Genomic DNA, 57,671 nt, shown 5'->3' with positions numbered 1-57,671 from the left:
TTTTGGTCTGCCAAGTTACTTTCAGGATGAAATGCATCTTTCTGTTCAAACGAGCGGCCTGTTTATGCTGTTTATGTCTGGAATGAGCATCGTTGTGTCACCTCTAACCGGCAAATGGATCGACCGATCTGGTGTCGTCAAGCCGATCTTTGCGGGAGCGCTTTTGATGACGGCTGGAGCCGTGCTCTTAACCATCTTTTTTATCAATGTCGAGACCATTGGGAAAGGCCTCATTCTATCGCTCTTGGGTATAGGCTACGGACTGGGAAATGTCGCGCTTCAGGCAGCGATGCTGAAAACGAGTCCTTCCAACATGGTAGGAACGACTTCAGGCCTGTTTCAAACCTGCCGTTACCTAGGATCGATTTTGTCTTCGGTGATCCTTGGCATTCTTTTTGGTAAAGAAATCACGGCAGCCCATTTTGATATGATGGGAATCATTATGACCATAGCGGGCGGAGCAAGCCTGTTAATGGCTGTGAGATTTGCTGCATTAATGAAAACTGCATCTTGAGAAAGAGACGGGCTCTGAGGTCTGTCTCTTTTTCTTGTTTAAGCTGTTCAAATACAAACGGGAAAATTGTATATCATAGCCAGTGTTATTGTCTGACCTTTCAGTTATATTAAGTGACATCTAATGTCAAAAAAAATAACATGTGACGACATATAGACAATATGGAAAGGGGAGCCGGCTATGAAATTAAAAGAGAGTCAGCAGCAATCCAACAGGCTGAGCAATGAAGATCTGGTGCCTTTGGGACAGGAAAAACGGACGTGGAAAGCAATGAACTTTGCCTCCATTTGGATGGGATGTATACATAATATACCGACATACGCGACGGTGGGAGGATTAATCGCGATCGGCCTTTCGCCTTGGCAGGTGCTGGCGATCATTATTACGGCATCGCTTATCTTATTTGGCGCTCTTGCCTTAAACGGCCATGCGGGGACAAAATACGGGCTGCCGTTTCCCGTGATCATCCGGGCTTCTTATGGGATATACGGCGCAAATATCCCGGCGCTTCTGAGGGCGTTTACAGCGATCATGTGGCTTGGCATCCAGACCTTTGCGGGCAGCACGGCACTGAACATTTTGCTTTTGAATATGTGGCCGGGCTGGGGGGAAATTGGCGGCGAGTGGAACATTCTCGGCATTCACTTGTCCGGTTTGCTTTCCTTTGTATTCTTTTGGGCCATTCATTTACTCGTATTGCATCACGGCATGGAGTCGATTAAACGTTTTGAGGTGTGGGCAGGGCCTTTAGTGTATCTGGTATTTGGCGGCATGGTATGGTGGGCCGTTGATATTGCCGGAGGATTGGGCCCGATATACTCTCAACCAGGAAAGTTTCATACGTTTTCAGAAACATTCTGGCCGTTTGCTGCCGGAGTTACTGGCATCATCGGCATCTGGGCGACATTGATCTTAAATATACCTGATTTTACACGGTTTGCTGAAACACAAAAAGAGCAAATCAAAGGACAATTTTACGGTTTGCCGGGAACATTTGCGCTGTTCGCATTCGCTAGTATTACGGTGACCTCCGGCTCGCAGGTCGCGTTCGGAGAGCCGATTTGGGATGTTGTCGATATTTTGGCGCGGTTTGATAACCCTTATGTCATCGTCTTGTCCGTGATCACGCTCTGCATCGCCACGATCTCTGTAAATGTTGCGGCGAACATCGTATCGCCCGCTTATGATATAGCGAATGCCCTGCCGAAATATATCAATTTCAAACGTGGCAGCTTTATCACAGCGTTGCTCGCTTTATTTACGGTTCCATGGAAGCTGATGGAGAGCGCGACAAGCGTGTATGCGTTTCTTGGCTTAATAGGCGGCATGCTTGGACCGGTGGCAGGCGTGATGATGGCCGACTATTTTATCATTCGCAAACGTGAGCTCTCGGTAGATGACCTGTATTCCGAAACAGGACGGTATGTGTATTGGAAGGGCTACAATTACCGTGCGTTTGCAGCCACAATGTTAGGAGCGCTGATTTCGCTGATTGGCATGTATGTTCCTGTATTGAAGAGCTTATACGATATTTCTTGGTTTGTAGGTGTGCTGATTTCCTTTCTTTTCTACATTGTTCTGATGCGTGTTCACCCGCCTGCATCATTGGCAATTGAAACAGTTGAACATGCGCAGGTCCGCCAGGCTGAATAAGATCTATTTAGACGGTATATTTTCATATTTTTGAAATGGTTTTCCATAAATAGAACATTTATAATGGTTTTAGAAATCTATTCTAAAACGAAATGGGAATCGAAAATGAGAAAATGGTATTTTATTCTTTTGGCGGGTGTTTTAACGTCTGTCATCCTCGCTTTCGTTTATGATAAGACAAAAGCGAATGAGGAAGGATCTGGGGATTATCTGTATGTTTCGCCAAATGGCAGTGATCAAAATGAAGGAACAAAAGAAAAGCCGTTTCGTACATTGGCACACGCATCTGAGAAGGCTGCTGCCGGCACAACGGTCATGATTCGGGAGGGCACGTATCATGAGACCCTTGATGTAAAGCACAGCGGTACGGACGGAAAGCCTGTCACATTCCGAAACTATGAAAATGAAAACGTCGTGATTAGCGGTGAATCCGTTGCGAACGCTGAATATGAAACACCGCTTATTCGTATTCACGATAAACATGACATTGCCATCAGCGGTTTAACAATTCAAGATCTTTCTGTTTCATCTGAGGAAGCAACTGCTATAGGGATTTATGTATCAGGGTCCAGCAGTCATATCGCCATTAAGGATAATCACATCCGGGGGATTAAGACAACAGCGGATGAAGGAAATGCTCACGGAATCGCAGTTTATGGGACTGGCAGCATGAAAGACATCCGAATCGAGGACAATACAGTTGAGAAACTGACGCTTGGAGCGAGTGAAGCAGTTGTGCTGAACGGTAATATCGACGGCTTCACAGTTGCAGGCAATGTGGTCCGCAACAATAATAACATCGGGATTGATCTAATTGGTTATGAGGGAACCGCGGATAAAAACGATTACGTGCGAAACGGAGTCGTAGAAAACAATACAGTTTATCAAAACTCGACTTACGGCAATCCTGCTTATGGAGATGAATACTCAGCGGGCGGGATTTATGTCGATGGAGGACACGATATCGAAATTAAGAACAACACAGTTTACGATAACGATATTGGGATTGAAGCAACGTCTGAACACAAAGGAAAGTATGCAAATGCCATTCAGATCACAGACAACAAAGTGTACAACAATGCGTACACCGGTATTTCAATCGGAGGATATGACAAAAAGCGGGGCGGCACTAGCAATTCTCTGATTGCCCGCAATATTATGTACCGGAATGACACAAAGGGACTGTACGGCGGACAGCTGCTGCTGCAGTACGATACGAAAAACAACACAATTGAAAAGAATATATTGACGGCCGGTGATTCCAGATTATTTATCGGAAACGATTTTACAGAAAATGAAGGAAATACGGTCAATCATAACGTGTACCACAAGGAAGCGGATCAAGACGGCATATGGATGTGGAAAAAGAAAGAATATGATTCATTTTCTTCGTATCGAAAAGCAACAAAAAACGATCAGCAATCCATTTATGCCGACCCGATGTTTCGTGATGAAGCGTCCTATGATTTTTCGTTAGATCCTGATTCACCTGCGCGGCCTGTCATTGAATAATTGCTATAAGCGGCGTTCTCTCGTTCAACCGAGAGGGACGCCGTTTTTTATATGCAAAAAAGACTGCCGGGATTTCCCGGCAGTCTGACAAGTTATTCTGCAATAGACACTTTTCCTTCAGCCTCAGCAGGTTTTTTCTGGCTCCACGTGTAGAGAAGCAGGGCAATTAAAACGAACAGCCCCGCTGTTAAATAAATGGCAGAGAAGCCGGCAGATGCTACAAACAATCCGAATACATAAGATCCTACAGCAATTCCGCTGTCAAAGAAGGTAAAGAACGTTGCCGTTGCAAAACCGGAGCGGTGAGCCGGAGATTTCTGAATCGCCAATGTTTGCATGCAAGGAACGATTGATCCGTAGCCAAGACCGATAACCGCCCCTGAAAGCAGAAGCATTAAGCCGCTATGTGTGAAGGACAGCATGCAGAGTCCAACAGAGAAAATCAGGATTGATGGGTAAATGACAATGCCCGGTCCGACTTTGTCGAACAATTTCCCTGTGAACGGGCGTGCAATCATCATTGTCACCGCAAAGCAAACAAAGAAATATCCGCTGATATCCGAAAGGTCAACTGATTTGGCGAATACAGACAGATATGATGTGACTGTTGAATAACAGAAAGAAATAAACAAACCGACCGTCGCAATTTTAAGTGCGCCCTTTTCAAACATATCCGAGAACGCAAAACGGAATACAGTCGTACCGCTGTCCTTACTTTGCGGCACTTTTATCAAGAACGAAACAAGTAAGCCCGCAACCATAAACAGCGCAAAGGCTGTAAAGAATACAGGAAAGCTTACCACTCTCATCAAATTCAGACCAAGGAAAGGTCCGATCGCCATAGCGAGGTTCATAGACATGGCAAAGTATCCAAGCCCTTCACCGCGCCGTTTGGCTGGAATAATATCAGCGGCAATTGCACCTGTAACAGTCGTTAAAATGCTGAACCAAATCCCTTGGAAGAACCGCAATCCGAGCAGCAGGGAAAAGTTATGAATCGGCATATACAGAAAAGATGATAGGGCGAAGAGCGCCATTGATACAATCGCCATTCTTTTCTTCCCGAAACGCTCAACGATGGCTCCGGAGAAAGGCCGTGTAATGATCGCAGACAGAAGGAACAGGCTGATTAAAAGCCCGCCTTGTGATTCTGTGCCGCCAAGCTCTTGCAGCGTATAGATCGGCAATACAGTTAAAAATGTATAAAAGAACACAAACACAAATAAATTGACAAGCAGGACCATAATAAAATCTTTGGTCCATATCGCATCCGCTTTTTTCAAATGTATGTCACTTCCTTATTTTCATTGTTGTAAAAACATGCGGAATAAATGAGAAAAAGCTTCTTTATCTTCATCCCGGAAATCAGCAAGCAGCTCTTCCTCGAATTTCAGCATTTTCACATTGATTTCTTCGTATTTTTTCTCGGCTTCTTTTGTGAGGACAACAAGTTTTTCCCGTTTGTCTTCACCTTGCCGTCTCTGAACCCAGCCGTTCTCCTCCAGGCGTTTGATCGTCCGAGTCACAGTCGGCGCTTCCACATTTAAATAGGACCAAATCTCTTTTTGAGTCATTGGTCCGATCGTACGCAAACAATATAAAACTGACCATTGAGATGAATAAAGGCCGAATGGCTCTAGCTGTTCATTGGCTTTCTTGGCAATCAGGCGGGCGCTTTGGTTGATTTGATGAATGAGGTGTCTGTTGACGTAGGACATGTCGGTCTCCTTCTAAAAAACTTACCTAAGTAACTAATTGCTTATTTCATTTTACAGGAGCGATCGATAGTTGTAAAGGTGAAAATTTAGTGACGCGAAATAGTTTGCTGAATCTGAAAAAGTTCGTTTCACCCCTTGTCCTTATTGAGTTTTTAGCATATTCCCAAAAGAATGCTAATACACTGTTACAAACCTAACAAAGAGAGTGTTTGAGGTGAGGGATCGTGGGCATATTTCACAAACTTACTTTTAAAACCATACAACGAAGAAGCGGCATAATGAACGACTCTTTACAGAATACGGATCTCATTTCACACTTCTCACATCCATTTTAGGGAGGTCGAGTGGTGTGCACGATTACATCAAAGAGCGAACAATCAAGATAGGGAAGTACATCGTGGAGACAAAGAAAACCGTTCGTGTCATTGCGAAGGAATTTGGTGTTTCCAAAAGTACAGTACACAAGGATTTAACAGAGCGTCTGCCTGAAATTAACCCCGACTTGGCAAACGAAGTGAAAGAAATACTCGATTATCATAAATCCATCAGGCATTTAAGAGGAGGAGAAGCGACAAAGCTCAAATATAAAAAAGATGAAATTCTCGAAGGAGAGCCTGTTCAGCAATCGTAATCACCTGGCATTGCCTTCTTGAAATCGTTCATAAAACATCCGCAAAAATTTGTAAAGAACTTATTGTGCTTCCAACTTTTTTTCTATATTTTATGATAATATATATAATTAGGGCACAATGTGGATATTTACTGTGAAACAGATTTTCAAGGAGGATATAAATAGATGTTTGCAAGGGATATTGGTATTGACCTCGGTACTGCAAATGTACTGATCCATGTTAAAGGTAAAGGAATTGTTCTGAATGAACCTTCCGTTGTTGCACTTGATAAAAACAGCGGCAAAGTGCTGGCGGTTGGCGAAGAGGCAAGACGAATGGTTGGACGTACACCTGGGAATATTGTTGCGATTCGCCCGCTGAAAGACGGAGTTATTGCTGACTTTGAAGTAACAGAAGCAATGCTGAAACATTTTATTAACAAGCTGAATGTAAAAGGCCTGTTCTCAAAGCCGCGCATGCTCATTTGCTGCCCGACGAATATTACATCCGTTGAGCAAAAAGCAATCAAAGAAGCTGCAGAAAAAAGCGGCGGGAAACATGTGTACCTTGAAGAAGAACCTAAAGTTGCCGCTATCGGCGCGGGTATGGAAATATTCCAGCCAAGCGGTAACATGGTTGTAGACATCGGAGGCGGGACGACGGATATCGCGGTTATTTCAATGGGCGATATTGTCACCTCCTCTTCTATTAAAATGGCTGGGGACAAGTTTGACATGGAAATCTTAAATTATATCAAACGCGAGTACAAGCTGCTGATCGGCGAACGTACTGCGGAGGATATTAAGATTAAAGTCGCAACTGTTTTCCCAGACGCACGTCACGAGGAAATTTCCATTCGCGGACGGGACATGGTTTCCGGTCTTCCAAGAACAATTACAGTAAACAGTAAAGAAGTTGAAGAAGCCCTTCGTGAATCTGTCGCTGTTATTGTTCAGGCTGCGAAACAAGTGCTCGAAAGAACACCGCCTGAACTTTCTGCTGATATTATTGACCGCGGCGTTATTATTACCGGCGGAGGCGCGCTCTTAAACGGCCTTGACCAGCTGCTTGCTGAAGAGCTGAAGGTACCGGTCCTCGTTGCTGAAAATCCTATGGATTGCGTAGCCATCGGCACAGGTGTCATGCTTGATAATATGGACAAGCTTCCTAAACGCAAACTAAGCTGATTTCACAAACCTCATTCTGAAAAAGAATGAGGTTTTTTTATGAAAAAGCCTTCACGAAAAGATGTTAAATGACGATAATAGGATAAAATACTGAGTTTTTATTATAGAACGAACGTTCCTATATGACAACTGGAAAAAATGCCATTTTTAGAGGTGGGAAATTTGTTAAAAGGATTATATACAGCAACATCCGCAATGATTGCCCAGCAGCGAAGAACGGAAATGCTTTCAAATAATATTGCTAACGCAAATACATCAGGATATAAAGCTGATCAAGGCTCTATGCGCGCGTTCCCTGAGATGCTGCTTAGCAGAATAGAATCAAAATCTCCGGCCGGGACATCAAGGACGGAAATCGGTTCCGTGAATACCGGAGTATATATGCAGGAGCTCAAGCCTCTCTTTACACAGGGAAGCCTGAAGTCCACAGACCAGCCTACAGACATTGCATTGATCGAAAATCAAGTTCCGATGAATGCGGAAACCAATGAAAAAGCTGCTCTGTTTTATCCGGTTCAAACAGCGGATGGAATCCGTTATTCAAAAAGCAGCACATTTTCACTAAATGAGAACAATCAGCTGACGATCAACGGACGCCCTATTTTATCGACGGATCGCCAGCCAATCACTGTTGATAATGAGAATTTCACTGTGTCTGAAAACGGTACTGTGACAACGAACGGACGCACAGCCGGCCAGATTGATGTCAGAATGGCGGAAGATGTCCGCAATCTCAAACGGGACGGAAATGATTTGTACAGCACGGCGGACGGTAATGATCTGCCAAGCGCAGCCGGAAATAATCAGGTATCTTATTCATTAAAACAAGGCGTCTCAGAGCTTTCAAACGTGGATGTGACAAGCGCCTATACAGAAATGACTGAAGCGTACAGATCGTTTGAGGCTAATCAGAAGGTTATTCAGGCTTACGATAAAAGTATGGATAAAGCAGCAAATGAAATCGGAAAAATTTAAGATAACGGAAGAAAAAACGGGGGATATCAACTATGCTCAGGTCAATGCTAACGGCATCAACAACCTTAAACCAGCTGCAGCAGCAGATTGACACAATCAGCAGCAACCTTTCAAACAGCAACACAACCGGCTATAAGGCAAAAGATACGAATTTTTCTGAGCTTGTCAGACAGCAATTCGATCAGGTTGATGAAAAAAACGAGGAAGTGGCAAAAGCCCGAAAAACGCCGCCCGGCTTGCGCCTTGGCGTCGGAGCGATGATGAATTCACGCCTAGTCTCTGATCAAGGAAGCATTCAGAAGACCGATCGCGATCTGGATATCGCATTTACGTCTCCATACCAGTATCTTCAGGTAAATGTAAATGGAAACCGCCAGTATACGAGAGACGGAGCATTATATTTAACGCCTTCAGCCAATAATGCCAACCAGCTGCAGCTCGTCACTGGAAATGGGTATGCCGTACTTGATGAGAACGGCAATACAGTGACCATCGACAGCTCAATGAAGAATATCACCATCAATAAGAACGGCACCTTAACCGCATCTGACGGAAACGCGGTTCAGCGGTTTAATCTTGGCGTTGTCCAAGTGAATAACCCTCAAGAGCTGAAATCCGAAGGGAATAACCTTTTCTCTATTGATAATGCGGCAGCTTTTGAAGAGCTGAACGGCGCTAATAGACAAAACATCGGCATGCAGCAGGGCTCACTTGAGATGTCCAATGTCGATATTTCAGAACAAATGACAGATTTGATCACGTCCCAGCGTTCATATCAGCTGAACAGCAGAACGATCACAATGGGAGATCAAATGCTCGGTTTAATCAATTCAGTCAGATAATAAGAAAATGGGCGTTTTTCAATCAGCCGCGCATGATAAAAAAAGCGGCTTTTTCGAAATCGTCCTTTTTTTTGTAGTATTCCGTAATATCTTCTAATAGCACTTCTAAATCCACCCACGCCTCGATTTTTTCTAATTCAAGCACATATTCGAGCAGCTGCTCATAAGGGTCTTCGGCTGATGTGTAGAGGGCTTCAAGCGTTTTTAATTTTAAATAAATGGTTTGAATGTCTACCTTTTCAGATAATTCTTTTCCTTTTTGAAGGACGGCTTTAGCTTCTGTGATGTTCCCTGTTTTAAAAAGCGCTCTGACAGACTCGTACACACAATGAAGATATGAGACTGGTGAATTCATTTCAAATTCTTGATTCTTTAATACTTTCCTAAAGTAAAGAAGCGCTTCCTGGTCTTTTTTCTCGGTCGCTTTTAAAAAGCCAAGGTTATAATAAGCATGGCATAGCAGGTTTTCGTCATGTAGTTGCTGGGTTTTCTTAATGATTTCTTTGAAAAGCTGTTCAGCTTTTTCATAGCGTTCTTGATCAATATAATTCACGGCGAGCAAAAGTTTACAGGTGATTACCTTTTTGATATAGCCGAATTGGTGCAAATAGATGTGTAATGCTTTTTTGACGTATTGGACGGAAAGCGGCGGTGATTTCATCAAGTAATAGGCGCCGGCGGTTTGATAATATAAATCAGCGGCTTCAAACGTATTGTGAATGGCGGCCAGGTACTGTTCAGCTTTTTTAAAATGATGTACTGCATGTTTCGGAGCTGTTTTTACCATCTCATATAACCCAGAGAAAAAATACAGATAATATTTCAATTCATCATCCATTTTGTCTTCCAGGCCATATAGGTCATCGAACAATGAATCGAGTCCGTTCTGGTTTTCAAAAAGCAGCTGATGGCGGGCCTGAAACAATTGATAACGCATCCAAAGTTTTGTGTTCTTTTTGATCTTCGGAAGGTGCTGGTCAATTTTCTCTTTCAGTGTGCAAACGTGATTCATTTTGCGTTTGCTCATTGCGGAATACCACTCGTCTAACATGTTTAGCATTCTTTTTTCAATAAACTTCGAAATCATTTTCCTACCTCTTTGCTATTGGTAAAATCTATAATTATCATATCATAACTTTTGACGGCTCTCATTGACAGTTGGTTACATTTTAGCGCGGTTGAAAAAGAGATTAATTCATAATATACTTTTCAAATGTACAGATTGGATCTTTGATGATTGCTATACATACTAATGCAGATGAAGGAGATGTCAAGACAATGCTTGATACTCAGCAAATTAAAGAAATTATTCCTCACCGTTATCCGTTTTTGCTTGTGGATCGGATTACGGAAGTTGAAGAGGGCAAACGGGCAAAAGGCTATAAAAATGTAACCGCTAATGAAGAGTTCTTTAACGGACATTTTCCTCAGTACCCGGTTATGCCCGGCGTATTAATCGTAGAAGCACTCGCTCAAGTCGGAGCTGTTGCGATGTTGATTAAAGAAGAAAACCGCGGCAGACTGGCTTTTTTTGCAGGCATTGATAACTGCCGCTTTAAAAAACAAGTCAAGCCTGGTGACCAGCTTCACCTTGAGGTTGAAATCATTCGTGCCCGCGGCACAATCGGGCGCGGAAAAGGCGTTGCCACAGTTGATGGCGAAGTCGTTTGCGAAGTAGAACTGACTTTTGCCCTCGGAGAATAATTGAAAAAAGGCAGATGGCCAGCGGCACATTTGTCTTTTTTTCTTTACAAATATAGAAAAGCAGGTGATTGTATGTGGAATGAATTTAAAGCCTTTGCCATGCGGGGGAATATCGTAGACCTTGCGATTGGTGTTGTGATAGGCGGCGCTTTCGGAAAGATCGTCACATCTCTAGTAAATGATATCATTATGCCTTTGGTCGGTTTGCTGCTGGGAGGGCTTGACTTTTCAGGCCTGTCGTTTACGTTTGGCGATGCTGTAGTGAAGTATGGCAGCTTTATACAGACGATTGTGAACTTCTTAATTATATCGTTCTCCATTTTTATCGTCATTCGGACTTTGAATGGGTTAAGGCGCAAAAAAGAAGCAGCAGAAGAAGAGGCTGCGGAGGAAGCGGTGGATGCGCAGGAGGAGCTGCTGAAAGAAATCAGAGACCTGCTGAAGCAGCAAGCAAAGTCGCCGGAATAAAAAAGATGCCGTTAGAAACGGCGTCTTTTTTTATCTCAATTTTCGTTTAGGTTCGTTCTGTGTCCTTCAGTTCTTTAGGGCTTCCTGTTGTTTCAGCGAGATGAATGAGCATTGAGACAGAGGTGCCTGCATCCGGAGTGCTGCTGATCATCAACTCGCTTCCGCAAAAATGTTTCAGCCGCTGATTGATATTTTTCAATCCGACGCTGCGATCAAAATCCGTTGATAAGAGATCTATTTGTTTTTCCGGAGTTATCCCGGGACCGTTATCCTCTACTTTGATGTAATACTCATTTTTGCTTTGTTTTTTAGCTGTCAGTTTGATCCATCCTCCGCCTCTTTTCTTGCTGACACCATGAAGAACGGCATTTTCCACCAAGGGCTGAATCATTAAAGGCGGAAGGATAAAGTCAATGTCTTCATCTATATCGAAAAGAACCTCAAGCCGATTACCGAATCGCGTCTTTTCTATAGAAAGATAGGAATTGATAATTGAAAGCTCATGTCTGAAGGAACTGATGGCTGATGTATTTTGAAAGTCAAAACTCATTCTTAAATAGTTGGTAAATTCCTCTGTTACCTCCCGGGCCTTTTCAATATCCAAATGAGTGAGAGAAATAATCGTGTTTAATACATTATAAAGAAAATGAGGCTTGATTTGCGACTGGAGAAACGCCATTTCCATTCTTGTGGCTTGATTTGCTGTATGTTTCATCATGATCAGGTTTTGAATACGCGCCATAAATTCAGAGTAATGATAAGGTTTTTGCAAAATGTCATTCGCTCCGGCATGAAAAGCCTTGTATTTGTCATGGCCGATAATGGCAGCTGTAATGATCAGAACCGGAAGATCCACCATGCTGAATCGTTCGCGAATTTTCATACAGACTTCGAAACCAGTCATATCCGGCATCATCAAGTCCAAAATAACCAAATCAAGGTTTGTGCAAGAGATGATTTCTAATGCTTCCTTTCCGTTCTTCGCAGCAATCACATTGTAGGGCACACCTTCAAGCATATCGGTTAAAATTTTTAAACTGTCAATGTTATCATCGACAATCAGAATGGTTGGAGCGTCAATATGCACAGAGTAATAAGGCGTGCTAAATGAGATATCTGATAGATCTCTCTCGGATTGTAATTCAGGAAGACGTTTCTTTGTTTCAGAGACAGATTCATTTTGGGCGATCGGCAAGGTGAAATGGAATGCAGAACCTTTTCCTTCTTCTGATTCGACCCAAATATCTCCGTTTTGGAGCTGAACCAGCTGTTTGACAATGCTGAGGCCAAGACCAGCACCATCGTCTTTATTCTTTTCGGCTTGCTGAAAAGACTCAAAGATGGTTTGGCGATCGGCTTCTGAAATGCCGCTTCCTGTATCTGCTACTGTCACTTTGATCATGTTATCGTTCAGTCTTGAAGCAGAAAGTGTGATTTGGCCCTCTGTTGTATATTTGATTGCATTGTCTACTAAATTGGTTAATATTTGGCGGAAGCGGTTTTCATCTGCGAGCACTAAAGGAAGATCGTCAGGGATATGGTTCATCATATTCAAGTTTTTATGTCTCGATAAAAGATTGTAGAAATTCATTTCCGAACAAACTAAAGTATAAATATCAACAGGAACCGGGTGGATTTGAAGCATGCCTTGCTTTATTTTTTCTAAATCCAGGATGTCATTTACCAGATTGGACAGCCTGTAGCCCATGCGGATGACGAGCTGCATGTTTTCTTTCTCTTCTTCTATCGTTCTTTTTCCTTTGCCGGCCAGCAGGGTCTGGCATATATTAATGATGCTGTTCAGCGGTGTTTTGAATTCATGTGATGTTTTGGCAATAAATTCATCCTTTAGCCGGTCAATTCTGAGCAATTTCCACGACAGCACTTCATTTTCACGGAATGCCCCGGCAAATTGCTGCGCCATCAGCAGAACGATCGCCAGTAAAGCGATAACTGTTGGCAATGAATAAATCGAATTAAAGGAAAAGGCTGTTTTGCCGCTATAAGCTGAAATGGTGGTTAAAATGACAAAAGCACTCATTGATATAGAGGCGATGGTCAGATACAGACTTCCTTCCATTTTGCGGATCGCAGCAATCGTAAAAATATATGTAATATAAACCAGAGTCGAGACGGCTAGCACAGAATGTAAGATGTACGAGGTATGGCCGATAAAACCCACGGTTAAAAAATCTGTGACTAAGACCAGCCCGGAAGAAACAGTGGCAATGCGAATAAAACGCTTTGAAACAATCCCTCTGTAAGCAAAAAAGAGATAGAGAAAAACCGCAATGCTGACGAGCACAGTAGAGATTGCCCTCAATGAATTTAGCAGTGAAAATGAAATTGACGGATAGAGGAGAAATATAATCCGCTCTTTTCCGATCATCAGAATAATGAACGAAAACAGAAGACACATAACAGAAAAAAACAACAAATGTTTATCTTTTTTTCTTTGCAGGAAAAAGCCCAGAAAATATAATCCGGTAATGAAAAAAGCTGTAATCATGATTGTATCATTAAGAAAGGAAATTTTGTTTTCCCGCACTATTTGCTCCTGGGTGCCAAAAGTAATTGGCTTTGCGATTCCCCATCCCGGCGTTTTTCCGAAGTTCGAAAATTGTACGACAAGTTCATTGTCACCCTTGTGAAGCGTAAAAAAGCTCGTATATGGGCGGTTTTGTGCCGCAAAATCAGGTTTATTTGAAGGGTTGCCGCTTTGGCCAATGAATTGTCCATTAAAATAGATGCGATTGGCACTGTAAATAAACGACGTGCTGATCCCAAAAACCTGATTGTCTTGCTTTGATCTGATGGTCAGCTTATACGTTCCGTAATCCACATTGATACCCTGCTTGGCTAGCTTCACATTGCTGGGGACATCAACGAAGAGAGGATCTTTTCCTTTTGCTGAAGCGATCTCTTTTGGTGACAGAATCTGATTTGGATACAATGTCCATTCTCCGTTCAGCTGTACATTCCCATCCTTCTGAAAATTCCACTTCTCCAGGTTCATGACCCCATGCCTTGCCGCAGGAAGCGTTGTTCCGGAAAAATGGTCAATGGCAATGAAAACCATAAAAAATGCAGCGTAACCGAAAATAATCGAAGTAAAGATGAATTTTTCTTTCATATTATAGCTCCTTTATTCAAGCAGGCTCATTCTAAATTCCTACCTTTTTATAAATATTGTAAGTGCAAAATTTCAAAAACTACAATAGAAAGAAAAAGAATCCAGATAAAGGGGTTATTTGTCATGATATAATAGAAGTTATTTACTGATATCTCGATTTTACATATAGGGTGGGATGTTTTGTGAAAGCGTTAATTGTTGATGATGAGCACTTGGCATTGCTTCATTTTAAGAAAATGCTTGAACGAACAAACGCCTTTCAATCTATTATGGCGTATCAAGATCCGGTTGAGGCCTTAGAGCATCCTGAGACTCCTGCTGTAGATGCGGTGTTTCTTGATATTGAAATGCCGGGGGTAAACGGCATTGAGCTTGCTGAGGCGATTCAATCGATGAATGAAAACATCCAAGTCGTTTTCATCACGGCTTATAATGAGTTTGCTATCAAGGCGTTTGAGCTGAATGCCATTGATTATTTGCTGAAGCCTGTCATATACAAGCGGCTTGAGACAACTGTTGAACGAATCAAAACGAATAATATGCTGAGACAAAATGCAGAAAATACCGAGGCGCATTTTTCCATCCAATGTTTTGGGAGCTTGCAGTTTCATCAAACCTTAAAGGATGTCAAAACAAGCATTCCAGTCAAGTGGAGAACGTCGAAAGCACGTGAAATATACTTATTTTTACTTCACAATCAAGGCCATGTGGTCAGTAAAGACATGCTAATCGATCTTTTTTGGCCTCATTACGATGTTTCAAAAGCAAGCACCCAACTTTACTCAACCATTTATCAAATACGAAAATTATTCAGCCAGATCCCTTTCAGCCAAACTATCGAGAAGACTGATACTGGATATATTCTTCGGCTTTCAGGCGCAAAAATCGATGTTGTCGAATGGGAAAAATCACTAAAAGGGGCGCCGCCGCTCAATACGGCTACATTACATCTGCACATGGATATTTTCATGTCCTATCAAAATCATTACCTAATGGAGCACGGTTATCTTTGGGCAGAACCGGAAAAGACGCGTCTTTCCCAGCTTTGGCTTGGAAAGGCCTATGAACTGATCGATTATCATATTCATGAAATGAACGATCATCAAGCGATGGACATTTGCCTGCAAGCCGAGAAAATTGAGCCATGCGATCATAAAATTATGCAATACAAGCTGCAGCTATTCAACAAAAACGGGAAGGTAGAAGAGGCGATAAAAGAATATCAGCGTTACAAACAAATGAAGGATCAAATTAATTAAAGAACTCCAAACCAGTATGTGTCGATTGCTTTTCGATGCACACTGGTTTTTTTGTGCACTTAAAGGGAAGGCCTTCGCCATATGTCTCCTGGGTGAAACTTCAACTCTCTCCAATTCACTTCAATCATACATGATTTCTGAGTTGTACAGAAATTGTATAGTTCCATTTCATACAATGTAGTTTGGTTCGGATGGTAAATCTTAGTTTTGAAACTCATTCGGTATTAGCAGTTCTTTTTGGGGGATGAGACATGATGTTATGGTCTCGCGGATCAATCGGCAAGTGAAAGATAGATAAGAAAGGGAGGAATGAAAAGTTGAGAACGAGGAGTTTTCCCTTAGGGCTGAAAAAAAGCGGGCGGATCGTTATGATCATAAGCCTTGCCATCTTTTTCTTCTTCAGCCAGATTGCCAGCTATACTCTTACGGCACAGGCTGTGGATGTAACGTCCAGTGACAGCCAATTTTTCGATTTGGTAACAGTTAAGGACGCCAAAGGCCAGATAGTTGACGGATCAAAAGGAAACGAACCGGCACTAACACCGGGGGACGAAGTGACACTGACATATGAATGGTCATTGAAAAAAGACAAAAAAGCAGATAGCGAACAGGATATCAATGTGGAGATACCTAAAAGCTTTACATTTGATAAAGGTGCTGAAGGTGAGATCAAATCTGCTGATCAGGTCATCGGCAGCTATCAAGTGCCGGCGGGCAGCAGCACCATGACAGTAAAATTAACAACTGCATCCGCGGATTCTCTTGATGCCAAGGGGACCATTACACTGCCAGCTAAGTTTACTGCAGATGTAAAAGAAGATGAACATACAGCAGCAGCCCTTTTTCAGCTAGGCGGAGGCAAAACCCAGCAGGTGATCATTCCTGTTAAGAAAGAGGAGACACCAGATGCCGAGGCGGAAGAGCCAAAAAACGACTCTTCTGATACTGCGGGTGATCAGGAAGGGAAAGATGACAAACCTGCACCTTCAGTCAGCAAGGATCAAAAAGAGGAAGAACAGCAGCCGTCAGATGACTCTAAGAGCGGCGAAGCCTCTAAGAGTGATGATTCAAAAAAAGTGTCATCCTCAAGTCAATCAGCTTTCAAAAGCTTGCAAACTGAAGAAAAACAAATCACGCAAAATATTTTAACTGGCGTGACGTTGACGGACGAAAACGGAAAGCCATATGACAAGGGCAATCGCGCCAATACGAATTCTCCGGTGAAAATTTCAATTGATTGGGCTATTCCTGACGATTTAGGAAAAACGATCAATGCCGGCGATAAATATGAATTTGATTTGCCTAAAGAATTTATTATGCATAATGACATTGTGAACCTGCCGTTAGGCGCCGGAGACACCACCTACGGGACATTTTCTATTGATACGAACGGACATGTGGTGATGACATTTAACGGCGAGGTAAAAGAAAGTTCTAATGTCAAAGGCACATTGGTTATCAATACGCAGTTCAACGAGAAAAAAATAACGGGTTCGACAACACAAAAGATTCCATTCCCTGTGAATGCCGATACTCCTGAAACAACAGTTTATTTTAAACCCAATGTGAGTAAAACCATTGATAAATCAGGTGTGCTGGATAAAGGCATCAACCCTGGTAAAGTAACATGGACGGTCGATGTCAATAAAAAGTTGGATCAAGTCAAAAATGCCAAACTCGCGGAAAGCCTTCCAGATGGCGTAATCTACCGTTCAGTTAAAGTGTATGAACTCAATGTGAACATTGATGGTTCTGTCAGCAGAGGAAATGAAGTTTCTTCCGGCTACAGTGTTGATTCAAAAGGAAATGTCACATTTGAAGGGACAATTGATTCAGCCTACCGCCTTGTATACGAAACCGACATTGACAATGGTGCGAAGCCGAGTGAAGGCGGAAATATAACGCTGACAAATAAGGCGGCATTCAGCGGAGACAACCTGGAACCCATTTCTGCAGAAGCCACTGTTGCAGCCAAGTATGGAAAAATGATCGCGAAATCATCGACCGGCTATGATGGAGAATCTCAAACATTCAGCTGGGCTCTTGCATACAACTACGGTGAGAAACAGATCGACCAATCCAAGGCCAGCATTAAAGATTCTTTTGGAACTGGTGATTTGCATCTTGTGAAAGATTCTTTGAAGGTTATTCCTATTACCTTTGGTCAGAATGGCAGCGAGCAAGCGGGCACGCCTTTAAAGGAAGGCGAGGACTACACGCTGATCGATAATGGAAGCGGATTTGAAATCAAATTTAATAAAAACGTAACCAGCGCTTACAAAATCATATATCAAACAAAGGTCAACAGCGGAGTGATCATTGATAAATCTACAACATACACCAATAGCGTTGTAACCGGAACAGGGGATTCAAAAGAAGCTTCTGGAATAGCCATTCAGCAAAATCTCATCAAAGGATATTCAAACGTTGATTATGAGAAGAAGACGGTTGATTGGACGATTACAGTTAATAAAAATAAATACTTGATGAACAATTGGACTTTGGATGATCAATTTGAAAGCGGCGGAATGGTTCTGCTTGATGAATCGTTCAAGCTTCAAGACACAACGAACAACAAAACATTACAGAAAGACAAAGACTACACGTTAACAAAAAAACCTGATCATAAAGGCTTTACTTTGGCATTGATCGGGGATTATGCAAAAACAGACAGTCAATTTAAGATCACTTATACGACAACATTCAATGCCGATTATTCTAACGAAAGCGTTAAGAATACAGCTCAGTCGACATGGACTGATCAAAACGGCACTGAGCGCACGAATAAGGTATCAAGCGGTTTTACGCCGAATCATCAGACTTCAAATAATGGGTTTAAAAACGGCTCATACAACGCAGTTTCAAAGGAAATCACGTGGAAAATCGGCGTCAACTATAACGGCGAGCCGACGAAAAACCCTTATATCAAAGATGCCATAACAGATCCTCAGCAATTTGTGCCGGGTTCAGTTGTCGTTAAGAGTTATACGATCAATAAAAACGGCTCGATCACAGAAGGAGACGCGCTTGATCCTTCCAAGTATGATGTCGAAGAGCCTTCTGCGAAAAATGAACGCACGCTGACGGTACACCTTAAAACAGGCGATTCTGTACCATATCTGATTGAGTTTAAGACATCACTCAAAGGACAGGTCATTGATCAGAATCAGTATACAAACAAGGCAACCTACTATAATGACGGCTATGCAGACCGCACGTTAACAGGCTCTGTTTCAGTTGCGAACGGAGGAAGCCTGGTTTTCAAAGGCGGCAAACAAAATGGAAGCTACATCGATTGGAACATCAATGTCAACTCCAGCCAATCAACGCTGGATGACGTAAAAGTTACTGACACGCCGGATGAAAATCAAATATTAGATGCGGATTCTTTTAAAGTGTATCAAGCAAAATATGATGAAAACGGAGTGGTCAAAGACAGCAGCGGAAATCTGACCGCGGGAGATGTCGAGCTTCAAAAAGACAAAGACTACACGTTAGACATCAAAACGGACAATACAACAGGTGAACAATCGTTTGTCCTGAAATTCATAGGCAGCTATAAGCAAATTGATCGCGCCTATGTGATCAAATACCGGTCTCTGATTAACATAGCCGGCACGAGCGGCCATGTTAAAAATAAGGTGTCCATTTCAGGAACAAATGTGAAGGAGCAGACTCAAGAAAACAGCAGCTCGATCTTTGTTGCCATTTCAAGCGGCGACGGTTCCGGATCCGGAGAAAAAGGAAGCCTGACGATTTTTAAGACTGGAGAGGACGATAAAGCTCTTGAAGGAGCAGAATTCCAGTTATGGTCTGAGGACTCCAAACAGCTCCTCCGCACTGGTACGACGGATGCCGGCGGGAAGCTTACATTCGGAAATATTCGCTACGGTTCCTATGTATTAAAAGAAGTAAAAGCGCCTGACGGATATACCATCAGTGATGCTTATGCAAAAGGAGTCTCTGTAAAGATAGACAGCAACTCCTCCAAGCCAGGAGCGCTGTACAAAGTCGTAAATCAACAGAACAAGGTGACGCTTATCAAACAAGACGAACAAAACAATCCTTTGGCGGGTGCTGTTTTTAAGCTGGAGAAAAAATCAAATGACGGCACCTATACTCTCATACGAACAGATATAAAATCTGATAAAAACGGAAAAGTAGAAATGAACGGTTTGCCGGCGGGCTACTATCGCTTGACAGAAACACAAGCTCCTGAAGGCTTTATCGTAAATACAAAAGCGATTCACTTCTCAATCGCAAAGAATGAAAAGAATCAAGTGTCTGACGTCAATTTGGGGGCAATGACCAATTATCAAGGAAAAGTCTCTCTGACGAAGGAAAATGCTGAAGGCCAGAAACTTGAAGGCGCAGTATTCAACATTGTCGATCAAGATGGAAAGATCGTTCAAGAGAAGCTGACTTCAGATAAAGACGGAAAAATTGAGGCTTCGGGCCTTGCACCGGGCCATTACGCCTTTGTGGAAACAAAAGCGCCAGCCGGCTATGTGCTGAATACAAAGAAAAAAGAATTTACCATCTCAGAATCTGCAGCAGGAAAGCCTGAAGCCGCAGATGCCGGAATCGCCGTTAACGATAAAGGCTCTGTTGAGCTGACGAAGGAAGATGCAGATGGCCAGAAGCTTGAAGGAGCCGTCTTTAAGATTATCGACAAGGAAGGTAATGCGGTTCAAGAAGGACTGACCTCAGATAAAAACGGGAAAGTCGCAGCTTCAGGCCTTGCACCGGGACAATACGCTTTTGTTGAAACGAAAGCGCCAGCCGGTTATGTGCTGAACACAGAGAAAATAGAGTTTGAGATCTCTGATTCCTCTGAAGGAAAGCCTGAAGCTACAGATGCCGGGATCGCCATTAATCATAAAGGCTCCGTTGAGTTGACGAAGGAAAATGCTGAAGGCAAGAAGCTTGAAGGTGCAGTATTCAACATTGTCGACGAGGAAGGAAATACGGTTCAAGAAGAGCTGACTTCCGATAAAGATGGAAAAGTAAAGGCTTCGGGCCTTGCACCGGGACGTTACGCCTTTGTTGAAACGAAAGCGCCAGCCGGTTATGTGCTAAACACGGAGAAAAAAGAGTTTACCATTTCTGAATCAGCAGCAGGAAAGCCAAAATCCGCTGATGCCGGGATCGTCGTGAACTATCAAGGATCGGTTCAGCTGACGAAGGAAGATCAGGATGGAAAAGGCTTAGCAGGCGCGGTATTCAAAATCACTGACAGCAATGGGAAAACAGTGAGAGACGATCTAGTCTCAAAAGAAGGCGGCAAAATTGAAGTTGACGGGTTAGCGCCGGGAAGCTATCAATTTATAGAAAAACAGGCGCCAGACGGGTATCTATTATCCGCCATCCCTGTGCCATTCACCATTAAGGCAGAAAACGGCGGCAAACCTAAACAAGTTGAAGTAACAGCGGTTAATACGAAGAACCGGGTTGTCCTCACAAAAGTGGATCAGCATGATCAACGTAAAGTTCTGCAAGGCGCAGAATTCAATTTGACAGACGCCAACGGCAAAGTGCTGAAGTCCGGTTTGGTTACCGATGACAAAGGACAAATCACGGTGCATGGCCTCAAAGCTGGCGATTATCAGTTTGTAGAAACAAAAGCGCCTAAGGATTATGAGGTGGACCAAACTCCTATATCGTTCAAGATCACAAACACAGACACGAAAACAGTCGAAATCACCGCGGAAAACATTTTGGCACCAGGTGACGTAAATGTGAAAAAAGTGGATCAAGACGATAAAAATACCGTTTTGGAGGGCGCTGAATTCAAGTTATTGGACGAAAGCGGCAAGCCTGTAAAAACTGACGGGTATGGAAAAGAGCTTTCTGAACTCTGGAAAACAGATCAAAATGGGCAGTTCACTGTAAAAGGCCTTGCGCCGGGAAGCTACCAGTTGATTGAAACGAAGGCTCCCGAAGGTTATAAACTTGACGAAACACCGATTGAATTCACAATTGAAAAAGGACAGTCAAAAGCTGTTGAGATCGTTGTTTCTAATCAAAAAGTGAAAACACCAACGCCTGATAAGCATGATCATCCTGATAAACCTGCACCGGGTGGAAATGGAAAAGATGATGGAGATCATCCGAATACCAATGGTACAGATGGCAGCTCGGATGGTCAGTCGAACACAGACAAAACCCTCCCAAAAACCGGAGATACAGACAGCATGCTGACAGCAATGATCGGTATCCTGCTGCTTATGGCAGGCGGAGGCTTAGCTGTTGCCTCAAGAAAGAAACAAAGAAAAGGATAAAGTTGAAGGCACCTGATCATCGAAGAATCGATCAGGTGCTTTTTTGAAAAGTGACACGAAGCGTTTTTAGAAGGATGCATAAGAAAGGGTTTTTTGCATGTACAAGAAAATGATCATTACAGTGTTCATCCTTTTCGGACTGCTGCTGATCTCTTCTCCTTATATCAAAGGTGGAATTATAGCTTATCTTAGCAAAAGCCAGAGTGAATCGGCCTTAACTGTGGAGCAGTTGAAAAAAAATAATGAGAGAGAAGCGGAATTTGAATTTGATTCAATCGAGCCGCCTGAGTTAATGGATGCTGTAAAGGCCGGCTTTGATCACGATCAAAAAGCGGTTATCGGGCGGATAACAATTAAAAGTGTCGATCTGGAGCTTCCGATCGTAAAAGGCACAACCAATGAAAATCTTTTGATAGGGGCGGCAACAATGCGCCCGGATCAAAAAATGGGTGAGGGAAATTATCCGTTGGCGGGCCATCATTTGAAGCAAAAGAATCTTCTGTTCGGACCTCTGGAAAACATAAAAACAGGTGCCCAAATTGTCATCACGGATTTTAAAAAGGATTATATCTATTCTGTAACATCTAAAGACATCATATCGGAAATGGGTGCAGATGTAATTGAGGAGACGAACAAAAAAGAGATTACGTTAATCACATGTGACAAGGCGGTCAAAACTGAAGGGCGCCTTGTTGTGAAAGGGGAATTGGTTGATTCTTTTGGCCATACAAATTAAATATGCAAGAGAGAAAGCACGAAAAGAAAAGCTGCCGTTCAAAACGGCAGCTTTTTTCATGCAGAACATATCTATTCAAAATGTCTATTGTGATGTTCTTCGGTTCTGTGTCTGTTTTGGGGAACATGCCCCCTCATATTTATAATTTTTGCTTAAATGCCTCAATGAGTTTTGTTCCTGTATAGCCCTCTTTTACAAGGGACTCGAGAATGGTTTCAGTGCCCTGCTGTTTTCTTGTGACCATTTGTCCGTAGAGTAAAACCTGGATGCTTTCTTCCAGCTTGACGATATTTTTCACTGCTGCTGTCAGCTGGGCGGGGCGATTGCTTTTTTTCGTGATCGTTACAAATACTTTGGCTTCAGATTGGCTGTTTTGAAGCTGTTCAAAAAAAGACAGATGTTCTTTCTGTACAAGCGCCTCAATCAGCCAGTGATTTTCACCGTCTTCTTTATTTATAATCAGTCCGTCAATAAGGGGAAACTGTTCAATTGATTGTTCTTCCTTGTCCACTCGTTCCACATTCAGGTCAACCAGTTTAAAGGTTTTCATTTCTTCTCACCCCGATTACTTCCAAAGTTTTCTTGCCTTCCATTATAACATAAACGTTTTCGAGGAAAAAATCCTGCAATGCTGGGGCTAAAGAATTTTGTATGAGCGAAACATTTAATAATTTCTATTTTTTCATTATACTGTAACTGACTATGGATTACGGAGAGATGTGGTATGAATCAATTTCATTTAAAAGAAATTTATATTGACGGCGTTCCTTCTGAAAGTCATTTGATTCAAAAGGAAGTAACATATATGTTAAGCCGTAAAGAAGTGTTTGAGGTTCATCTGAACAAAAAAGGAAGAATAAGTTTTTTATACGAAACACAAGATGGCATGGAGCAGTATAAAATCAAGCTGTCAATGCCGGAAAAAAAATTGAGCTTTCAGTGGTTTGCGTGGGATGGCTCTTCCTATGTGCGCATGAATACGCAAAACTGGCTGACAAAGCAAATCTTTTTCCGTTTTTTAAAAAGTACATATTTCTTCAAAGGAAAAAAGCAAAAGATGTTTTTAGCTGAAGGAAAAATGAAAACGAAAGATAAAAACAGAGGCTGAAAGCCATTTTTAAGCGTTTTTCTTTTCTTGTTGCATCATTTACAATACATACAACCGCAAGGAGAGGAGGAATCGCATGTTCAATCAGGTCATGCTTGTCGGACGTCTTACAAAAGATCCTGATCTTCGCTACACTTCCGTCGGTGCGGCAGTTGCACATGTTACGCTCGCGGTGAACCGCAGCTTCAAGAATGCTTCAGGTGAAATCGAAGCTGATTACGTCAATTGCACACTTTGGAGAAAAACAGCTGAAAACACGGCGTTGTATTGCCAAAAAGGTTCTCTCGTCGGCGTAAGCGGACGGATTCAGACAAGAAGCTATGAAAACGCGGAAGGCGTTAACGTGTATGTAACAGAAGTGTTGGCTGACACTGTTCGTTTTATGGACCCTAAACCCCGGGAAAAAGCTGCTGATTGACACCCCTGCTCCTCCCGTTATCTATCCATTCACTATTATCCGGATCTTCGCATCATCCCCTCAAAATTGACCAGTCGACCAGACTGGTTCTTTCTTTTTGCCTACTTAGGAAAAATTGGTTCTCTCGACGCATTTTTACTTAAAACCACTTATTAATGTTGAATAAAATCAAATAAAAACTTATAATTACTTATAAATGATTGCTGAGAAAAGGAATGAGGGCGTGTACCAAGAAGAAAGATTAGTAGCGATTTTGGATTTTTTAAAACAGCATAACCGAATTACAACGGAGCAGATCTGTACGCTCCTGCAAGTGTCAAGGGATACAGCGCGACGAGATCTTGTGAAACTTGAGGAACAGAATGCCATCATCCGCACAAGAGGCGGCGCCATTTTGCCGACTGTGCATCAGAAAATTCAAAGCTATTCCGGCCGCCTGAAAACAGTGTCTGAGGAAAAAAATAAGATCGGCAGGCTTGCAGCATCGCTTATTCATGATGGTGACCGGGTGATTTTAGACGCCTCTACAACTGTTCAAGCATGTGCAAAGCATTTGAATGCGGTTGATTGTACGGTAATCACCAATTCGATTAATCTTGCGGATGTGCTGTCCGATAAAGAGGGAATTGAAATTTATCTGCTGGGAGGCAAGCTGGAAAAGGAGCACCGCTTTCTGTACGGGTCCTCTGTGATTGAAAAGCTCTCAAGCTACCATGTTGATAAAGCGCTGATTGGTGTGGTCGGTATTTCCGAACATGGCATTACAATTGCACATGAAGAGGATGGCATGGTGAAGCGGAAAATGATACAGCAGGCAAAGCAGGTAATCGCGCTTGCAGACCATTCTAAGCTGGGCAGCACCAGTTTTTATCAGTATGCGGAGCTGAATGAAATCGACCTCTTGATTACAGACAGGCTGCCGAATCAGGCATTTTGTGACTTGCTTGACCGAAACGGCGTTGAGCTTCTCGTGACAGAGCAGGATGAAGGAAAGGACTGACAAACGTGAAATTAATTGCGATTGACTTAGATGGAACCTTACTCAACAGCAAGCATCAGGTAAGCTTGGAAAATGAAAACGCACTGCGGCAGGCGCAGCGGGACGGCATTGAAGTGGTGGTGTCAACTGGGCGCGCTCATTTTGACGTCATGTCAATCTTTGAACCGCTGGGGATCAAAACATGGGTCATCAGTGCAAACGGCGCCGTCATTCACGATCCCGACGGCAGGCTTTATCATCACGAAACGATTGATAAGAAACGGGCGTATGACATTCTCTCATGGCTTGAGTCGGAAAACTATTATTATGAGGTATTCACAGGTTCAGCGATTTATACGCCGCAAAACGGCAGAGAACTTCTTGATGTTGAGCTCGACAGATTCAGAAGCGCAAATCCGGAAGCGGATCTTTCTGTCCTTAAGCAGGCGGCCGAGGTGCAATACAGCCAATCGGGCTTTGCTTACATTAACTCCTTTCAAGAGCTGTTTGAAGTCGATCAGCCAATCGATTTTTACAATATTCTCGGCTTTTCTTTCTTCAAAGAAAAGCTTGAGGCAGGCTGGAAAAGATATGAGCATGCCGAAGATTTGACGCTTGTCAGTTCGGCTGAGCACAACTTTGAGCTTTCTTCCCGCAAAGCTTCCAAGGGGCAGGCGCTGAAGAGGCTTGCAAAACAGCTGAATATTCCGCTCGAGGAAACCGCTGCTGTAGGTGACAGTTTAAATGACAAATCGATGCTGGAGGCTGCGGGAAAAGGTGTAGCGATGGGCAATGCCCGGGAAGACATCAAATCGATAGCCGATGCGGTCACCTTAACCAATGACGAACATGGTGTCGCACATATGATGAAACATTTGCTGTAGGTATATGTGCTGCTCCAAAAGTGCATCCTGTTGATAACCGGCGTAACGGATTTTTTGAAATTCGGCGTGACGGCTATGAACGGAAAAAAGCTGGCTCTTTCAGAGCCAGCTTTTTTAGTCATGATCATTGCGCTGTTGCGCTTAATGTAAACAATTCTTCGAGCTCCTGTGTGGAAAGCTCGGTAATCCAGTTTTCACTTTGGATAATTTGATCGTTCAGGGTTTGCTTGGATTCAAGCATGACATCAATTTTTTCTTCGATTGTTCCCGTCGTAATCATTTTATGAACGTGGACAAAGCGCTCTTGGCCTATGCGGTATGCACGGTCAGTCGCTTGATTTTCAACCGCCGGGTTCCACCATCTGTCATAATGGATGACGTGATTGGCGGCGGTCAAATTAAGTCCGGTGCCTCCAGCTTTGAGTGAGAGAATCAGTGTCGGATATTCTTTCCTTTGAAATTTCTCAACGAGTGTATCCCGCTCTTGCTTGGAGAGACTCCCATTTAAAAATTGCACAGGTTCCCCGAACGTTTTTTCAAGCAGCCGCTTCATCATGTTCCCCATCTGAATGTATTGCGTGAAAATCAGACAGCTTTCGTTTTGGGCGCGGATCGCTGTCATCAGTTCCAGCAATTTTTCAAGCTTGACTGATCTGCCGGCCAGCAGCTCGGTTTGCTCTTCCTTTAAATAAAGCGCGGGATGATCGCATATTTGCTTGAGCCGTCCAAGCATGCTGAGGATCAGCGCTTTTCGCTGCATGCCGGTCAGGGATGTCATATGGTCAAAAGTGTCTTTGACGAGCTGCTCATAAAGGGATGCCTGCTCGGCTGAAAGCGGGATAAATTCTTTTTCTTCCAGCTTTTCAGGAAGATTAAGCGCGACCTCTTCATCCCGTTTCGTCCGGCGGAGAAGGAATGGCCGGATTAATTGCTGAAGCTGTCCGATTCTCTTTTCGTCCCGGTCTTTTTCGATCGGCAGCACATAGCGTTTATGGAAGCCGGTCAAACTGCCGAGGTAGCCTTTATTCATGAAGTCAAAAATAGACCACAGCTCAGTCAGTCGGTTTTCCATCGGCGTGCCGCTCAGCGCGATATGGTGAAGCCCCTTCAGCTTCCTGATTGCGCGTGACTGCTTCGTATGCGCGTTTTTAATATTTTGCGCTTCATCAAGGCAGATCGTGTTCCATGTCACAGAAGAAAGCTCTTCAGTATCGGCATGTGACAGACCGTATGAAGTGAGCACCACGTCTGCGTTTTCATAATGCGCGGCGAAATCATCACCCTTTGGCCGGCGCGGCCCATAATGGAGCGCGACAGACAGATCAGGGGCAAAGGTTTGAAGCTCCCGCTGCCAGTTGCCAAGTACGGATGTCGGCGCAATAATCAAATGAGGCGTTTTTTGCCGGCCGCTTTCCTTCACATGAAGGAAATAGGCGATCATTTGAATCGTTTTCCCAAGCCCCATATCGTCAGCCAGACAGGCGCCAAAACCGCTTTCCCGAAGAAACAGCAGCCAGTTCATGCCGTATTTCTGATAAGGGCGGAGCGTTCCTTTGAAAGAAGGACTGACTTCGTGCTCCGGCAGGTTTTCCGCGGCAGTGAGCTTTCGAATCAGTGACCTGAGCTGTTTAGACAGATCAAACTGAATGCCGGCGAAAGCGGATGTATCAATCAGATCCGAATCCTCAAGTCCGCCCTCCTGCTGATCCATTAGCTCACGCGCCAGAATATCAGACATGTGGAGTCCCTCTGATTCTGCTTTTTCCATCAGGCGTTTCATCTGTTTGATAAACTGCGGATCGATTTTAACCCATTGCCCGCGGATATTAACAAGGCGCCTGTTGCTGGCGACAAGCTCATTAAATTCAGCCTCAGTCAGTTCAATTCCATTTGTCGCAAACCGCCAGTTGAAATCAAGCAGTGCATTCATGCCGACAAATGACTCGCCGCGCGGGGAGGACGACACCTTTGCTTTCAGCATCATGTTGCTGTCTCTGACAATCTGCCACCAGGACGGCAGGAGGATTTCTACCCCCATATCGACAAGCGTCTCACTTGCTTCTGACAGGAAGATCCAGGCTTCTTCCTCCGAGATCAGCGTTGTCCCGGAATCAAACGACAGCCACGGAACCGTTCTGTGAAAGCGGTCCTGCTCACGCGCGATTTTATCGCTGTACGCCTGCCACGATTTTTTGAGGCTCTTCAGTCCGTCAAAGAATTCTACAGCGCCGCTCTTTTTATCGCGTAAAAACATCTCGATCTTCCATTCGTCTCCGTCAAAGTCTGGTTCATTTAAGCGCAAGCCGACAGTAAATGGAGATTGGTCGTCAATCCAGCCAATGCCTTCCAGAAAATCCTCTTCATCAAGAAAATGGCCGCGGAATGACGTAACCGCAGGCGATTTCTCCTTGATATGTTCCCATTTCTCCCGCAGGTCATCGTCGTATTGGATGTAATCCTGTACGGCAGCGGAAAACCATTCCGCAGTAAAGCCTTCCAGTATATTATCGCGGTCCTTCCAGCGAAAAACACCGTTTGTCCATGCGTCATAGTCAGGCATAAAATCGCCGTCCGCGATAAATTCATAGATGGTCGATGCCGCCTCGATCAGCGGCTCCGTTTCTTCTGTAAGCTGCACGGAGCTGAATGAGTTGAACGAGTTTTTGCCGAGAAGCTCTACAGTCATCCATGGAGATAGCAGGACAGCAGTCGTCCCGATGAAGCTGACATCCTCTAGAAAGGTTCCGTAAAATGAGGATTCATGCCATTGGAACAAATGCTTTTTCATATGGCTGTAGGGAAGAGGCTGCTCATTCTCATCAAAGGCTGAGAGCGTAAATGACCCATCTTCCATTTGTTCGACGTGGATGAGAATTTCTTTAAGACTCGCCATCAATCAACTTTCCTTTCTGCAGTTCTTCTTGAAGCGCGCGCAGGCGCTTGTAATGCGAGCTCAGCAGCTGAATATACCGCTCCCACATCTTCTGCTTTTTCGCTTTTTTGTACAGGGTGCGCAATTTTTTCAAATACCGGGCGGCTTCCTTGTACGAGCTGCGGTTCTTCTGATCAATGAAAAAAGCCACTTCTCTATGGTAAGCCGGTATAAGCGCCTCAGGGTCGCTCGCTGCAATTTCCTTGAGCATCATTTTATCCATTTCATTGATGGAAAAGCCGACAAGGCTATGAATTTCAATCCACTCGGCATAGCGTTTTTTTTCATATAAATGATGGCTGTATTCTGTGAACGTATACGGCAGACAGCCCGCGGCAAAGCGTTCAAACAGCGCTTGATCATTGGTTTGCTTCACATAGGCATTCAACAGAAGGAACAGCTCGCCGATCACATCGCGAATCTCTTTAAACGGCTTATCCAGCTTCGTATAACCCATCGCAATTGGCTCAATTTGCTGGTACCATGTTTTAAGCCGTTTCCAGTCCTTCTTGGCAGTCATTTCACTCAGCCATTGGAACGTATAAGGGAGCGCTTCCGGCGGGAATTGATCCGCTTCCGCAAAAATAACGTCATCATTCTTTTGCAGGAATTCCAAATGCAGGCGCCCGAATTGCAATTCGGGAGAAAAACGCCGTCCAGCTTCTTTTTTCAATATCTCCTGTTCGCGTGCCACCCATTTTGGCCGCGACAGCAGCGCACTCCAAATTTCACCGAAGACGCGGATGCGTTCATATTGGAAAATTTCTTCTTTCAACAGCAAAGGTCGGATAACATCCGGTGTTTTATCCAAAAACGGATCAAGCGCAAAAGACAGCGCGTACGTTTTTAATTTGTCAATAGAGCTGTAGATTGTATCCATCAGCTGTTCAACGTACGGATTGAGGGAATAAAAATCTTGTTCGGGGTTCAGCTTGCCCGCTTCAATCAATGTGAACATGCGAAGCCAAACCGCAATCGCGGAATGAATCTGATACAGGCTTTTCAGCTCCGGCTTGTTCGGCGCATGTTTTTTTAATGCGGACAGGTAGCCGTAATAGAGGCCCTGCATGTTTTGGCTGCCTTCTGGCGTACGTGCCTGCCAGAGAGAAAACTCTGAATCAAAAAAAGCAAGCCAGCTTGAAAGCGATTCTTCATTAGGCAGCACCTTTTCCTGAAACTGGCGGCGGACGAGCTCTTTGCTTTCCTCAAGCTTTTCCCTCTCCAGCCAATACTCTGTAAAAGTACCCACTCGCTCGAACATTGCATATACATATAAAAACACAGCCAGCATATGGCGGCAGATTCTTCCGGACGGACATGAACAGCCGCTTTTGACTATGACAAACAAGTTCAATGTGACCCGCACAGGCACAACATCCTGCACGTAAGCCGTAACTTCCGTCGGACTCACTGCTTGTAAACGATAGACTGAATCCTGCCGATATAAAATAAGGGCTTTTTTGATCAGCTGAACATTTTCCTCATTGTAAGGAAGAAGTTCTTTTAACTGTTCAGCAGATGCCAGCACATCGTCTTTGGAAATCATATTCTGAAGCATGATTATCGCTCCTAACCGAGTCACGTAATAAAAAGATCCAATTTCTCTATTATATCGCAACACATCGGCCTTAAAAAGTTTTTCCTAAAAAAGGACATAAAAAATGGGATGTGTCGAATGATGTATTAGAGATTGCAAATTGATAACCAGCATCATATAATAATCGTGTTTTCAACTTAATGGAAGCTGAAAGGAAAAAAAAGATGAGTGAAAAGAAATTGAATCAAGAAGAATTTCTGAAAATTTTGATGCATGCACATGAAATTGGTGAGCAGTCATCTGAGATGACGACGAAGGAAATGCTTGAAAATTTGATTTCTCATATTAAAAATGGATATGCAACATAAAAATCCCGCACGCCTTTAGCGGGATTTTTTTATGCGAGATTACGTGACTGCACGAATAAGAGAAAATGAGACAGCACTGTCAACACAGTAAATATAGCGCTTACATAAAAAAGAGTAACATATCGTTTTGTAAAAAATGTCGAATTATGTCACGTGAAAAGCTGGAGAAATGCGGTTTCAACGTTGTATAATCGTAAATGGAAAAGGATGTTATAAGAGATTTGGAGGTATCATGGGAGAATCTACTAGCTTAAAAGAGATATTATCAACGTTAACAAAACGCATACTTTTGATTATGATTGTAACCGCAGCTGCCACTGCTGCCGGCGGACTCATTAGTTTCTTCGCACTTACACCCATCTATGAAAATTCAACTCAGATTCTGGTCAACCAATCGAAAAATGAACGAAAAGAAGTTCAATTTAACGATGTCCAAACCAATCTTCAGTTAATCAATACGTACAATGTCATCATTAAAAGCCCTGCCATCTTAGATGAAGTCATTAAAGAAATGGGCCTGTCGATGACATCCCAAGAACTGAATGACAAAATTACCGTATCCAGCGAACAGGACTCCCAAGTGGTCAACATATCAGTCAAGGATGAAAACGCGGAAACAGCGGCTCATATTGCCAATACTATAGCATCTGTTTTTCAAGACAAAATCACATCCATTATGAATGTTGACAATGTCAGCATTCTGTCAAAAGCCGAGGTTTCAGAACATCCGTCCCCTGTATCGCCAAAGCCGCTTCTAAACATTGCCATCGCGTTTGCGGCCGGATTGGCGGGAAGCATCGGACTGGCCTTCCTGCTTGAGCATTTGGATAATACGATCAAATCGGAAGAGCAGCTCGAATCCTTGCTGGACATACCTGTTTTAGGGACAGTTTCCACCATTGCGAATGAGCAGAAAACAGCAAAGACCTTACAGGGTTTCCAATCTGAAAAAACGGGGAGTGGACATTTTGGCGCTTAGAAAAAGCAGAGACTCGTGGATGCGGAGAAATGTCATTGCAATGACAGAGCCGAAATCCTTGAACTCTGAACAATATCGGACGATTCGCACGAATATAGAATTTGCTTCAGTGGACCGGCAAATGAAATCAGTCATGATTACATCGGCTTGTCCGGGGGAAGGAAAATCAACAACGGCCGCCAATCTGGCTGTCGTATTCGCCCAGCAGGGAAAAAAAGTGCTCCTGATTGATGCTGATTTGCGAAAACCAACAGTACATACTGCCTTTTTTCTTGAAAATACGGTTGGCTTAACATCTGTTTTATTAAAGAAAAGCTCTATGGAGCAGGCTGTACAAGCATCGAATGAAAAACATCTTGACGTGCTGACGAGCGGCCCGATCCCGCCAAACCCGGCCGAGCTTCTCTCCTCGAAGTGGATGAAGGAGCTTGCATACGAAGCGTGTGCGGCATATGATATGGTCATTTTTGATACGCCGCCTATTCTTGCCGTAGCAGATGCACAGATTTTAGGCAACGTGGCAGACGGTTCTGTTCTGGTTATTTCAAGCGGGAAAACAGAAAAAGAACAAGCCGCAAAAGCGAAAGAGGCGCTTGAAACGTGCAAAAGCAAGCTCCTCGGGGCGATTATGAACGGCAAAAAGCTTTCGAAGCACTCTGAATACGGATATTACGGAAACAAGGACAATTTCATGCAAAATAAATAACGTGCATCGTGCCCGTTATTTATTTTTGCGAAAAAAGGGGCTAGGACATGATCGATATTCACTGTCACATTCTTCCCGCATTGGATGACGGGGCAGGTGATTCGGCCGACAGCATAGAAATGGCAAGAGCCGCTGTTCGTCAGGGAATCCGGACGATCATTGCGACACCTCATCATAACAACGGTGTGTATAAAAACGAGCCAGCCGCAGTCAGAGAAACAGCAAATCAGTTAAACAAACGTTTAATCAAAGAAGACATTCCTTTACATGTGCTTCCGGGACAGGAAATCAGAATCTACGGCGAGGTGGAACAAGACCTTGCCAAACAGCAGCTGCTTTCGCTGAATGATACAAAATATATCTTGATTGAGTTTCCGTTTGATCACGTTCCCCGATATGCGGAGCAGCTTTTTTATGATTTGCAGCTGAAAGGATATATTCCGGTTATCGCCCATCCTGAACGCAACAGGGAAATTCGCGAAAACCCGTCTTTGCTGTATCATCTTGTGGAAAAAGGAGCAGCATCTCAGATTACTTCAGGAAGTCTTGCGGGGACCTTCGGCAAGCAGCTGAAAGCATTTTCTCTCCGGCTGGTTGAAGCCAATTTGATCCATTTCGTAGCCTCAGATGCCCATAATGTGAAAACGAGAAATTTTCACACTCAAGAGGCTCTTTATCTTCTAGAGAAAGAATTCGGCTCGGAACTTCCTTATATGCTGACGGAAAATGCAGAGCTTCTCCTGCGGAATCAGACCATCTTCAGACAGCCTCCGCAACCGGTCAAAAGAAGAAAATTGTTTGGTCTTTTTTAACAGCCGATTCTCATTTCACCACTTTCTTTTTGAGAGCGATATAATAGTGTATTGTATGATTGAATCACATTTCAGAAATCTGTACAGGCTGTACCCGACAGGCTATGCGGGAGATCATTCGCATTCATGATAGGATGTTCTCATACGATATTACGGAAGCTGCAAAGCAGCAATTTAACTGTTGGAGGGAAACAATGAATATAACAGTCATCGGAACAGGCTATGTCGGTCTTGTGACAGGTGTTTCTCTTTCTGAGATTGGACATCATGTAACCTGCATTGATATTGACGCTCACAAGATTGATGAAATGAGAAAGGGCATTTCCCCCATATTTGAACCAGGTCTTGAAGAGCTGATGAGAAAAAATACAGCTGATGGACGGCTGAACTTTGAAACGAGCTATGAGAAAGGCTTGGCACAGGCAGACATCATTTTTATAGCGGTCGGCACACCGCAGAAAAGCGACGGGCACGCCAATCTGGAGCAAATTACAGATGCGGCCAAACGCATCGCAAAGCATGTCAAACGAGATACAGTCGTGGTAACGAAAAGCACAGTGCCCGTTGGGACAAACGATTTGATTAATGGACTGATCACTGAACATCTAGCGGAGCCTGTCAGTATTTCGGTTGCATCCAATCCGGAATTTTTGCGTGAGGGGTCGGCGATCTATGATACCTTTCATGGTGACAGGATCGTGATCGGGACGGCCGATGAGAAAACAGCAAATACGCTGGAGGAGCTCTTCCGTCCGTTTCAAATCCCGATTTACCAAACGGATATCAGAAGCGCCGAGATGATCAAATATGCCTCAAATGCTTTTCTGGCCACTAAGATCAGTTTTATAAACGAAATTTCGAATATATGTGAAAAGGTCGGCGCCGATATTGAAGCAGTCGCATACGGGATGGGACAGGATAAGCGGATCGGGAGCCAGTTTTTAAAAGCGGGCATAGGCTACGGCGGCTCTTGTTTTCCAAAGGACACAAACGCCCTCGTGCAAATTGCCGGCAATGTCGAGCATGATTTTGAACTGCTGAAATCGGTTATCAAAGTCAACAACAATCAGCAGGCGATGCTGGTTGATAAAGCGCTGAACAGGCTCGGCGGGGTGACGGGAAAAACGATTGCCCTTTTAGGCCTGTCATTTAAACCGAATACGGACGATATGAGAGAAGCGCCGTCAATTGTTATTGCAGACCGTCTCGCTGCGCTCGACGCCCGTATCAGAGCCTACGATCCCATTGCAGTTAGCCATGCAAAGCATGTTCTCCCGCAAGCTGTTGAATATAAAGAGACGATCGAGGAAGCTGTCAAAGGTTCTGACGCCGTCATGATTTTAACCGACTGGGCTGACATTAAACAATTTCCGTTAGCGGCTTATCGGGATTTGATGGAATCGCCGCTCATATTTGACGGCAGAAACTGCTACACATTGGATGAAGCTGCGGCTTCAGGAGTGGAGTATTATTCTGTCGGTCGGAAGGCGGTTGTTCCGTCAGGTGCAATTCAATAGATGAAAAAGAAAGGCTGGTTGCGCACCAGTCCTTTTTTTCATCTATTGCGGGGGGCTGAATACATTTGCTACTATTTAACTATTGTTTGGAAAATTATACAGAAGTAGGGCTTCTTTAAACAATCGTTTGAAAAACATTAGAAGAAACGAAGAAAACCAGAAAATAAAACCTTGGAGATGCCGGAAAAGGAGAGAATCTGATGAATCATCTGCCCGAAAAAATGAGACCGTACCGCGACTTGCTGGAGAAATCAGCGAAAGAATACGTGAAACTGAATGTGAGAAAAGGGAAAACAGGACGATATGACAGCAAAATTGCCGGTGATCCCTATTTCCCCAAGCATGAAACATACCCGACTGATGAAAATGGACAGCCGATGAAGCTTCTGGCACAGATTAATTTCTCACACATTCCCCAGCTTGACGGCTACCCTTCTTCAGGTATCCTGCAGTTCTACATTTCTGTTCATGATGACGTCTATGGATTGAATTTTGACGATCGATGTGAACAAAAGAATTTCAGAGTGATCTATTTTGAAAATATCGTAGAAAACGAAGACGAGCTTGTTTCTGATTTTTCATTTATCGGCACAGGCGAATGTGATTTTCCAATTTTATCAGAAGCGGCAGTCGAGCCTGTGAAATCTTCGGAATGGGTGCTGCCTACAGATTTTCAATTTGAGCAGTATACGGGCATGGAAACAATGGAGTTCTTTGGTCAGTTCGGCGAGGATGAAGGAGACATTTATAATGAACTGGCTGAAAACGGATTTGGCCATAAAATCGGCGGATACGCTTCTTTTACCCAGCATGATCCACGGGAATACGCATATAAAGAACACACCATCATGCTTTTACAAATTGATTCAGACGATGATATCGATTCAATGTGGGGAGACGTCGGCATCGCCAATTTTTTCATCACACCTGACGATCTAAGGAAAAAAGACTTTTCAAACGTTCTGTACAACTGGGACTGCAGCTAATACAAGCTTTTGATCCAAAGGGTCAGAAGCGGGGAATAATAGAAGCCAAAGACAAAATCAGACGTGATCGACCTGATGAACAATAAGCTCAGCACGGTAAGAGGCAGGCCAACAACATCTGCCTCTTTCAAGTGCCTTTATAACTATGACTTTAGGTGATTTCATTTTAAAAAACGTTTTCATTAGCTGTATAACGAACAAAAACAAGATCAAATACCTACATTTCAAGAGCGCTATATGCCTAAATTAAGCCATTTACCCTATTTAAGCCGCCTTCTGGCTATTTTAAAATATAATATATGGAAATAAAGTATGGAAAAGTCTATCTTCATCAGCCCCTCCATACGACTTTTTGAGTATTAAGAGGTGATTCAGATGGGTTATGAAAGTATGCTGGCGGATATCAAAAGTTCGCTCAACGGAAAAATTTCCGACGTGGAAGACAAGATCGAAAAGCTGAAAAAAGCAAAAAAGGACATAGACACGCTGCAAGAAGAGGCAATCACTGAAATCAAAGAAATTGTGAAACCTGAATTGGGCAAGCACTGGACGGGAACAAAAGCCGATGATTTCGACAAGGGAAGAGAAGAAGCGAAATCGGAAGCATCTAAGATTGTGAATGATAAATATAACGAGTATATGGCTTCGATTCAGATGGAGATTATTCAGTTGGAATCTATGAAATTTCTCTATGACAAAGAATTAAAGCTAGCGAATTTTGCTGGTCATACTCTTGCTAAGGGTGAAGAATTCTTGGAGGATGCTGTTAATCAAATTAAATCTATTAAATTGTGGTGATCTTTTTTATGTCAGAAATTAAATTGAAATACGATACTGTAATCAAAACATTAGATTCTGTCAAAGATGCGCTTGCTGACGTATCAATCGGCGCCGCGGGGTCCAATGGAAAAAACAGCCTCGATTATACGAAAAAATATCATGAGCGTGAGGAGAACATCAAAACCATGCTCGGAGATTACAAAAAAGCGGTACAGAAAAATATCGAGGATACAAAGGATAACGTAGATTCACTCAAAGAGCAGGACGAGGCGATAGCGGTAAAATAGAACAGAAAGGGCAGTGCGATGAGTAAAGTATTTGAATCAAAATCTTTAATCGAAGAAGCGAAGAGCAGAAAAAAGCAATATGAGACGCTTGAAGAGCAGCTGAATACGCTGAAAAAAGCGTTTCAGGGAGTTGCAGATTTAGGCGACAATTTTAAAGGAAAAGGCGCGGACAATATTAAAGATTTTTTTCAGGGGCAGGCGGAAATCGTAGACAGCTGGCTGACGCTTGTCTCTGCTCAAATTGCGTTTTTAAACGGCATTTCAGGAGATATTAAAGATCAAGAACTCAATGATTCATATGTGGAAACTTCATTTTTGGATCATGAGCTGCCCAATGGAGACCTGAAAGCCTCAGAGATAGTCTCCGCTCATAAAGAAGAAATCGATTCTATTTTGTCAGGCATCAGCGATATTATTGATCTCGACATGTACACGCTTGACGAGTATGCAGATAAGATGGGCGATGCCCAAAAAGTCAGACGTGACACGATCACAGCTGTCGATAAGCTTGATGAATCCCTGACCACTGAATATCAAAATTTAGAATCTCTGGACAACGCAGTGCTCACCAAATATTCTGTTCTCATGCAGGCCACCAGCAATGGGAAGAGCGCATCCCCTATGTACTATGACAAAAAAGCCTTCCACAGCAATGAAGTTTACAAAAGCGTGATTGAAGTAGAAAATCAAGGAACAACCTATATCGATGCAAAATCCCAGCAAGCAGAAGCAAGACGTCTCCAGGAAAAAGCCGAGGAAGAAGCAAACAAACCATGGTACGAAAAAACATGGGATGGAGTTTGCAACTTTACTGGAGAAGTCACTGGCTATTATGATTATAAAAGAGCAACTGAAGGCGTTGATCCGGTTACCGGAGAAAAACTCTCCACCGCAGAACGTGTGACAGCAGGAGCTATGGCCGCAGCCGGATTTATACCAGTCGTCGGCTGGGCAGGCCGCGCCTTCAAAGGCGGAAAAGCCATCTACAAAACCGGAAAAGCTGCTATCGCGGCTGAACACGCTTTAGATGCCTACAAAACAGGCAAATCCTTAGACATTCTCAAAATGACAGAAATGGGCGCATACGGCCTTGTTGCGTCAAACGGATTCTCAGAAGCCGTCACGGGACGGGATATGTTTGGAAACAAAGTGTCTGAGGAGAAGCGGAAGCAGGGGGCGCTGGAAGCTGTGCTGAGTTTGGTTGGAGCCGGTGCACTGGCGAAACATATTGATAAAGGCATCCCGCTTGCAACCCATTCAAAAGTCCAAAAAGCAAACAAAACACTAGAGAAAGTAAAACAATTCAAAGTCCCAACAAACGTCCGCGTGTACGCAGAACGCCCAGTAACTCCGGAGGGCTTCACATTCGGAATCCCGACAGTACGTGTAGATGTGGAAAAGACGGCTGTTAAGGATCTTGGGATTGTGAAGATGGTTAGTGATGGCGGTCGTAAGGGAAGCTCTCATAGTCCTAACATTTCTAAAAATCACGATAAAGTAGCGCACGATGGATATTATGGTCGTAAAGAATTTAGAACGATGCTTAATAATGCTTCGTTTACTCCGCATGGCCATAAACATGTTAAGGCTAAAACACCTGAAGAAGCAAAACGTTTTAGTATGACAGGTAAAAAAGCTGCTCAGTACTTACCAGATGTGAATAACAAAGCTTTAGAAAAAGAGGCACTTCTAAAAGGTCATATTATTGATAATGGAAATAACAACTATTATTTCATTTATGATGCAGGAAAAACAGTCGGTTATGATCTAGGTACACCAACAAGCTGGATTAGAGCGGAGTTTTCTGGTGGTGAATATCATGGTCATCCGATTGCTGGAAGTCGATTAGATAAGTATTTAAAACAACTTGGTATTGATAAGTAATAGGAGGCTTTTATGAGAAAGATAAAAAAAATGCCAGAAATAAGTTTACAACCCTTAAGGATTCCAAAAGGATGGACCATAAATCAAAACAGTTTTAGAGAAATTGATCCGAAAAACCTAGCACCAGACGATGAAAAATGGTTGTTTTTTTCACAAGATTTAATGCAATTAACATACTCTCGTAAAAATTACTTACTTGATTTAGGTTGGTATCCAGATGCGGATGCTAATGGATTTTATCAACTAGTTATGATGCAAAATGAGGATTGGGATCAACCCATATATGAATTTCAGACAAATAGCCATATTGAAATAGTTAAAAATATAGAATTTATATTAAACAAAGTTACGAATAATGAAATGTAGTTAAACATTTAATTAGAACTATTAATAAAGTTTGCAGAACCTGGAGTTGTAAGTTTTCAAAGTAAAAATGAATACAAAGAAAAACAGACACTAGTTAACAGGAGGTAGGATTGATTTTAGATGCATGTTAAACAAATACATTCTTTCAACCTAAACAGAGAAGAATTTGTAAAAACACAACAATCCCTTATCCATAAAATCAACCTATCCACCTCCATCAACCTAGACTCCATCAACACCTGCGCAGGCGTCGATCTCGCCTATTGGGAGCAGAACGGAGAACCATACGGAGTGTGCAGTATTATCGTGATTGACGCTGATACAAAAGAAGTCATTGAAAAAGTGCACAGCATGGGGAGAATCAGCGTGCCGTATGTTTCCGGTTTTCTTGCGTTTCGCGAGCTGCCTTTGATCATCGAGGCGGCGAAAAAGCTGGAGACGGAGCCGGATGTCTTCTTGTTTGATGGCAACGGATATCTGCATTACAATCATATGGGCGTTGCCACCCATGCGGCTTTTTTTCTGGGCAAGCCGACGATTGGGATTGCGAAAACCTATCTCAAAATCAAAGGCTATGATTTCGTGATGCCTGAAAATGAAGTCGGTGCATACACCGATATTCTCATTGACGGCGAGGTATATGGCCGGGCGCTGCGAACGCGGGGGGACGTGAAGCCTATTTTCTTGTCTTGCGGTAATTATATTGATTTAGACAGCAGCTATCAGATCACGATGAGCTTGATCAATCAAGAAAGCAGGCTGCCGATCCCTGTCCGCCTGGCTGACCTTGAGACGCATGTTTTGCGAACGTTTTATCAGAAAAATCACATGTAACACTTGGGGCTCTAAGTCATCAAGTGTTTTTTTGTATGTGTGTGCTTTCCTGGTCTCAAAAACCTTGTCGTCCTTGTGGAGAGGTTTTATTTGAATGTTTTCCGTGTCAAATCGATAAAAGCCTTTAATGGCGCAGACATCCATTTGTCCTTATGCCATGCTAATTGAGTGAAAACGGGGCAATCGCTCTGCCAATTGAGTTCTTTCATCCGGCCTGCTGCAATATCATCTTTTACTGTCATTTCAGGCAAGATTCCAATCCCAAGTCCGGCCATCACGCATTGTTTGATGGCTTCTATGCTGACGAATTCCAATTTGTTAGGATAGACACCGGAGTCATGCAAATTGTTCTCAAAGAGCGTGCGGTACGAGCAGCCGTCCTCTGTCAGCAGAAGAGTTTCGTTTTGAAGATCCTTCAATGTTATTGGTAAATCCGCAGGAAAAGGGTGGTCATTAGCAGCCACCATTTTGATCTCATCCTGAATCAAAGATTCAACGTGCAGTGCGTCTTCCATCCGGTTCACATCCAAGATGAAGGTGATATCAAGCTGGCCCTGTAAGAGCTGTTCTTTCGCTTGTTCATTGGAGATATATGGTTTGAATATGAGCTTTACTTGGGGAAAAGCCTGTTTAAATTCTTTTATGATAGGGGGCAGGCGGTATGTGCACTGGCTTTCTGTCGCCCCGATTTTTAAGGTTCCGGTTGTTTCTCTTACTTGATTTGTGGCCATTTTCGCTTCTTCTGTTAACGCAATGATCTTCTGTGCATAAGATTTGAACGTTTTTCCTGCTTCTGTCAAGATAAGCCGCTTGCCGAGCCGTTCAAATAAAGGCGTCCCAATTTCTTCTTCAAGTGATTTGATCTGAGAGGTAACGCTTGATTGTGCATAATTAAGCATTTTGGCGGTTAGGGTGAAGTTTACATGTTCTGCCGCCGTAATAAAGGTGATCAGCTGCTTCAATTCCACTTGTTCTCTTCCTTTCTAAATCGGTTTTAGCGATTGGATTAATCGAAATAATCATCTGTCTTGATTGATGAATCCATTATAAGATGAAGAAAATCATTCGTAAACAAAGGAGCAGATGCATCATGAAAATTGCGGTTATTAACGGCGGAACTCGGTCTGGCGGAAATACGGATGTTCTTGCGGAGAAGGCTGTTCAAGGATTCGATGCGGAGCACATTTATTTGCAGAAATATCGAATTCAGCCAATTGAAGATCTGCGTCACGCCCAAGGCGGCTTTCGTCCTGTTCAAGATGACTACGATTCTATCATTGAACGGATATTGCAGTGCCATATTCTTGTATTCGCCACCCCAATTTATTGGTTTGGCATGTCAGGGACATTAAAGCTGTTTATTGATCGCTGGTCACAGACGTTGAGAGATCCGAGATTTCCTGATTTTAAACAGCAAATGTCAGTGAAACAGGCATATGTAATAGCAGTGGGCGGAGACAATCCAAAAATAAAAGGGCTGCCGCTGATTCAGCAATTCGAACATATTTTTCATTTTATGGGAATGTCCTTTAAAGGCTATGTGCTGGGAGAAGGCAATCGTCCAGGCGATATTCTTCGTGATCATCAGGCGCTGTCCGCTGCGGGCCGCTTACTGAAAAGAAGCGATGCGATATGAAGTTTTTGCTGTCGGTCATTGCTGGCTTGCTGATTCTTGCACTCTATTTATTTTGGAAGGTCCAGCCTCCTGTTTGGATACAAGTTGAAACCAATTCGTCCGAGTTGAAGCAATCTGTGAGAATGGCAGGAACCACGCTGCAAGTCAAGCACATCATCAAGAGTGACGCAGGAGAAGAAACAGCTGTCATATCAAACGGCATTTCTGGGCCAAAATAAAAAAGCACCTGTCCAGGTGCTTTTTTCTATAAATGAGGGATCACAAGGCCCCCATATAAAAACGCCGCGATAATCAAAAATGCCGGATGCATTTTGAATTTTGTCATGGCAAGGAGCGAAATTCCCGCAATCACGATCGATTGGATCCAGCCGATCGCTTTGATGCCGTCTGCGCCGATTTGCCAGGTAAGAATGAGCATCATGACCGCGATGACAGGCTGGACGGACAGCGTCATGCCTTTGATGACAGGTGATTGGCGGAAGCGCTGGATGATGCGCAGCAGGACGATCAATGCGAGCGCCGACGGTACGACGGTTGCGATCAGGGCAATTAGGAAGCCGGGCCACCCGCCTGCGCTGTAGCCGACATACGCAGCGATTTTCGTGGCGATCGGGCCCGGCAATGCGTTCGCAAGTGCGAGCATATTTGAGAATTGATCGTTTGAGAGCCAGCTGTATCTGTTTACGACTTCTTCAAACATTAGCGGGATAGACGCAGGTCCGCCGCCATATCCCAGTAGGTTTGCGATAAAAAACGCCATAAATAAATAGATCGATATCATGAGGCTGACATTCCTTTATCTTTTGAATGTTTATTTGTGATTTTGTCTTTCAGTTTAAAATGAAACGCCCCGTACGCTAAGAAAATGATAATGACAAGGCCGGGATTAATCTGTAAAGTTTGCAGGCCGATAAAAGCGATGATAAAAAACAGGATGCCGGTGACCCAGCCGAAACCTTTAAGCGCTTTTTGGCCAAACTCGTACGCCATGATTCCGAGCATGACCGCAATTACCGGCGTGACGGCACCAATCATACCTGCAACAATTGCTGAATGGCTTAACACATTTACAGCCGCAAACAAGCCCACCATCGCAAGACATGTAGGCAGAATGTGGGCGAGAGTCGCCACAACTGCACCTAATGTGCCTTTTAGCTTAAAGCCCAGATAAGCAGCCATTTTGGTGGCAATCGGTCCGGGAAGCGCATTAGCGATTGCTAATATTTCTCCGAATTCATCATCGTCAATCCATTTATATTTATTGACCGCTTCATGGCGGATCAGCGGAATCACGGAAGGCCCGCCGCCGAACCCTAATATGCCGGTGCGAACCATTGCGGCCGTCATATCCCGATAAGGATGGTTTTTCATTCGTTTCTCTCCTTTACAGCTTCATTCCCATACGGCTTTTGTATCGTTTGATCAGCATCTGGCAATCAACACTGACGACGCCTCGCAATGGATACAGCCGTTTTGTTAAGAATTCTTCCATTTCTTGATCGTTGGCAAAGATCCCATGCATATGCAGCTTGCTTGGGCCTGTCATGTGATAAAGGCTGGTGACCGCAGGCTCTTCCTCAAGCTTAAGAGCGACCTCTTCTAAAAATTGCGGTTCTACCTCGACATTGAAAAACACGGAAACATGAATGCCGATTTTAGCGGGATTGATGACAGCGGTGAATTTTTCAATAACACCAGCTTCAATTAATTGGTTGATACGGGCCTGCACGGCGACCCGTGACAAATCGACTCTTTTGCCAAGATCCGTATAAGAAATTCTGCCTTCTTCATGCAAAATCGTGAGAATTTGTTTATCAGTCTCATCAAGTACAAGGTTGGGGATTTGATATTCATGACTCAATTGCTCCACCTGCTTTCGTAGCCTTTTAGCAATCATTTTATCATAAAAGTTACGTATCGAAATAATAATTTTCCATTTGTTTTCGAAATGAACGAAAAAATATCTTATTATTTGCGAAAAGAAGAAATTTCGTCAGTTTTTCTGCCGGATCAGTAGAAGTGAAAAATCAGGCTCCCTATACTGAAGAAAATTTCTTAAAAAAGGGGACTTGTGATGAACAAATCTGTCATCGGTACAAAGCAAATGGTCGTCAGTCCGCATTACCTCGCTTCTCAAGCCGGAAACCGCATACTGGATAAGGGAGGCAACGCGTTTGACGCCGCTGTTGCGGTGAGTGCTTGTCTTGCGGTTGTGTACCCGCATATGACCGGACTTGGCGGGGATTCCTTTTGGCTGACCTTTCACCAGGAAACAAAGGCAGTAAAAGTCTACAATGGCAGCGGCCGTTCAGGAAAAAACGTAACGAGAGATGTATATAAGGGAAAAAGCGCGATTCCGCTGCGGGGAATTGACAGTGCCATTACCGTGCCGGGAATGGTTGATAGCTGGGATGCGGTCCTGAAGGAGTACGGGCGTCTGTCTCTTGCAGATGTATTGGAGCCCGCACGCGATTATGCCCAAAATGGGTTTCCTGTATCAGCTGATCAGTGTCGTCACACAGAAAAGAATATTGAACTGCTGGCTTCCACGCCTTACACGGCTGACATCTTCACGAGAAGGGGCAAAGCACCTGTCCCGGGAGAGCGGTTTGTGCAAAAAGAGCTTGCAGACAGTCTGAACTTGATTGCTGAAAAAGGAAGAAGCGCATTTTATGAAGGAGATCTCGCTCAGCGGATTGTCTCACATTTACAGAATAACGGCAGTTACATGACAATCGATGATTTTAAAGCGCATCGGGGTGAGTGGGCAGCGCCTGTATCAAGTGATTATCGAGGATACAGTGTGTATCAGGCGCCGCCGAATTCTCAGGGATTTACCGGTTTATTAACACTGAACATTTTGGAAAACTATGATTTCACCCAAATCGAGCACGGTTCATTTGAGTATTATCATGTGCTTGTGGAGGCGCTGAAAAAGAGTTTTGTAGATCGGAATGCCTTTTTGACTGACCCTGCGTTTGCTGACATTCCGCTTGAAAGGCTTTTGGATAAAAATTATGCGAAACGATTGGCGGGAGAAATCGGCTATCTGGCAGAACCGGCAGAAAGCAGGCCGGTGGGAAGTGATACGGCATATGCGGCCGTAATCGATGCGGATGGCAACGCAGTGTCATTCATTCAAAGCCTGTACTTTGAATTTGGCTCGGCAGTCACTGCCGGTGATACAGGCATATTACTGCAAAACCGCGGATCATTTTTCTCACTGGATGAAAATCATGTCAACACGCTTGAACCGAGAAAGCGCACCTTCCATACGTTGATGCCGGCTATGGTCTGTAAAGGCGGAAAGCCAAAAATTCTGTACGGCACACAAGGCGGCGAAGGCCAGCCGCAGACTCAGACGGCCATCATTACCCGAATGCTGGACTACGGAATGCATCCAAAGCAGGCAATCAGCGAACCGCGCTGGGTATGGGGCAGAACGTGGGGAGAGGAATACGAAGGTCTCAGAGTCGAGGGCAGATTCACAGACGAAACAATCCAAAAACTGAAAGACAGCGGGCATCTCGTGGAGGTTGTCGGTGACTATGATCCGCTGATGGGACACGCGGCTGCAATCAAAGTTGATGAAGAAGGCTTTCTCCAAGGCGGAGCCGATCCTCGGGGAGACGGAGCGGCTGTGGGGATTTAAATAACTATAGGGTACAAATATAAATCAAAAGCACAAACATAAGGGAGACCTCTACAATGTGGTACATATACTGTTTATCTTCAGGTCTATAATGCCACTCCATAAAAATTCGTATTGAGTCAATCACAATAAAAAATAAAAGAAGCAAATATTCAACTGGAAAAAAGGAGAGTGAAAACACAAACAAAATAAGTAAAGTGATTTCGATCCATTTGTGTGTATTGCTGACATGCTTATATCGCCAGCCGGATTTATCAATACCGTATTTTTTCTTTATAAAAAATTGAGAGGCGAGACTGATGGTAATAGCGATCAGCATTAAAATCCAAAAGTTTGTCATTCCAATTCCTCCTAATCTACCTTTATACGAAGAAAAAGGAAAAACGTTTCATAAAAGAACACCCCGAGCTTGCTCTGGGTGTTCTTTTTTTTGATATTTTTTCAGTTATTTACAGGCGATATTTTGTAATCATAAGGTCTTTTTGACTAGTTTCTTCTATTTAAATAGTCCTTCTCTTCAGCTGGGACGAATCAGTGTGAATTCTTCCCCCAGCTTGGCATAGTGATTTCCCGCCAATCGTGAGGCAGGCTTTAATTCATCCGTTAAAATATATCCCTTTTCTGCATCATACACCTTTTCATCTAGGTGGAAGCAGACAACTCTTCCGATGAGCAGATCTGCTGTAGTGATGCCTTGATCATTGTCAAAGGTAATATGCCGCTCTAATTTGCACTCAAAGCGAACGCGGGCTTCCTTAATGCCGGGAACTGAAACAGCTTTGCTTTCAACAGGATGAAGCGAGGTGCGTGTAAGCTCGCTTTCATCCGGCCTTAAGCTTGCAGCTGTTTCATTGATATTTTCAATGATGGCTTCATCACTGACATGAACGACAAATTCTCCGTTCTCCACTGCGTTTCGTGCTGTATCTTTTTGGCGTCCTTCCGTCCTGTTAACAGAAATACTGAGAAGCGGAGGATCTGAGCTGACGACGTTATAAAAACTGAAAGGCGCGGCATTGACCGCTCCTCCTGAAGAAAGTGTTGTCACAAATGCAATGGGGCGGGGAATAACGGTACCTGACAATAGCTTGTATGTGTCTTTGGCACTAAGCTGATCAGCTTGAAATATGTACATAGCAACAACCGCCTTTATCGTTAGGATACCTTGATTATAACGAAATGGTTTAAAGGAAACCAAATGATGCGGGTTGCATATGTTATGTCATGACATATATCTAATACAGGGCAAATAAAAAAATAGGCTTCCGTACCTCCGCCGGCAGCCTATTGAAACAATGAAAACTTAGATTATTTGTATTTCTTTTTGACTACCCAGCAATTGCCGTCTTTCCAGTATTCTTTTTTGCTGTCATAATCATCGTGTCTTTTGTAGTCGTCGCAGTGGTGGTGCGGTTTTTTGTAGTATTTCTTATGGGAACGATAAGATTTTTTGTGTGTGCGGCATGACTTCTTATAGCTGCGAGATTTTTTCTTGTGAGAACAGTAAGACTTTTTGTAGCTGCGAGATTTTTTGTAAGAACGGCAAGATTTTTTATAGCTACGAGATTTTTTGTAAGAACGGTAAGATTTTTTATAGCTGCGAGATTTTTTGTGAGAACGGTACGATTTTTTGTGGCTGCGAGATTTCTTGTGAGAGCAGTATGATTTTTTGTGGCTGCGAGATTTTTTGTGAGAACAGAATGATTTTTTGTGACTGCGAGATTTTTTGTGAGAGCAGTATGATTTTTTATGGCTGCGAGATTTTTTGTGAGTGCGATGCGACTTTTTATGACTGCGTTTTTTTCCATGAGGCTCTTGGTATAAATAATCCTTTAAACCTTCTTTTTTTGCGGATTTCACCGCTTCTTCGATGTCAGAATGGGAATAGTGGCCCAATTTGAAATCCTCCTTTTAAAAATATGTTAAGGATGAAGATCCTTACTACCCTCATAGTACGCGCGGTTTTAAAAAGTGTATAAGTGTTCCGCTGAGATCTTATAAAAATAAAAGCCTAAAATTTGTAAGGAGGATTATGGATGAAGAATCAATCCAATTTACCGCTTTATCAGCTGTTTGTTCATCCAAAAGACTTGCGTGAATTAAAAAAGGATATATGGGACGATGATCCGGTGCCAGCTGTGATGAAGGTAAATCAAAAAAGGCTGGATATTGATATCGCTTATCGGGGATCACATATCAGAGACTTCAAAAAGAAGTCATACCATATTTCCTTTTATCAGCCGAAAACATTCCGCGGCGCGCGAGAGATTCACTTAAATGCGGAGTATAAAGACCCTTCCTTGATGAGAAACAAATTGTCTCTGGATTTTTTCTCGGAGCTAGGGACACTGTCTCCAAAGGCAGAGTTTGTGTTTGTAAAGATGAATGGGAAGAATGAAGGGGTTTATCTTGAACTTGAATCCGTAGATGAATATTATTTGGCGAAAAGGAAGCTGGCTGATGGCGCGATTTTTTATGCGGTGGATGATGATGCCAACTTTTCTCTGATGAGCGATTTAGAAAGGGAAACGAAAACATCGCTGGAGCTTGGATATGAAAAGAAAACAGGGACTGAGGAAGATGATTTTTATTTACAGGATATGATTTTTAAAATTAATACGGTCCCTAAAGCTCAGTTTAAGTCAGAAGTGACAAAACACGTGGATGTCGATAAGTATTTGCGCTGGCTTGCTGGTATTGTATTCACCTCGAACTATGACGGGTTTGTCCACAACTACGCATTATACAGAAGCGGGGAAACCGGATTATTTGAGGTGATTCCTTGGGATTATGATGCGACTTGGGGCAGGGATATCCATGGAGAGCGGATGGCTGCCGATTATGTAAGAATTCAAGGATTTAATACACTAACCGCCCGGATATTGGATGAATCCGAGTTTCGCAAGTCCTACAAGCGCCTGTTAGAAAAAACGCTCCAATCTCTTTTTACAATAGAATATATGGAACCGAAAATCATGGCGATGTATGAACGGATTAGGCCGTTTGTCCTCATGGACCCGTATAAAAAGAATGATATTGAGCGTTTTGACCGTGAGCCGGATGTGATCTGCGAGTATATTAAAAACCGTTCACAATACCTCAAAGATCATTTAAGTATTTTATGAATGCGTGAAAATGGGTATTCGCGGAAAAAGCGACAATTAGGCTATTGAATTAGTTCAACAAATAAATGTGACACGTATATATGCAGTATGTTTATCATCTATGTATAAGTGACTAGGAGGAATTTGAATGAGCAAGAGGAGAATGAAATATCATTCAAATAATGAAATATCGTATTATAACTTTTTGCACTCAATGAAAGATAAAATTGTTACTGTATATCGTGGAGGTCCGGAATCTAAAAAAGGAAAATTAACAGCTGTAAAATCAGATTATATAGCTTTACAAGCTGAAAAAAAAATAATTTATTATCAGTTGGAGCATGTGAAAAGTATTACTGAGGATACCAATAATAGCACCACAACAATTGAGACTGAGGAAATGCTCGATGCTGATGATTTTCATAGCTTAATCGGACATTTAATAAACCAATCAGTTCAATTTAACCAAGGGGGTCCGGAATCTAAAAAAGGAAGATTGGTCTGGCTGGGAGATGATTACGCTGCGTTAAACACAAATGAGGATGGGGTAGTGTATTTTAATATCCATCACATCAAAAGTATAAGTAAACACGAGCCTGATTTGAAAATAGAAGAGCAGACGCCAGTTGGAGTTTTGGAAGCTGATGATTTAAGCGAGGTTTTTAAGAGTCTGACTCATAAATGGGTTTCAATTAATCGTGGAGGTCCGGAAGCCATTGAGGGTATCCTTGTAGATAATGCCGACGGCCATTATACTATAGTGAAAAATCAAGAGGTGCTTCGCATCTATCCTTTTCACATAAAAAGCATCAGCTTAGGTCCAAAAGGGTCGTACAAAAAAGAGGATCAAAAAAATGAACAAAACCAGGAAGACAATAATGATAAGGACAGCAATTCGTTCATTTCTTCAAAATCATATAGCTCATCAAAATCATCTAAACGATCACTAAAATCTTCAGATTATCAATCATCCAAATCTGGTCGTTCGTCACGTTCAAAAAGTTCTTCAAAATCATCTAAACGATCACTAAAATCTTCGGATTATCAATCATCCAAATCTGGCCGTTCGTCACGTTCAAAAAGTTCTTCAAAATCATCTAAACGATCATTAAAATCTTCAGATTATCAATCATCAAAATCATCTAAACGATCACCAAGATCATCAGATTATCAATCATCAAGATCACCAGGTTATTCAAGTTCCTTCAAAAGTTCAGAAAAACAAAAGGATGATTATAGCTATGAAACGATTGTCAGAACGATAGACTATCACTGGAAACGTAAATTTTAATAGATAATGGAGGAGCATCAGATTAAGTGATGCCCTTTTTCAGTTAAAGGAGGAGAATCGTGAAAGGTTTGAATCAATTCCTTAACACAGATGTTGAGGTTGTCATTTCAGGAGATACAAGGTTTGTCGGCACCCTCATAGATACCGGACAGGATATTTTTGTTATTTTTGATGGCTGCAATTATCTTTATATTCCCTTGTTGCATCTTCATCAAATAAACAAGGCGAAAATAATGACCAGTACTGAGAAGCCATTTTTGATCAATCCGGAAGATCCATCCATAGAGGCAGAAACTCAAGCTTTTTCATATAGAAATACATTAAACAAGGTCAAAGGCCAGTTTATTGAAGTTTATGTAACTGGGGGTCGATCGATCCATGGGTATGTTACAAATGTTTTAAACGATTATATTGTATTTTTCTCACCCGTATTTAAAATACTTTTTATATCTATGCATCATTTAAAATGGTTTACCCCTTATTCAACTGAACAAACACCGTATACTCTTGACAACTCACAATTGCCGGTCGTGCCTTCCAAAGTTCCTCTTGTGCGTAATTTTGAGGAGCAGATCAAAAAAAATATTGGTGAATTGGTCATATTTGATATGGGAGAGGTGCCAGAAAAAGTTGGTCTATTAAAGGATGTCTCTAATAATATAATTGAGCTTATTAACGCAAGTGGAGAGCCAGTCATTTGGAAGTTAAATCATCTAAAGACAATGCATCTTCCCTAGTGTATACAAAACTGCCCTCTTGAATAGCAGAAGGCAGTTTTTCGTTTCATACTGTGCTAAAGAAATAACCAACTGATCCAAAAATATAAACATGTTAACGTAAAAAGAACAGTCAGCGGAATGATGATAATGGTCGTTTTTATATATTCGCCCCATGAAATACTTTCATCATGCTGTTTTAATATATGCATCCAAATAAGCGTTGCTAAGGTTCCCATAGGTAATAATAATGAACCGATATCACTGCCGATAATATTGGCCAAGTAGATGATTTTTGTTGCTGAAGGATTCAGGGTCATTTCAGTTAAGGTAAAAGTACTGATCATTAACGCTGGATGGTTGTTAAAGAGATTAGAAAAAACTGAAGTAGAGATACCTGATGCGAAAGTTGCATGGGCGAGGCTTCCAGAAACCACAGGTTCAAAATAATTCACAAGTAACTCTGTGAATCCAATATTATGCAGACCATAAATTAAGACATACATAGTAAAAGCGAATATAAAAATGTGCCAAGGCGATTTATATAACAAGTCTCTTGGGGAGGTTTTGAAATAAATCCATCTCCAGCTCAACAGGATAAAAGATCCGATGACAGCGACTAGAGGAACAGAAATACCGGTATATGATGCTGCAAATAGACTCATTCTGACGAGAAAAACAAATGCAAGCACAAACAACATGATTTTTGTTTGATTTCGTTCTGGTAAAGGAGCTGATGGCGAATGAAGAGGATGGTACCTTCTATGCCGCAGAGACTGAAAATGGCCCGGTATATCTGGCAGGCTTTTGGGAAGACGTTTATAAAAGAACATAAACAGTAGACAAGTCATAAAAATGAGTCCCATCATACTAGGGACAAACATCATGGCGGTGTGAAGATATAGATCCATTCCAATGATTTTGAGAGAAATTAAATTAACAATATTACTTACGCCAATCGGTGCGCTAGAGGCTGTGGCTATTAAAACACCGCTTAATAAATATGGGGCTTTTTGATGTTTTTTTAAACCTAAATATTTTAGTACAAGCAAAAGGATTGGAGTTGTGATCAAAATGCTCCCATCATTATTCAGGAAAATGGTCATGAGAAAGCAGAGCAAATTGGTTAGCCAAAAAAGCTTGATGCCTGAACCCTTGGATTGTTGGAGCAGTTTTGCAGCCACCCAATAAAAGAAACCAAAGCTTTCTAGTGCAATGGCCATAATCATAGTGGCAAGGATTGTAACCGATGCACCCGTGACTTTTGTTCCGATTTCCCCTAAGTCTGCCAATGACACACTTCCGCACAATAAAACCATTAAAGCGCCAAATGTGGCGGGGATAGCTTCATTTAGTCCTTTTGGTCTCCAGAAAATAAAAATCATTGTTACGAAAAAAGCGAGCAATGTGAATATGCCGGTGAACTCAATAATTTACTTCACCTCTCTATCTTTCATTTTTAAAATCAAACTAATGTCCTGCGCTTACTGATGTCCTTGCCAACTATTTGTACTGTATGTATACGTATACTGATATAAAGTTGTACTAAGCGATTATATTAAATTAATAAAAATTCCATAAGAATCCCAAAAGAAAAAAGAGATTGCAAGTATTGTTCATGTACCTGCATCACTCTCTTTAGTTCTTGTCTGCTGACAATTTGAAATATGAATAAAATGCTTTATAAGCGGATTATGATTGTCTTTGCGGTAAGCGATAACCCATTCTGCATTAAGCTGTATTTGGTCCATTTTTCGATAAGTAACATCCAAATTAAATAATTTTTTGGCTGAGGAAGGAACAAATGTCATACCAATTCCGGCACTGACTAAACCAATCACCATTTGATATTCTGTGGCTTCCTGGACAATGTTGGGTCTGAAGCCCGCTTGTTCACAGAACTGAATAAAATCCATGTATAGAGTAGGCCATGCTTCTTTAGCAACAGTAATAATTGGTTCATCTCTTAAATCCTCAATCGTAATTGATTCCTTAGAAGTCAATGGGTGTTGCTTAGGCAAAGCTAAAACACAAGGGCTGCTTTGGGCGGTTTCGATATGTAAAGCTGTATGCTGTAAGGGAGGATGAAGTATACCAATATCAATGTTGCCCTTTAGTAGCTCCTCCTGCTGCCTAGACGAGGATATTTCACGCAGTTCTATTTTCACAGATGGGAATTTTTTACGATATTCCCGGACAATCGGCGGCAGAAATTCATATGTAGCTGATCCGACAAAACCGATTACGAGAAGGCCTTGCTCGCCGCGGGCCGTCCGCTGTGCCAGTTCAATTCCTTGTCCGATTTGCATCAATGCCATGCGGCAATGATTTAAAAAGATTTCTCCTGCTGCGGTAAGCTCGACAAATCGTTTTGTCCTTTTCAGAAGCGTAACTCCGACTTCTTCCTCCAGCTGTTTGATCTGCTGGCTGAGAGGAGGCTGCGTCATGTTCAGCCGCCGGGCAGCCTTTCCGAAATGAAGCTCTTCGGCTACTGCGATAAAGTATTGAAGATGGCGAAGCTCCATTCAATATGCATTCCTTTCCATAGGTTAATAATTCGTATTACATATTAATCATAAGGCGAATCGATATTGGAGGTCAATTTCCAAAGAGTGTATAGTGAAACTTATCACAAGATATTTAAAATTTTACGTTTAAAATGCATAATAAGGAGTGAGGGTGTTGACAAAAGCAACAAAAGAACAAAAATCCCTTGTGAAAAACAGAGGGGCGGAGCTTGTTGTTGATTGCTTAGTGGAGCAAGGTGTCACACATGTATTTGGCATTCCAGGTGCAAAAATTGATGCGGTATTTGACGCTTTACAAGATAAAGGACCTGAAATTATCGTTGCCCGGCACGAACAAAACGCAGCATTCATGGCCCAAGCAGTCGGCCGTTTAACTGGAAAACCGGGAGTCGTGTTAGTCACATCAGGACCGGGTGCCTCTAACTTGGCAACAGGCCTGCTGACAGCGAACACTGAAGGAGACCCTGTCGTTGCGCTTGCTGGAAACGTGATCCGTGCAGATCGTTTAAAACGGACACATCAATCTTTGGATAATGCGGCGCTATTCCAGCCGATTACAAAATACAGTGTAGAAGTTCAAGATGTAAAAAATATACCGGAAGCTGTTACAAATGCATTTAGGATAGCGTCAGCAGGGCAGGCTGGGGCCGCTTTTGTGAGCTTTCCGCAAGATGTTGTGAATGAAGTCACAAATACGAAAAACGTGCGTGCTGTTGCAGCGCCAAAACTCGGTCCTGCAGCAGATGATGCAATCAGTGCGGCCATAGCAAAAATCCAAACAGCAAAACTTCCTGTCGTTTTGGTCGGCATGAAAGGCGGAAGACCGGAAGCAATTAAAGCGGTTCGCAAGCTTTTGAAAAAGGTTCAGCTTCCATTTGTTGAAACATATCAAGCTGCCGGTACCCTTTCTAGAGATTTAGAGGATCAGTATTTTGGCCGTATCGGTTTGTTCCGCAACCAGCCTGGCGATTTACTGCTAGAGCAGGCAGATGTTGTTCTGACGATCGGCTATGACCCGATTGAATATGATCCGAAATTCTGGAATGTCAATGGAGACCGGACAATTATCCATTTAGACGAGATTATCGCTGACATTGATCATGCTTACCAGCCTGATCTTGAATTGATCGGTGACATTCCGTCCACGATCAATCATATCGAACACGATGCTGTGAAAGTAGAATTTGCAGAGCGTGAGCAGAAAATCCTTTCTGATTTAAAACAATATATGCATGAAGGTGAGCAGGTGCCTGCAGATTGGAAATCAGACAGAGCGCACCCTCTTGAAATCGTTAAAGAGTTGCGTAATGCAGTCGATGATCATGTTACAGTAACTTGCGATATCGGTTCGCACGCCATTTGGATGTCACGTTATTTCCGCAGCTACGAGCCGTTAACATTAATGATCAGTAACGGTATGCAAACACTCGGCGTTGCGCTTCCTTGGGCAATCGGCGCTTCATTGGTGAAACCGGGAGAAAAAGTGGTTTCTGTCTCTGGTGACGGCGGTTTCTTATTCTCAGCAATGGAATTAGAGACAGCAGTTCGACTAAAAGCACCAATTGTACACATTGTATGGAACGACAGCACATATGACATGGTTGCATTCCAGCAATTGAAAAAATATAACCGTACATCTGCGGTCGATTTCGGAAATATCGATATCGTGAAATATGCGGAAAGCTTCGGAGCAACTGGCTTGCGCGTAGAATCACCAGACCAGCTGGCAGATGTTCTGCGTCAAGGCATGAACGCTGAAGGTCCTGTCATCATCGATGTCCCGGTTGACTACAGTGATAACATTAATTTAGCAAGTGACAAGCTTCCGAAAGAATTCGGGGAACTCATGAAAACGAAAGCTCTCTAGCACTCTGCGCATCACGACACTGTTTTATGAACAGCACTAAATAAAAGGAGTGAAGGGAAATATGAAACGAGAAAGCAACATTCAAGTGCTCAGCCGTGGTCAAAAAGATCAGCCTGTGAGCCAGATTTATCAAGTATCAACAATGACTTCTCTATTAGACGGAGTATATGACGGAGATTTTGAACTGTCAGAGATTCCGAAATATGGAGACTTCGGTATCGGAACCTTTAACAAGCTTGACGGAGAGCTGATTGGGTTTGACGGCGAATTTTACCGTCTTCGCTCAGACGGAACCGCGACACCGGTCCAAAATGGAGACCGTTCACCGTTCTGTTCATTTACGTTCTTTACACCGGACATGACGCACAAAATTGATGCGAAAATGACACGCGAAGACTTTGAAAAAGAGATCAACAGCATGCTGCCAAGCAGAAACTTATTTTATGCAATTCGCATTGACGGATTGTTTAAAAAGGTGCAGACAAGAACAGTAGAACTTCAAGAAAAACCTTACGTGCCAATGGTTGAAGCGGTCAAAACACAGCCGATTTTCAACTTCGACAACGTGAGAGGAACAATCGTAGGTTTCTTGACACCAGCTTACGCAAACGGAATCGCCGTTTCAGGCTATCACCTGCACTTCATTGACGAAGGACGCAATTCAGGCGGACACGTTTTTGACTATGTGCTTGAGGATTGCACGGTTACGATTTCTCAAAAAATGAACATGAATCTCAGACTTCCGAACACAGCGGATTTCTTTAATGCGAATCTGGATAACCCTGATTTTGCGAAAGATATCGAAACAACTGAAGGAAGTCCTGAATAAAAGAAAAAAAGAAAGCCCCTTTTAGCAGGGCTTTCTTTTTATTTGGCTCTTTTCCTGATTTTAGATAAAATAACATCAAAACAGTAAAGGTGTGGTCTGATGAAAATATTGGTTTTGGCAGTTCATCCACATATGGAGACCTCAGTTGTCAATAAGACGTGGGCTGAAGAATTGAGCAAACATGACAATATCACAGTACGGGATCTTTATAAGGAATACCCGAATGAAGCGATAGATGTTGCGAAGGAACAGCAGCTGTGCGAGGAATACGATCGGATTGTCTTTCAATTCCCGCTATATTGGTACAGCTCTCCGTCGCTCTTGAAAAAATGGCAGGATCTTGTGCTGACTTACGGCTGGGCTTTTGGTTCAGAAGGAAATGCCTTGCATGGCAAGGAGCTGATGCTGGCTGTATCAACAGGGAGCGAAGCGGAAAAATATCAAGCGGGCGGAGCAAATCATTACTCGATCAGTGAGCTATTGAAACCATTTCAGGCCACGAGTAATCTGATCGGCATGAAGTATCTGCCTCCATATGTGTTCTATGGCGTGAATTATGCAGCTGCAGAGGATATTTCTCACAGTGCAAAACGGTTAGCCGAATACATCCAGCAGCCTTTTGTTTAAAATACAGCCCTGTCCAACATACGGCAGGGCTGTATTTGTTTAAAAATCCGGCAGCTCAGACAGGTTATTTTCCTTGATGCCGTCCGGTTCACTTCGCAAAATGTCACGCCCGTATTTATGGAAGACATCAACATGAGCGAGTTTTCCTGATTTTGCTTCTGACAGCGCAGTAGGGTAGTCGAGCTCTCTTCCTGTATTGGTTTTCACTGCGATAATATTGTCTTCCTCATTTCTTCTAACCGCAATAATTTCTTCTTTTCCAGATGGAACATTTTCTTGATCGGCAGTTGTTTGCCGGGCTTTATACGATTCATATGCTGCTTCAAATTGATCCATATTTACACCTCCGCTTTTTAGCGTGAACAAAAATGTCGATGATCATGTAAGGTTTCGACACAGCATACGACAATATTTCCTGAGAAATATCTTGGGAATGTGACAAATCAATTCATAATAAAAGGGGTTCCGCATAAATGCGGAATCCCTCTCAGTTATTTTGTCATGTGTAAATCCTTTGTTTTCATATAACCTGTCGCACCGCCGTAATCAACGAATACCCAATCAAAATCAAAACCGCCTTTATTCGTTTTACTCCAGCCTAAAAAAGAAACGCTTGTGTCTGCTGGAAGAGTCTTAATGCTCTTTCCATCAGCGGATGTATATACTTTTGTTTTTGTTTTGGTTTTTACCGTTGTCGCTGCTTTTACAATGTAATGAGTGGAGACAAATCCTATTTTTCCGTTTTTATACTGAACCTTTGCCCAGTCAGCATTTGAGAAGGAAATCAGCTTTAGGCTATCTCCTAAGTGCAGCGTATCGGCTTTTTGGCTTGATGCGGAAGCCTTCGTTCTGACATTTAGAGCCTCTGCTGATACCAAATAAGAATCAATCGGATAACTGTATAAATCATCAATGCTTACCGTTGTTTCTGGCTGTTGAGCATGGATCGTGCCAGCGCCGCCAGCAGCCGCCGCAGTCATTCCAGCCGCAAGTGCTAATGTTGAAAATAGTTTTGTTGGTTTGTTCATGCCGTTCCTCTCCTCACGTAAGAGAAATAATTCATTCTATATCTCTATTCACGTTATCGCAGGTTCCTAAACATCAGACAATTATTTTTGTGTTTCTAGTTTGAGAGGCGCGGATATTGTTTTTTGCACTTTTTTCCCGTGCAAAATATCATCTGCTGCTTCTGTAGCCAATTTACCGATTAATTCAGGCTGCTGAGCGACGGTGGCTGACAGCTTTCCGTTTTTAATGGAAGCGAGCGCATCTTTATTGCCGTCAAAACCGATCACCAATATGTCTTTCCCCGAGCTGTTAATTGCCTCGAGAGCACCGAGCGCCATTTCATCGTTGTGAGCAAAAACAGCTTGGATATCAGGATGTCCCTGCAGCAGGTTTTCCATGACAGTCAGGCCTTTCGTGCGGTCAAAGTCAGCTGATTGTTTTGT

56 protein-coding genes and 2 pseudogenes (2 of these 58 running past the window's edge) are annotated in these 57,671 nt (G+C 42.9%); 38 read left to right on the top strand and 20 right to left on the bottom strand.

Annotated elements, in window-relative coordinates; all coding sequences use genetic code 11:
• The 3 genes from NST79_RS19040 to NST79_RS19030 form a co-directional block, all read left to right on the top strand.
• Positions 1-514 carry the 3' portion of an MFS transporter gene (locus tag NST79_RS19040; RefSeq protein WP_212060313.1) on the top strand. Its footprint begins 845 nt before the window's first position, so 514 of the gene's 1,359 nt are visible here — the last part of the coding sequence; the start codon falls outside the window, past its left edge; it ends in the stop codon at positions 512-514.
• A 180-nt stretch (positions 515-694) separates the two neighbouring features.
• Positions 695-2,167 (top strand): allantoin permease, encoded by a 1,473-nt coding sequence (gene pucI, locus NST79_RS19035; RefSeq protein ID WP_003243156.1) that lies wholly within the window; start codon positions 695-697, stop codon positions 2,165-2,167.
• Positions 2,168-2,272: 105 nt separating this feature from the next.
• On the top strand, positions 2,273-3,679 hold the full coding sequence (locus tag NST79_RS19030) for a right-handed parallel beta-helix repeat-containing protein (protein WP_015251035.1): 1,407 nt from the start codon (positions 2,273-2,275) through the stop codon (positions 3,677-3,679).
• A gap of 92 nt (positions 3,680-3,771) precedes the next feature.
• Here the strand turns inward: NST79_RS19030 and NST79_RS19025 are convergent, their stop codons facing one another.
• Entirely contained in the window at positions 3,772-4,962 is a 1,191-nt protein-coding gene (locus NST79_RS19025; RefSeq protein ID WP_003227769.1) for an MFS transporter, read from the bottom strand.
• Between the two features lie 21 nt (positions 4,963-4,983).
• Positions 4,984-5,397, bottom strand: coding sequence for a MarR family transcriptional regulator (locus NST79_RS19020; protein ID WP_003227771.1), 414 nt, complete (start codon positions 5,395-5,397; stop codon positions 4,984-4,986).
• A gap of 224 nt (positions 5,398-5,621) precedes the next feature.
• On the opposite strand from NST79_RS19020, the gene NST79_RS19015 reads away from it, so the two are divergent.
• The 5 genes from NST79_RS19015 (at position 5,622) to flhP (ending at position 9,012) form a co-directional block, all read left to right on the top strand.
• Positions 5,622-5,732: a protein usd gene (locus NST79_RS19015; RefSeq protein WP_010886628.1), complete on the top strand. Its 111-nt coding sequence runs from the start codon at positions 5,622-5,624 to the stop codon at positions 5,730-5,732.
• 14 nt (positions 5,733-5,746) lie between these two features.
• Complete coding sequence (gene spoIIID, locus NST79_RS19010) at positions 5,747-6,028, top strand: sporulation transcriptional regulator SpoIIID (protein ID WP_003221804.1); 282 nt, start codon at positions 5,747-5,749, stop codon at positions 6,026-6,028.
• Positions 6,029-6,193: 165 nt separating this feature from the next.
• The gene (mbl, locus tag NST79_RS19005) at positions 6,194-7,195 is read left to right on the top strand and encodes a cell shape-determining protein Mbl (protein WP_003227776.1); all 1,002 of its coding nucleotides are present in this window, start codon (positions 6,194-6,196) and stop codon (positions 7,193-7,195) included.
• 162 nt (positions 7,196-7,357) lie between these two features.
• Positions 7,358-8,170 carry a flagellar hook-basal body complex protein FlhO gene (gene flhO, locus NST79_RS19000; protein ID WP_015251036.1) on the top strand — a complete coding sequence of 271 codons (813 nt, stop codon included), beginning with the start codon at positions 7,358-7,360 and terminating at the stop codon, positions 8,168-8,170.
• Between the two features lie 32 nt (positions 8,171-8,202).
• Complete coding sequence (flhP, locus tag NST79_RS18995) at positions 8,203-9,012, top strand: flagellar hook-basal body protein (RefSeq protein ID WP_212060295.1); 810 nt, start codon at positions 8,203-8,205, stop codon at positions 9,010-9,012.
• Between the two features lie 22 nt (positions 9,013-9,034).
• Here the strand turns inward: flhP and rapD are convergent, their stop codons facing one another.
• Positions 9,035-10,099 carry an aspartate phosphatase RapD gene (rapD, locus tag NST79_RS18990; RefSeq protein ID WP_029318731.1) on the bottom strand — a complete coding sequence of 355 codons (1,065 nt, stop codon included), beginning with the start codon at positions 10,097-10,099 and terminating at the stop codon, positions 9,035-9,037.
• Positions 10,100-10,290: 191 nt separating this feature from the next.
• Here rapD and fabZ point away from each other — a divergent pair, with 191 nt between their 5' ends.
• Both fabZ and mscL read left to right on the top strand, forming a co-directional pair.
• Positions 10,291-10,716: a 3-hydroxyacyl-ACP dehydratase FabZ gene (gene fabZ, locus NST79_RS18985; RefSeq protein WP_003221796.1), complete on the top strand. Its 426-nt coding sequence runs from the start codon at positions 10,291-10,293 to the stop codon at positions 10,714-10,716.
• Between the two features lie 72 nt (positions 10,717-10,788).
• Positions 10,789-11,184 carry a large conductance mechanosensitive channel protein MscL gene (mscL, locus tag NST79_RS18980; RefSeq protein ID WP_021445844.1) on the top strand — a complete coding sequence of 132 codons (396 nt, stop codon included), beginning with the start codon at positions 10,789-10,791 and terminating at the stop codon, positions 11,182-11,184.
• Between the two features lie 46 nt (positions 11,185-11,230).
• Here mscL and NST79_RS18975 read toward each other — a convergent pair whose 3' ends face one another.
• Both NST79_RS18975 and NST79_RS18970 read right to left on the bottom strand, forming a co-directional pair.
• A complete protein-coding gene (locus tag NST79_RS18975) occupies positions 11,231-12,202 on the bottom strand; it encodes a histidine kinase (protein ID WP_250629456.1) in 972 nt (323 codons plus the stop codon).
• 177 nt (positions 12,203-12,379) lie between these two features.
• Positions 12,380-13,693: pseudogene (locus NST79_RS18970) on the bottom strand (sensor histidine kinase); the annotation flags it as partial.
• An 806-nt stretch (positions 13,694-14,499) separates the two neighbouring features.
• Here NST79_RS18970 and NST79_RS18965 point away from each other — a divergent pair.
• From NST79_RS18965 to NST79_RS18955, 3 genes are all read left to right on the top strand, one after another.
• Positions 14,500-15,576 (top strand): response regulator, encoded by a 1,077-nt coding sequence (locus NST79_RS18965; protein WP_015384861.1) that lies wholly within the window; start codon positions 14,500-14,502, stop codon positions 15,574-15,576.
• A gap of 317 nt (positions 15,577-15,893) precedes the next feature.
• Entirely contained in the window at positions 15,894-21,857 is a 5,964-nt protein-coding gene (locus tag NST79_RS18960; RefSeq protein WP_212060298.1) for a SpaA isopeptide-forming pilin-related protein, read from the top strand.
• 97 nt (positions 21,858-21,954) lie between these two features.
• Positions 21,955-22,593, top strand: a complete 639-nt coding sequence (locus NST79_RS18955; protein WP_015251045.1) for a class A sortase — start codon at positions 21,955-21,957, stop codon at positions 22,591-22,593.
• 139 nt (positions 22,594-22,732) lie between these two features.
• Here NST79_RS18955 and NST79_RS18950 read toward each other — a convergent pair whose 3' ends face one another.
• Positions 22,733-23,143, bottom strand: a complete 411-nt coding sequence (locus NST79_RS18950) for a YwpF-like family protein (RefSeq protein ID WP_003227794.1) — start codon at positions 23,141-23,143, stop codon at positions 22,733-22,735.
• Between the two features lie 174 nt (positions 23,144-23,317).
• Between NST79_RS18950 and ywpG the strand changes: the two genes are divergently transcribed.
• From ywpG to ywpJ, 4 genes are all read left to right on the top strand, one after another.
• Positions 23,318-23,701 (top strand): DynA interaction protein YwpG, encoded by a 384-nt coding sequence (gene ywpG / locus NST79_RS18945; protein WP_029318736.1) that lies wholly within the window; start codon positions 23,318-23,320, stop codon positions 23,699-23,701.
• A 76-nt stretch (positions 23,702-23,777) separates the two neighbouring features.
• Positions 23,778-24,119 carry a single-stranded DNA-binding protein gene (gene ssbB, locus NST79_RS18940; RefSeq protein ID WP_212060299.1) on the top strand — a complete coding sequence of 114 codons (342 nt, stop codon included), beginning with the start codon at positions 23,778-23,780 and terminating at the stop codon, positions 24,117-24,119.
• A gap of 223 nt (positions 24,120-24,342) precedes the next feature.
• Positions 24,343-25,119, top strand: a complete 777-nt coding sequence (glcR, locus tag NST79_RS18935; RefSeq protein ID WP_003244075.1) for a transcriptional regulator GlcR — start codon at positions 24,343-24,345, stop codon at positions 25,117-25,119.
• 5 nt (positions 25,120-25,124) lie between these two features.
• On the top strand, positions 25,125-25,982 hold the full coding sequence (gene ywpJ / locus NST79_RS18930) for a phosphatase YwpJ (protein WP_212060300.1): 858 nt from the start codon (positions 25,125-25,127) through the stop codon (positions 25,980-25,982).
• A 124-nt stretch (positions 25,983-26,106) separates the two neighbouring features.
• Here ywpJ and NST79_RS18925 read toward each other — a convergent pair whose 3' ends face one another.
• Together NST79_RS18925 and NST79_RS18920 are read right to left on the bottom strand one after the other, a co-directional pair.
• Positions 26,107-28,875: a DEAD/DEAH box helicase gene (locus NST79_RS18925; protein WP_129010254.1), complete on the bottom strand. Its 2,769-nt coding sequence runs from the start codon at positions 28,873-28,875 to the stop codon at positions 26,107-26,109.
• Complete coding sequence (locus tag NST79_RS18920) at positions 28,862-30,472, bottom strand: SWIM zinc finger family protein (RefSeq protein ID WP_212060301.1); 1,611 nt, start codon at positions 30,470-30,472, stop codon at positions 28,862-28,864. Before NST79_RS18920 ends, NST79_RS18925 begins: the two co-directional genes overlap by 14 nt.
• Positions 30,473-30,675: 203 nt before the next feature.
• On the opposite strand from NST79_RS18920, the gene NST79_RS18915 reads away from it, so the two are divergent.
• The 12 genes and pseudogenes from NST79_RS18915 (at position 30,676) to NST79_RS18860 (ending at position 39,970) form a co-directional block, all read left to right on the top strand.
• Entirely contained in the window at positions 30,676-30,819 is a 144-nt protein-coding gene (locus tag NST79_RS18915; protein WP_003242876.1) for a hypothetical protein, read from the top strand.
• Between the two features lie 232 nt (positions 30,820-31,051).
• Positions 31,052-31,798 (top strand): protein-tyrosine kinase activator TkmA, encoded by a 747-nt coding sequence (tkmA, locus tag NST79_RS18910; RefSeq protein WP_015251052.1) that lies wholly within the window; start codon positions 31,052-31,054, stop codon positions 31,796-31,798.
• Complete coding sequence (ptkA, locus tag NST79_RS18905; RefSeq protein WP_042975530.1) at positions 31,788-32,504, top strand: tyrosine-protein kinase PtkA; 717 nt, start codon at positions 31,788-31,790, stop codon at positions 32,502-32,504. The genes tkmA and ptkA overlap by 11 nt, the downstream gene beginning before the upstream one ends.
• A gap of 47 nt (positions 32,505-32,551) precedes the next feature.
• Positions 32,552-33,316, top strand: a complete 765-nt coding sequence (locus NST79_RS18900) for a tyrosine-protein phosphatase (RefSeq protein WP_144482891.1) — start codon at positions 32,552-32,554, stop codon at positions 33,314-33,316.
• A gap of 194 nt (positions 33,317-33,510) precedes the next feature.
• The gene (gene uglF / locus NST79_RS18895; protein WP_116315766.1) at positions 33,511-34,833 is read left to right on the top strand and encodes a UDP-glucose 6-dehydrogenase UglF; all 1,323 of its coding nucleotides are present in this window, start codon (positions 33,511-33,513) and stop codon (positions 34,831-34,833) included.
• Between the two features lie 200 nt (positions 34,834-35,033).
• Positions 35,034-35,819, top strand: coding sequence for a YwqG family protein (locus NST79_RS18890; protein ID WP_212060303.1), 786 nt, complete (start codon positions 35,034-35,036; stop codon positions 35,817-35,819).
• 75 nt (positions 35,820-35,894) lie between these two features.
• Positions 35,895-35,978 (top strand): annotated as a pseudogene (locus tag NST79_RS18885) (hypothetical protein); the annotation flags it as partial.
• 216 nt (positions 35,979-36,194) lie between these two features.
• Positions 36,195-36,617 (top strand): DUF5082 family protein, encoded by a 423-nt coding sequence (locus tag NST79_RS18880; RefSeq protein ID WP_017696586.1) that lies wholly within the window; start codon positions 36,195-36,197, stop codon positions 36,615-36,617.
• An 8-nt stretch (positions 36,618-36,625) separates the two neighbouring features.
• The gene (locus NST79_RS18875) at positions 36,626-36,886 is read left to right on the top strand and encodes a YwqI/YxiC family protein (protein WP_003221757.1); all 261 of its coding nucleotides are present in this window, start codon (positions 36,626-36,628) and stop codon (positions 36,884-36,886) included.
• An 18-nt stretch (positions 36,887-36,904) separates the two neighbouring features.
• Positions 36,905-38,770, top strand: coding sequence for a T7SS effector LXG polymorphic toxin (locus NST79_RS18870; protein ID WP_212060305.1), 1,866 nt, complete (start codon positions 36,905-36,907; stop codon positions 38,768-38,770).
• A gap of 12 nt (positions 38,771-38,782) precedes the next feature.
• Complete coding sequence (locus NST79_RS18865) at positions 38,783-39,136, top strand: hypothetical protein (RefSeq protein ID WP_014481129.1); 354 nt, start codon at positions 38,783-38,785, stop codon at positions 39,134-39,136.
• 120 nt (positions 39,137-39,256) lie between these two features.
• Positions 39,257-39,970: an endonuclease V gene (locus tag NST79_RS18860; RefSeq protein WP_015251060.1), complete on the top strand. Its 714-nt coding sequence runs from the start codon at positions 39,257-39,259 to the stop codon at positions 39,968-39,970.
• 86 nt (positions 39,971-40,056) lie between these two features.
• On the opposite strand, the gene NST79_RS18855 is transcribed toward NST79_RS18860, so the two are convergent.
• Positions 40,057-40,938 (bottom strand): LysR family transcriptional regulator, encoded by an 882-nt coding sequence (locus tag NST79_RS18855; protein ID WP_029726024.1) that lies wholly within the window; start codon positions 40,936-40,938, stop codon positions 40,057-40,059.
• A gap of 122 nt (positions 40,939-41,060) precedes the next feature.
• On the opposite strand from NST79_RS18855, the gene NST79_RS18850 reads away from it, so the two are divergent.
• Positions 41,061-41,606 carry a flavodoxin family protein gene (locus NST79_RS18850; RefSeq protein ID WP_032722656.1) on the top strand — a complete coding sequence of 182 codons (546 nt, stop codon included), beginning with the start codon at positions 41,061-41,063 and terminating at the stop codon, positions 41,604-41,606.
• A complete protein-coding gene (locus NST79_RS18845) occupies positions 41,603-41,824 on the top strand; it encodes a hypothetical protein (protein WP_032722655.1) in 222 nt (73 codons plus the stop codon). Before NST79_RS18850 ends, NST79_RS18845 begins: the two co-directional genes overlap by 4 nt.
• A gap of 26 nt (positions 41,825-41,850) precedes the next feature.
• Here NST79_RS18845 and chrA read toward each other — a convergent pair whose 3' ends face one another.
• Genes chrA through chrS form a run of 3 tightly spaced genes read right to left on the bottom strand, consistent with a single transcriptional unit; the run spans position 41,851 to position 43,467 of the window.
• Positions 41,851-42,387, bottom strand: coding sequence for a chromate resistance efflux protein ChrA (gene chrA / locus NST79_RS18840; protein ID WP_014665634.1), 537 nt, complete (start codon positions 42,385-42,387; stop codon positions 41,851-41,853).
• The gene (chrB, locus tag NST79_RS18835; RefSeq protein WP_015251064.1) at positions 42,384-42,977 is read right to left on the bottom strand and encodes a chromate efflux transporter subunit ChrB; all 594 of its coding nucleotides are present in this window, start codon (positions 42,975-42,977) and stop codon (positions 42,384-42,386) included. The genes chrA and chrB overlap by 4 nt, the downstream gene beginning before the upstream one ends.
• Positions 42,978-42,990: 13 nt before the next feature.
• Complete coding sequence (gene chrS, locus NST79_RS18830; protein WP_014478181.1) at positions 42,991-43,467, bottom strand: chromate efflux transcriptional regulator ChrS; 477 nt, start codon at positions 43,465-43,467, stop codon at positions 42,991-42,993.
• Between the two features lie 213 nt (positions 43,468-43,680).
• Here chrS and ggt point away from each other — a divergent pair, with 213 nt between their 5' ends.
• Complete coding sequence (ggt, locus tag NST79_RS18825) at positions 43,681-45,258, top strand: gamma-glutamyltransferase (protein ID WP_212060628.1); 1,578 nt, start codon at positions 43,681-43,683, stop codon at positions 45,256-45,258.
• A gap of 4 nt (positions 45,259-45,262) precedes the next feature.
• Here ggt and NST79_RS18820 read toward each other — a convergent pair whose 3' ends face one another.
• The 3 genes from NST79_RS18820 to cotG all read right to left on the bottom strand — a co-directional run bounded on the left by NST79_RS18820 (position 45,263) and on the right by cotG (position 47,154).
• Positions 45,263-45,598, bottom strand: coding sequence for a DUF4181 domain-containing protein (locus tag NST79_RS18820; protein WP_128738312.1), 336 nt, complete (start codon positions 45,596-45,598; stop codon positions 45,263-45,265).
• A gap of 177 nt (positions 45,599-45,775) precedes the next feature.
• Positions 45,776-46,393 (bottom strand): flavin reductase family protein, encoded by a 618-nt coding sequence (locus tag NST79_RS18815; protein WP_212060629.1) that lies wholly within the window; start codon positions 46,391-46,393, stop codon positions 45,776-45,778.
• Between the two features lie 173 nt (positions 46,394-46,566).
• Positions 46,567-47,154, bottom strand: coding sequence for a spore coat protein CotG (gene cotG, locus NST79_RS18810; protein WP_010886627.1), 588 nt, complete (start codon positions 47,152-47,154; stop codon positions 46,567-46,569).
• A gap of 140 nt (positions 47,155-47,294) precedes the next feature.
• Between cotG and cotH the strand changes: the two genes are divergently transcribed.
• From cotH to NST79_RS18795, 3 genes are all read left to right on the top strand, one after another.
• On the top strand, positions 47,295-48,383 hold the full coding sequence (gene cotH / locus NST79_RS18805) for a spore coat protein CotH (RefSeq protein ID WP_015251067.1): 1,089 nt from the start codon (positions 47,295-47,297) through the stop codon (positions 48,381-48,383).
• Between the two features lie 127 nt (positions 48,384-48,510).
• On the top strand, positions 48,511-49,653 hold the full coding sequence (gene cotB, locus NST79_RS18800; RefSeq protein ID WP_212060630.1) for a spore coat protein CotB: 1,143 nt from the start codon (positions 48,511-48,513) through the stop codon (positions 49,651-49,653).
• A 59-nt stretch (positions 49,654-49,712) separates the two neighbouring features.
• Entirely contained in the window at positions 49,713-50,390 is a 678-nt protein-coding gene (locus NST79_RS18795) for a DUF2642 domain-containing protein (protein ID WP_042975554.1), read from the top strand.
• 56 nt (positions 50,391-50,446) lie between these two features.
• Here NST79_RS18795 and NST79_RS18790 read toward each other — a convergent pair whose 3' ends face one another.
• Complete coding sequence (locus tag NST79_RS18790; protein WP_074794331.1) at positions 50,447-51,775, bottom strand: arsenic transporter; 1,329 nt, start codon at positions 51,773-51,775, stop codon at positions 50,447-50,449.
• 210 nt (positions 51,776-51,985) lie between these two features.
• Positions 51,986-52,894 carry an acetoin biosynthesis transcriptional regulator AlsR gene (gene alsR / locus NST79_RS18785; protein ID WP_003227859.1) on the bottom strand — a complete coding sequence of 303 codons (909 nt, stop codon included), beginning with the start codon at positions 52,892-52,894 and terminating at the stop codon, positions 51,986-51,988.
• Positions 52,895-53,051: 157 nt separating this feature from the next.
• On the opposite strand from alsR, the gene alsS reads away from it, so the two are divergent.
• The 3 genes from alsS (at position 53,052) to NST79_RS18770 (ending at position 56,220) form a co-directional block, all read left to right on the top strand.
• Complete coding sequence (alsS, locus tag NST79_RS18780; RefSeq protein ID WP_014478171.1) at positions 53,052-54,764, top strand: acetolactate synthase AlsS; 1,713 nt, start codon at positions 53,052-53,054, stop codon at positions 54,762-54,764.
• Positions 54,765-54,825: 61 nt separating this feature from the next.
• Positions 54,826-55,593 (top strand): acetolactate decarboxylase, encoded by a 768-nt coding sequence (gene budA, locus NST79_RS18775; RefSeq protein ID WP_003244457.1) that lies wholly within the window; start codon positions 54,826-54,828, stop codon positions 55,591-55,593.
• Positions 55,594-55,692: 99 nt separating this feature from the next.
• A complete protein-coding gene (locus tag NST79_RS18770) occupies positions 55,693-56,220 on the top strand; it encodes an NAD(P)H-dependent oxidoreductase (protein WP_167408488.1) in 528 nt (175 codons plus the stop codon).
• 39 nt (positions 56,221-56,259) lie between these two features.
• Here NST79_RS18770 and NST79_RS18765 read toward each other — a convergent pair whose 3' ends face one another.
• From NST79_RS18765 to rbsB, 3 genes are all read right to left on the bottom strand, one after another.
• On the bottom strand, positions 56,260-56,556 hold the full coding sequence (locus NST79_RS18765; RefSeq protein ID WP_003243460.1) for a DUF3892 domain-containing protein: 297 nt from the start codon (positions 56,554-56,556) through the stop codon (positions 56,260-56,262).
• Positions 56,557-56,711: 155 nt separating this feature from the next.
• Positions 56,712-57,248 carry an SH3 domain-containing protein gene (locus NST79_RS18760; RefSeq protein ID WP_017696599.1) on the bottom strand — a complete coding sequence of 179 codons (537 nt, stop codon included), beginning with the start codon at positions 57,246-57,248 and terminating at the stop codon, positions 56,712-56,714.
• An 81-nt stretch (positions 57,249-57,329) separates the two neighbouring features.
• Positions 57,330-57,671 carry the 3' end of a ribose ABC transporter substrate-binding protein RbsB gene (gene rbsB, locus NST79_RS18755; protein ID WP_032727000.1) on the bottom strand. Its footprint extends 576 nt past the window's final position, so only the last 342 of its 918 coding nucleotides appear in the window; its start codon lies off the right edge, out of view; the stop codon is at positions 57,330-57,332.

Origin of the sequence: Bacillus sp. PS196, from assembly GCF_037963555.1 — a bacterium.
GTDB classification, from domain to species: Bacteria; Bacillota; Bacilli; order Bacillales; family Bacillaceae; genus Bacillus; species Bacillus subtilis.
Note: the sequence above shows the minus strand (reverse complement) of the source record. Positions and strands in the feature narration are given on the sequence as shown.

Coding starts and splice junctions, on each gene's coding strand:
- NST79_RS18915 (WP_003242876.1), top strand. CDS start 30,676: ATGAGTGAAAAGAAATTGAATCAAGAAGAATTTCTGAAAATTTTGATG.
- NST79_RS19020 (WP_003227771.1), bottom strand. CDS start 5,397: ATGTCCTACGTCAACAGACACCTCATTCATCAAATCAACCAAAGCGCC.
- NST79_RS18860 (WP_015251060.1), top strand. CDS start 39,257: ATGCATGTTAAACAAATACATTCTTTCAACCTAAACAGAGAAGAATTT.
- chrA (WP_014665634.1), bottom strand. CDS start 42,387: ATGATATCGATCTATTTATTTATGGCGTTTTTTATCGCAAACCTACTG.
- cotH (WP_015251067.1), top strand. CDS start 47,295: ATGAAGAATCAATCCAATTTACCGCTTTATCAGCTGTTTGTTCATCCA.
- alsR (WP_003227859.1), bottom strand. CDS start 52,894: ATGGAGCTTCGCCATCTTCAATACTTTATCGCAGTAGCCGAAGAGCTT.
- NST79_RS18820 (WP_128738312.1), bottom strand. CDS start 45,598: ATGACAAACTTTTGGATTTTAATGCTGATCGCTATTACCATCAGTCTC.
- chrB (WP_015251064.1), bottom strand. CDS start 42,977: ATGAAAAACCATCCTTATCGGGATATGACGGCCGCAATGGTTCGCACC.
- NST79_RS18865 (WP_014481129.1), top strand. CDS start 38,783: ATGAGAAAGATAAAAAAAATGCCAGAAATAAGTTTACAACCCTTAAGG.
- pucI (WP_003243156.1), top strand. CDS start 695: ATGAAATTAAAAGAGAGTCAGCAGCAATCCAACAGGCTGAGCAATGAA.
- ywpG (WP_029318736.1), top strand. CDS start 23,318: ATGAATCAATTTCATTTAAAAGAAATTTATATTGACGGCGTTCCTTCT.
- tkmA (WP_015251052.1), top strand. CDS start 31,052: ATGGGAGAATCTACTAGCTTAAAAGAGATATTATCAACGTTAACAAAA.
- NST79_RS18875 (WP_003221757.1), top strand. CDS start 36,626: ATGTCAGAAATTAAATTGAAATACGATACTGTAATCAAAACATTAGAT.
- NST79_RS18870 (WP_212060305.1), top strand. CDS start 36,905: ATGAGTAAAGTATTTGAATCAAAATCTTTAATCGAAGAAGCGAAGAGC.
- NST79_RS18950 (WP_003227794.1), bottom strand. CDS start 23,143: ATGAAAACCTTTAAACTGGTTGACCTGAATGTGGAACGAGTGGACAAG.
- budA (WP_003244457.1), top strand. CDS start 54,826: ATGAAACGAGAAAGCAACATTCAAGTGCTCAGCCGTGGTCAAAAAGAT.
- flhP (WP_212060295.1), top strand. CDS start 8,203: ATGCTCAGGTCAATGCTAACGGCATCAACAACCTTAAACCAGCTGCAG.
- NST79_RS18880 (WP_017696586.1), top strand. CDS start 36,195: ATGGGTTATGAAAGTATGCTGGCGGATATCAAAAGTTCGCTCAACGGA.
- NST79_RS18925 (WP_129010254.1), bottom strand. CDS start 28,875: ATGGCGAGTCTTAAAGAAATTCTCATCCACGTCGAACAAATGGAAGAT.
- NST79_RS18770 (WP_167408488.1), top strand. CDS start 55,693: ATGAAAATATTGGTTTTGGCAGTTCATCCACATATGGAGACCTCAGTT.
- NST79_RS18815 (WP_212060629.1), bottom strand. CDS start 46,393: ATGTACATATTTCAAGCTGATCAGCTTAGTGCCAAAGACACATACAAG.
- NST79_RS18845 (WP_032722655.1), top strand. CDS start 41,603: ATGAAGTTTTTGCTGTCGGTCATTGCTGGCTTGCTGATTCTTGCACTC.
- NST79_RS19030 (WP_015251035.1), top strand. CDS start 2,273: ATGAGAAAATGGTATTTTATTCTTTTGGCGGGTGTTTTAACGTCTGTC.
- NST79_RS18900 (WP_144482891.1), top strand. CDS start 32,552: ATGATCGATATTCACTGTCACATTCTTCCCGCATTGGATGACGGGGCA.
- NST79_RS18890 (WP_212060303.1), top strand. CDS start 35,034: ATGAATCATCTGCCCGAAAAAATGAGACCGTACCGCGACTTGCTGGAG.
- rapD (WP_029318731.1), bottom strand. CDS start 10,099: ATGATTTCGAAGTTTATTGAAAAAAGAATGCTAAACATGTTAGACGAG.
- cotB (WP_212060630.1), top strand. CDS start 48,511: ATGAGCAAGAGGAGAATGAAATATCATTCAAATAATGAAATATCGTAT.
- ssbB (WP_212060299.1), top strand. CDS start 23,778: ATGTTCAATCAGGTCATGCTTGTCGGACGTCTTACAAAAGATCCTGAT.
- NST79_RS18760 (WP_017696599.1), bottom strand. CDS start 57,248: ATGAACAAACCAACAAAACTATTTTCAACATTAGCACTTGCGGCTGGA.
- NST79_RS18920 (WP_212060301.1), bottom strand. CDS start 30,472: ATGCTTCAGAATATGATTTCCAAAGACGATGTGCTGGCATCTGCTGAA.
- NST79_RS18975 (WP_250629456.1), bottom strand. CDS start 12,202: ATGCTTGAAGGTGTGCCCTACAATGTGATTGCTGCGAAGAACGGAAAG.
- NST79_RS18765 (WP_003243460.1), bottom strand. CDS start 56,556: ATGGATCAATTTGAAGCAGCATATGAATCGTATAAAGCCCGGCAAACA.
- mscL (WP_021445844.1), top strand. CDS start 10,789: ATGTGGAATGAATTTAAAGCCTTTGCCATGCGGGGGAATATCGTAGAC.
- uglF (WP_116315766.1), top strand. CDS start 33,511: ATGAATATAACAGTCATCGGAACAGGCTATGTCGGTCTTGTGACAGGT.
- ggt (WP_212060628.1), top strand. CDS start 43,681: ATGAACAAATCTGTCATCGGTACAAAGCAAATGGTCGTCAGTCCGCAT.
- NST79_RS18955 (WP_015251045.1), top strand. CDS start 21,955: ATGTACAAGAAAATGATCATTACAGTGTTCATCCTTTTCGGACTGCTG.
- fabZ (WP_003221796.1), top strand. CDS start 10,291: ATGCTTGATACTCAGCAAATTAAAGAAATTATTCCTCACCGTTATCCG.
- mbl (WP_003227776.1), top strand. CDS start 6,194: ATGTTTGCAAGGGATATTGGTATTGACCTCGGTACTGCAAATGTACTG.
- NST79_RS18850 (WP_032722656.1), top strand. CDS start 41,061: ATGAAAATTGCGGTTATTAACGGCGGAACTCGGTCTGGCGGAAATACG.